The following is a 57671-nucleotide window of genomic DNA, read 5'->3' as shown; positions in this document are numbered from 1 at the left end:
TTTGATAGAGATTCATTAAGATCTTTTATTCTGCAGGGTAAAATGCTTACTTCCCGAATCGATTTCCTGTTTGACAGGATTGGCAATACTGAGCAAGCATTACTAATAGAAAGAGAAGCCAAAACGCGTGAGAGTGCCACATATGCCAAACTGTTTATCGTATGCGGAACCGGTATTTTTATGCTGGTGATCTTCGTGATGTTCTACTTTATAAGACGAACCTATAATGCACAAATACGCTCAGAGCAAAAGACAAACAACTTGAATGCCCAGCTTGAAACCATATCTGTTCAGGATAAAGAAAAGAATTGGATACTGAGTGCTGCTGCCGAGGTAGGAGTGGCCATCAGAGGGCAGCCATCAACGACAGGACTTGCAAACAGCTTAGTGAAAAAAATAGTGGAAATCACTGATGCTCAGGTAGCTGCTATGTACCTGCATTCGTCGCAAGGCAAGTTTTATGAATTGATGGTAGGGCATGGAATACAAAATCAGGAAATATTACCACCTATCATTCACCCAGGTCAGGGAGTTCTTGGCCAGATGGCTGCAGACAATACGGAGTTTAAAGAGCTTAAAGTGATGCCGGAGTACTTAGCAGTAAGCACTGCTACCGGAAGCAGCGAACCCGGCATAGTTATGGTTAAATCGTTGATGTATGAAGGGGGGATAATAGGATTTATAGAACTAGCCTTTTTGCAAAAGCCAACAAATAACGTTGCAGACCTATTGCAGACAATCGGGGAGAGTACTGCCGTTGCTTTGGTAGCCGCAAGAGCCAGGGAAATGATGCAGGAATTGCTTGAAAAGACTCAGAAGCAGGCAGAAGAGCTCGAAACACAACAGGAGGAGCTAAGTACTACCAATGATGAGTTGACACGACAGACCTCTCTACTACAGGTTTCTGAGGAAGAACTCAGAGTTCAGCAGGAGGAATTACGACAACTCAATACTGAGCTTGAGGAGAAAGCGGTTGTGCTGGAAGAACAAAAAAGCACACTGGAAGAAACAGGTAATCAGCTTCAGGCTAAAGCTGATGAGCTTGAAAAAAGTGGCCGATTCAAAAGCGAGTTTTTGGCAAATATGAGTCATGAACTCCGGACACCTCTTAACAGTATATTAATTCTGTCAAGGATATTACAGGAAAACAAGGCAGCGCGACTTAGCGAAGAGGAGCAGCGCTACGCCTCTGTAATTCACAATTCCGGTACCGATCTGCTTACACTGATCAACGATATTCTGGATCTGGCGAAGGTTGAATCCGGGAAGATAGACCTGCATTTTGAAAAAGTGTCAACGGAGCTTATCATGCTGGAAGTAAAAAATACTTTCCAGAAAATTGCCGAAAATAAAGGGCTTTCCCTCATAATTGAAAAAGCTGCAGATGCTCCGTCTGAGATATTCACAGATCAGGTACGTTTGCTGCAAATACTACGAAATCTGCTGTCCAATGCTGTGAAGTTCACGGCTGCTCCCGGTGAGGTCGCATTGCGTATTGCACAGCAATATAACTCCTGGATATTTACTGTGAGTGACACAGGAATCGGCATTCCCTTAGAAAAGCAGCAAACCATTTTTGAAGCCTTTCAGCAGGCCGACGGTTCTACGAGTCGTAAATATGGAGGGACCGGACTAGGATTATCCATCACGCGGGAGCTGACTCATCTTTTTGAAGGTAGCGTATCCTTGGAAAGTCAGCCTAATAAAGGTTCGGTTTTCACATTGACAATTCCGGTGGTAACAGGTAATGAGGAGATGACTAATATGGTAGCTGAGCAACCTATTCATTTTGTCGGTCATCATGAAAATGACCAGACCAATCACCGGTTACTCCTGATAGAGGATGACCCTCTTTTTGCAACCAATATGGCACATAGAGCCAAAAATAGTGGTTTTGAAGTAGCAATAGCCGGGAATGGTGCTTTGGGCCTGGAAATGGTTGCAAGTTTCAAGCCAACAGCTATCATATTGGATATGCATCTCCCGGACATGGACGGACAGGAAATTCTCAGAATACTAAAATCGAATGTTAAAACGAGTTTGATTCCCGTACATACGGTATCATCGGGCGAAGAAAGTGATTTCGATGCGAAAGGAGCCATCGGATTTATTCAGAAGCCTGTCGACAGAAAATCGGCGGAAGGGATATTTTCACTCTTGAAATTGGAAGGGAAAGATCTAAATAAGCAGCGATTATTACTTGTTGAGGATGATGAACTGCAAAGTAAGTATCTCGGAGATTTCCTTACAGACAACAACATTTTCGTTTTATACGCGTATTCCGCTGCGGAGGCAAAAAAAATATTAGCGAATGAGTCTGTAGATGGCATCATTCTGGACATCCGTCTGACTGATGCGAGCGGACTTGACTTTCTGGATGAAATCAAACAACAACCAGATTATCGCAATATCCCGGTGGTGATAAACACCGCAGAAGATCTTTCCCAACCTGATCTCTCGCGCATCATGAAATATGCGCATCCGGTAGTGATGAAAACACGGAAATCCAATGAGAGATTGCTGGATGAGGTGAAACTATTCCTGAAACAGATTAAACCTGAACCATTCGTTACACCTCTGTTTGAAAGAGAAAATACACGAGTTCCATCAGTAACACCAGTACTTTCAATAGGTGAAAAGATATTACTGGCAGACGATGATATGCGTAATATCTTTGCGCTGAGTGTGGTTCTGGAAGAAGCGGGCTTTACGGTAATTATTGCATCTAATGGTCGTGAGGCGATCGAAAAACTGGAAGAGACAAGTGACATTTCGCTGGTTCTTATGGACGTGATGATGCCGGAGATGGATGGGATTGAAGCGACCAGACAGATCAGAAAACAATCTAAATGGGCAGAGCTTCCGATTATAGCTGTTACAGCAAAGGCGATGCGTGGAGACCGGGAAGAGTGCATGGAAGCGGGTGCCAATGATTATATATCAAAGCCGGTAGATATCGACAAGCTGCTTTCACTGATCAAAGTCTGGACACATGCTTCGTAACATATGATGACACTGGATAATACAGTTCTTGAAGATTTGATCGTGCTTATCCGCGAGAATTCAGGTTTTGACTTCACAGGGTATAGCCGTCCGTCGCTGCTAAGACGAACAGAATCTTATTTGAACAAGCATGCGATAAGTTTGGAAGAGCTGTTGAGATATATCGATCAGGGAAGCAACGAAGCATCTGGTTTTGCTCAGGAACTCACAGTGAATTACACGGAAATGTTCCGGGACCCCGATTTTTATAAAACGTTGAAGTCAACAGTTTTCGGATATCTGGAATCTTATGCGGAATTGCGTTTCTGGGTTGCCGGATGTGCTTCAGGAGAGGAGGCATTTTCATTAGCTATTATGTTGAAGGAAAGTAATCTGAAAAATCGTAGCCTTATTTATGGTACGGATATTAATCAAAAAGTACTTGGTGTAGCACGGGATGGAGCGTATTATGTATCTGCCATGCGTAATTTTTCAGAAAACTATTTGCAGGCAGGGGGGAAAACTTCCCTATCGGATTATTATCATGTATCTTATGGGAAGGCTGTGATACATCCTGAAATCAGAAAACAAATTATCTTTTCCAGTCATGACCTGACCGGTGATGGAATTTTCAATGAATTTCAATTTATCAGTTGTCGTAATGTGCTGATTTACTTCACCCTTGAACAGCGTAGGAAAATATTCAAAAAGCTGTATGACAGCCTTGCACCCCTTGGATTTTTGTGTTTGGGAAAAAGAGAGACGTTGCGCGACTCAGGTTTGCAGGATTTTTTAAGGGTGGTGAATGAACCTTTGAATATCTATCAAAGAATAGTATAAAGCCGGTATAGAAATTTATAAATGGGCTTAAAAGGGGTTGTTCGCAATTCCAAATCAAAATTAATGGATAAAACAAAAGTATTACTTCTGGACGACCGGGAAGAAAACCTTCTTTCTTTAAAGGCAATTCTCGACAGAGATGATATTGCTATATATGAAACGACCTCACCTAACGAGGCACTCAGAATCGTATGGGATAATGATATTGCGGTAGCTTTGGTGGATGTTCAAATGCCTGGAATGGATGGTTTTGAATTTGCTGAAACGCTCGCTTCAAATCCAAAAACCAAAGAGATACTTATCATTTTTGTTACCGCAATATCCAAAGAAACTACTTATGCGGTGCGCGGGTTGAAATCCGGTGCAATAGATTACTTGTATAAACCACTTGATCCATACATTACCAACGCGAAGGTAGATGCCCTTATCAGGCTATCCAGAAGCCAGCGTGAAGTGAGGGATAAAAATCGATTACTTGAAAACTACGCTACAGTAGTCATCAATTCTCCGGACATTATTGCTACTGTAGAGCCGGAAACAGGAAAGATTAAATCCATTAATCCTTCGGTACAAACTATTCTGGGGCTTTCACCGGCCGCCCTTATCAACACATCGATGCTGGATCTGCTGGTGGAGCCAAGATCATCCAATTTACAGGAAGTATTGGTCAAGAGGTCGTATACCGAAGGGAACACTATTGTTGTAGAAGATCGATTCATAGGAATGTTAAGGCAACCTGTCTGGCTGGAGTTGCGTCTGATGTATAAAAACAGACTTTTATTTGTCAATCTCCACGATATAGGTAAGCGAAAGGCATACGAAAGGGACCTCGTGGAAGCGCAGCAGGCTGCCGAAAAGGCAAGAAAAACGAAAGAATCGTTTCTTGCTAACATGAGTCATGAGATAAGAACACCTTTAAATGGCATCATTGGTATAGCCAATGTGTTGGAAGCCACTGAACTGGATTATTCTCAACGAAACCTTCTGGAAATGCTGACACAATCCTCAGCTTCCTTGCTGAACATCCTCAATGATATACTAGACATCTCCAAGATTGAAGAAGGTAAATTTTCTATTGTACTGCAATCTGTGGATTTGCGAAATCTCACAAAAGGCATACTTGACCTGCTGAAGTTTAAAGCCGATGAGAAGCAAATTTCATTACGAAGCTATGTAGATCCTAATGTGCCGGAATGTGTAATGGCAGACGGGTTAAGAATTAATCAGATACTAATGAACCTCGCCGGTAATGCTCTGAAATTCACGTCGTCCGGTTCTGTGGAAGTACGTATTGAAAATACAGGCAGTGTGGGTCAGTTTCATCAGATACGGTTTTCTGTCACTGATACCGGGATAGGAATTTCTCAGGATGCGATGGTTAATATATTTTCAGAGTATGGGCAGGCAACCGATAAAACTGCGCACCAATATGGAGGGACGGGACTCGGACTTACTATTTCCAAAAAACTGGTTGGTCTGATGGATGGTGAGCTGAAAGTGTCGAGTAAGGTGAACCAGGGAAGCAAATTTTACTTCACACTGAACTTAATGGAAGAAAAAAGATCTGTCAATACGAAAGAAAGTATCCCTTTCAATGAACTGGCACCATTTACAGGGAAAAAGGTATTGGTTGCAGAAGATAATAAAGTGAATGCATTATTGATCAGAAAGTACCTGACAAGCTGGAAAGTAGATCTGAAAATGGTAGAAAATGGGCAAGAGGCTATTGATGCGCTTAATGATTCCTTATACGACATGCTCATTCTCGATACGCGTATGCCTGTTATGGATGGCTTTGAAGCCGCACGGTTTATCAGGCAAAACATGAAACTGAATATTCCTATTCTGTCGCTTTCAGCAACTGTGTTGGCTGAAGAGGTACAGGAAGCGCTTTCTGCAGGCATGAACGACACACTGGCTAAACCATTCCAGCCGGAAAAACTGCATGAAAAAATGAAAGCATTGATTTGAATAAACAATTGTTTTGTCGGGCTTTTTAACAATGATTTAGTCACTGGATCCGTACTGTAATCTGTATCATTTACGTTAGAATACCAGTTGTAAAATATAAAGATTTACTCTTTCAGATGAAAAATAGAATTAAAGTATTAATACTTGTAATATTTGCTGCCATAAGTGGATGCAGCTCTTCAAAAACAGTACCTTACGAATCGAAATGGAATGCTCCTTTTTCTTATGTTGATGAAATTAAACCAGATCAGCAAGATCAGAAATCCCGGCTTCGGTATGGCATTATCAATGATGATCAGTACGTATACATTACGCTGAAAACCAAGGATCCGGTTACAGTCCAAAAAATAGTTACCAATGGTCTCAAGGTATCTTTCAGTCCTGAAGGGCAGAAAAAAAATGCTTATTATCTGCTATTTCCTGTTGTTTTGAAAGAAGATAGAAAGGCATTAAAACGGATTGATACGGATATGCCTAATAGTTTAGGATTGAATTTATTGTTTGATTCATACAACAAAGAGGCAGTATGGAAGGATAAATCGGGACAACATTCTATTAATCTTGTAATTGGCGATGGCAGTATAAAGTCACATATTTCGATGGATCAAAACGGAGAGCTTACCGAGCAGATTGCCATACCACTTGGTCTGATGGAAGTTACTCCCGGAGAGAAGAATATGTTGGGCGTGAATATTTCCATAGAAGGACAGTCTTCTCAATCCGGTTTTTCTCCGAGAATAGGTATTGGAATGGGTGGTGGAATAGGAATGGGAGGCGGTATGGGGGTCGGCATAGGAACGGGTGGAAATCGCTACGGGAACGACGACAGAGGTGTAGATATACGCCTGGAAGTACGGCTTGCCAGCGCCAAATAAGATCGCGTCATTGTTCAGATGCAGGATGTGCCTGTAGTTTTTGAACTGACAGGTGAGTACACTGAATAAATAGGAAACTGTAAGTCAATTCGCTTGCGTATGCTCACAGTATTTGTTTCCTTGCGAATTGTTCCGATCTCAGGAATAACATTTACAACGATTTTCTGTGTTAGAAAATCGATCAAAATCTCCCTAGTGTGAAGAAAGATACCATTCGTAAGTTTTATAGCTTTCTCCGCTTCAAGCGTAACTTTTCCAAATATAGTCTGGAAAAAGCAAAGAGCTTTGAGATCATTATTTTCTGGCTGAAAAGTGTATTGTCAAGGTCTCAGTTTTTGATTCTTTCAGGTATTTTGGTGGGCTTTACATGTGGATTGGCAGGGGTTGTTCTTAAATCATTGGTACATTATATTCATTACCTGATCACTCATAAGGTGTATTTTGAAGATCAGGTTTTCTTTTATCTGGTCTTTCCTTTTCTGGGAATTGTAATTACGAGTGTGCTGGTAGTGGTGGTTTTTAATGGTCAAGACAAAAAAGGAATACCTGTAATTTTGTACGAAATTGCCAAGAATTCCAGCATTGTTTCTTCGGTAAAAATGTATTCGCAGGTTGTTCAAAGTGCAGTAACCGTTGGATTGGGAGGGTCGGCAGGATTGGAAAGTCCTATTGCAGTAACGGGCGCAGCTATTGGTTCTAATTTTGCCCAGACATATAAACTCAAATATAAGGAGCGTACTTTACTCTTGGCAGCAGGAGCAACCGCCGGAATCGCATCAGCATTTAATGCGCCTATTGCAGGGGTGATGTTTGCTATTGAAATTCTACTTGTGGGTGTTGTGTTTTCAGATTTTATTCCCCTTGTGGTTGCTGCTGTTTGTGGTAGTCTGGTCTCTAAAATATTGCTTCAGGAAACTGTATTGTTTCAGTTTACAAGTCGTTCTGCATTCGATTATCATAACCTCGGGTTCTACTTTTTTCTGGCCATTTTATGTGGACTTTATGCGCGTTATTTTGTACTCATTACAAAATATGTTGAAGAGTTTTTTAAAGAATTAAAATGGCACAGGCTACAAAAAGCTGTTTTGGGTGGAGCCATATTATCTGTATTATGTGTGCTTTATCCTCCCTTATTTGGTGAAGGATATGACACAATTAAGTCACTCACCAATGGGAATGTGAGGGAGATCATGGAAAATAGTTTTTTCCGTTTTATTGGTTACAGGGAATGGGTTGTTCTGGTATTTCTTGCTGTGATTTGTCTGCTCAAAGCATTTGCAAGTTCTATCACAATTTACAGTGGTGGAAATGGTGGAAACTTTGCACCTTCTCTTTTTTCCGGAGGAACATTAGGATTTGTTTTTGCGCTGTTCTGTCAGCAGATAGGTCTGGATCATGTACCCGTTGCAAACTTGGTTTTGGTAGGTATGGCAGGGGTAATGAGTGGTGTTTTGTATGCACCATTAACCGCTATTTTTCTGATAGCTGAATCCAGTTCAGGATATGATCTTTTTATTCCGCTTATGCTCGTTAGCGTCATGTCCTTCTTGATTGCAAAATGGTTTTCCCCCAACTCTCCTGATCTCCAAAAGCTGGCTGATGAAGGTAAAATTTTTACCCGTGAACATGACAGGAATTTACTGTCCATGTTGCACACCCCGGACCTGATAGATCAGGACATACAGGTGCTTTCCATCAATAGCACTTTTCCTGACTTACTGCATTTACTAAGATCGGGAAAACGAAATATCATTGCAGTAACAGACGAGGACGGACGTCTGTCAGGAATTATCACACTCGATGATTTGAGGCCGTACCTTTTCGAAAAAAATGCCTGGGATTCGCTAACTGTATCTGGTCTTGTGAGAGAACCCAAAACGCTTATTTACGAGTTCGACGATGTGGTTTCTGCAATCAGGAAATTTGATGAAGCCGGTGCATGGAATCTTCCCGTCGTAAAAGCCGACGGAACCTATGTGGGTTTCATTTCTAAATCTGGTATCCTTAATCGTTACCGCGAGTTGCTCCGTGCTTATTCGGAATAATACCTACCTGTATACTCCGATTCTATTCTTCAGGCAATCCTTTTTTAACAGGTAGTTTAGTATCAGTGCAATTTTCCTTTGTGTATTCGCAATACGCCTTCATCATTGTACGCTACAGCCAATTCTCGGCGCTATTATCCAATTCGCTATAAATTCCATTTGTAGTAAAGAGTGCTGTAGTGGCTACCTATTTTCAATTCTATAAGTAATTTATAAACAGATACTTGTATAAATAATTTATTTGATATATATTTGACTATTCAATTATATATCAAATATAACTCAAGTAAATATCAACTATATGTCAAGTTTATCTCCTACTTTAAAGTTCTTTTTGAATCTGAATGTATTGCAGTCAGTTTCGTCCAAACGCTTTGATACAAAGCTTCATAGTCATGGAATAAGTCTGAATGATTTCCTGATTCTTTACCACATTGCAAACGAGCCGGACGAAAAATTGCGTCGTACGGATTTGGCGGAGAAAATCGGATTGACTGCATCCGGAATTACTAGAATTTTATCTCCATTGGAAAAGCTCGGCTTGGTTAAGAAAGAAGCGAACGCCCGTGACGCACGAGTAAGCTACGTGAAATTATCTCCCGCCGGTAAGCGTATTCTCAACGATGCAATGGCAACGGCCGAAGCTACAGCAGAACAGCTTTTGCCCGAGTCAAAAGCTAAGAAAATGGAGGAATTTGTGAAATTTTTAAATGAGCTCAGAGGTACTATTCAATGAAGCAGTAAGCAGAGGCTCCACGGGAGTACTTGTTATATGTAGTGATCGGTAAGTGATTTTAATTGTATTTTACGAAGATTTTGTCTGTTAGGGAAGTAAGCCGATGCTGAGAATTTGTTCATCCCTACAGATGCTTTCTGAGGGAGTTATTGCAGGATGCCGGGTCACTATCTGGTACACATAAAAGTGTCGGATAAGCCAATCGCCAGGAGCAATTTTTCCATGATTGCAAGCGTATGTGCCTATGAAACAGGCTGATGTTTTCCTCAGTTTATTTCCCGGTGTTTTGTATGTTTTCGGGTAATGTTTGCTGCCATAGAAATGACTTAAAATTCGCCAAATTAAAGTATCCGCAGGGTGAGCGATATAATCTGACCTAATTGGCTAATTTTGCCTGCGACTTTTAAAAATAAGTGAAAGTACCAGCCCATGTTTTGAAGGCGGCTTTATATTTTCATTAAATCAAAATTTATTAAATCAACACACGTCGATAAGTAGTCAATCAATGCATGCTAATAATTTTCACTTTCTAAGATTTCTTGCTGCTGTTTTTGTAATTTATGGTCACTGCTTTCCATTGTCGGGACGTAGTAACTTTGACGACCTGCAGATACTTACAGGCGGGCTTTTTCCTACGGCTCACATGGGTGTATGTATTTTCTTTTCTGTCAGCGGATATCTTATTGCAAAAAGTCTGGTAAGCAGTACCGGCTACATACGTTTCATCTGGAAACGTTTTATACGCATTATGCCTGGACTGATTGCCGCTACCATCTTTACTATTCTGATTGTAGGTCCGCTTGCAACAGAACTTGGCATAAAGGAATATTTCACCTCCACGGAAACTTATCGTTATCTGAAATGTCTCAAGCTTTTTCCTCCCTATCCCGATGCCCTTCCCGGCACTTTTACAAAACTTCCTGCCAGTGCAACAAACGGATCTTTATGGACACTAGCCTATGAAGTTACCTGCTATGGTTTCTTATTAGTTGGCTACGCAATTTTTGGTAAGAATCTGAAATATGTATCGCTGTTATTATTTGTGTTGCTTTGGAGTTCTTTTTTATATTGGCAATCCATAGTGGATGCAACTACAATAACAATTCGTTTTATTCATCTGGATTTGGGACATCTGCTGAACTTCGGAATGTACTTTCTGTTAGGCAGTGTGATATTTTTCTTTCAGGATTTTATTCCTTACAAGGGTAGTATCGCAATTGTATTATTAGCGTTACTTCTGACTGTTTATTATTGCGCTTCCGTCCTGGGACTTTTCCCGCTTGCAGCCATTGGTATGGTCAGGTATCTTTTGGTACCTTACGTAGTTTTGTATCTCGGATTTAAAAAAGGGCCATTGAACAAATTTGGCAAGATTGGGGATCTTTCTTATGGGCTCTACATCTATGCATTTCCGGTACAGCAACTGATCGTTCAATATTTCTGGCCGCAGGAGATATCAATTACAGAAATGTTCTTGTATTCTTTATTGTTAACTTTACCACTTAGCTGGCTATCATGGAAATTTGTAGAAGAGCCAACTTTAAAGCTTAAAACACTGTAAAATGAAATTGAGAGGAATTGCATTGCCGTTTATTATAATCAGCATTTTTTCGTTCTGGCAATGCAGAAATGAACCTCACCCGGTACAAATGGGGGTGGATACGTGTACCAGCGTGGCGTTGTCAGACCCGGGAATCTTCATCAGTAAAATGCCTCAACCTTCCTTCTCTCTGGTATCCGGAAAAATCCCGTATGGATCGAAGGTGGTGCTACATGCAGATAGTCTTCCGGCTCCCGGAATATATGAGATCAGTGTGGATGAAGGTAAAAACTGGAAACCCGCTGCATGCTTCTCTGTAACTGACACGATGCATGTATGGGGGAGGACCCGCTATAAAAATATTCTATCGCCGGTTTCAAAAGCATCTTACACGATTTTTTACCAGCGCGTGCTCATTGTCGGGAATAGTATAACGTTGCATAGTCCGTTGCCGGAGCGCGGTTGGTTTGGAAATTGGGGGATGGCGGCGAGCGCACCGGATAAAGATTATGTGCATTTGATTTCTGCAAAGCTTAAAGCGCTAAATCCGGCTGTAGATATAAAGCTTTTGATTGCCGTTGATTTTGAACAAAACTACCGCACTTACGATTTCGCTACGGTGAAATCGTTTACCGACTTTGCTCCCGATCTGGTTATCATGCGTATTGCAGAGAACACAAAGATGACAACCCTCAATGATTATGAAAATCGGTACGACCGGCTGATCACGGAATTGAGATCAAAGAATACTTTATCCAAAGTAATTTGTACCACAAGTTTTTGGGCAAACACAGAAGAGGCCAGCTATCGTATCAGAAATGTGGCCCGAAACCGTGGATACGAAATCGCCGATTTTAGTGGTATGTTCCAAGATACTTCCCTTACAGCCATCAATTACTTCAAGGAACAGGACATTGGGATGCATCCATCTGATAAAGGGATGAAAGCCATTGCTGATGGTATAAGCAAGCATTTCTGATAGGTTTCAAAAGACGGTTCCCTCATACCTGAAATTTTAGCGTATCGAGGGGATTTTTGTTCCGTGCAGGAAAGATGATTTTTAATTCAATCTGACCGATGTGAGAAGCGATTCGCGCATTTCATATATGCAATGAAGTGCCAAAACTAATGAAATATAGCCACGATTGACCTGATGAAAGATTTTAGTAATATTGAATACTTGAAATCCGGTAATGCCAGGCAGCGCCAAGCCTATGATGTTCTGTCTGAAAATGCTATTTTGTCATTTCTGAAAGAGTTTGATCCACTTCTTGTTGGAACGATCCCTATTGGAATTGATCTGGAGCAGAGCGATCTGGATATCATATGCTACACCAAGGACATCGGGTACTTTTTTCAAAAGGTCGGTCAGCACTTTTCGCATATCGAAGATTTTGTAATCAGGATTCATCCGGATCGGGAGTCCGTGGTTGCCAACTTTCACATCCATGGCTTTGAGATTGAGCTATTCGGACAACCCGTACCTTCGGCCGAGCAGTACGGCTATCGTCACATGTTGATTGAACACCAATTGTTAGTGGCTTTCGGCGAAAACTTCCGAAAGGAGATCATTCGGCTCAAGTCTTCAGGATGTAAGACAGAACCTGCATTTGCATTAGCTCTTGGATTAAGTGGAAACCCTTACGAAGTGCTGCTTGCTTGCGATCTGGATGAAATGTTGGCAAAAGGATGGCGGCCAGTGGAGGATCATCACCGGGATTTTGGCAGAAAATAATTACTTTGTGACCTGATTATAAACTGTAAGCGAACCAACCTTTTATTCATAAACCAATCCATGGATTACTTTCTGGTTTCCTTTTTTCTGCTTGAACATATCCGTAAGACGCTGCATACCAAGGAAAAAATGCCTTATTGGCACAAACGCATTGATTATGCTAAATACATAAGCTATGCACTTGCCGCCGGTTTTTTTATCAGTGATTCGGCGTCGTGGTTTAGTTGGATAGGAAATGCTTTTTTGGCGTTGCTGGTTTTTACTGCTTATAAAAATGACGATTTCTATGACGTACGGGGCATAGTATTGTCCATCATTCCATTTATCGTAGTATCGTTTGTGCGGGATTTGGCAAGAATTGTCACTCCGTCATTTTACGACGACTATTCCAATTATTTTTCTGCAATCCGTTCATTCGCATTCGTATTGTGTTTTATTATCTGGCTTTTTGCACAGCGACAACTGAAAGAACTTAAGAAGGAACGTGAGGAAAGGCAGCGGGAAGAAAAGGAGATAATGGCGCAGAAGGAATCTTTGGAATACCTCGTTGCCGAGAGAACGCTTGAACTTACACTTCAGAAGGAAGAACTGCAAAAGGCAATTGAAGAGCTAAAGTCTACTCAAAATCAGTTGATTCAAAGCGAAAAAATGGCGTCCCTGGGAGAGCTCACTGCAGGTATTGCGCACGAAATTCAAAATCCACTCAACTTTGTAAACAACTTTTCAGAGGTATCAGTTGAACTATGCCAGGAGCTGGAAGAAGAGATTGAGAAGACAGAAATCAGCAGCGAAGATAAAGAGTATATCAGAGGAATTATCAGTGACCTGAGTCAGAATCAGGAGAAGATTACGCATCACGGTAAACGTGCGGATTCGATTGTGAAAGGTATGTTGCAGCATTCACGTACTTCGTCAGGTAATAAGGAAGAAGTGGATGTGAATGCGCTGGCAGACGAGTACATGCGATTAGCTTATCATGGCTTACGAGCAAAGAATAAAGAATTCAATGCCGCGCTGACCACTGATTTCGATGGAACAATGGGAAAAGTAAGCGTCCTGCCACAGGATCTGGGTCGTGTTTTCCTTAACCTGTTCACGAATGCGTTCTATGCCGTTTCGGAGAAGAAAAAGATGCTTTTAGAAAGTAACCCGGCGACCGACTACAAGCCTGAGGTGAAAATTTCTACCAAAAAATTTGCAGACAAGCTGTATGTCCGCGTAAGTGACAATGGAACAGGTATGCCGGAACATGTTAAAGCAAAAATCTTTCAGCCATTCTTTACTACCAAACCTACCGGCCAAGGAACAGGATTGGGGCTTTCCATGAGCTATGATATCATAACTAATGGTCATGGTGGTACGTTGGAGGTAGATACCGTACCAGGCGAAAAAACGGAATTCCGTATTACTATTCCTGTTTAAAAACTGCATTTGTTCTTACAAGAAGACTTAAAATACCTGACTATGAAAATACTGGTTGTAGATGACGAAATGGACGTGAAATCGCTTTTCGAGCAAAAGTTCAGAAAAGAAATCCGGAGTGGCGTTTTTGAGTTTTCCTTTGCCTTTTCAGGAGAGGAAGCACTCGGTTATCTGGCTGAGCATTCATCTGAAGTGGTTATGATATTGTCTGATATCAATATGCCGGGCATGAGTGGCATTGAGCTTCTCAAATCAATTCGTGCAGATTTTCCCTCTGCTCCGCCACAGGTCATGATGATTACGGCTTATGGCGATAGCCACAACCATGATCAGGCGATGCAACTCGGTGCGGACGATTTCTTGACCAAACCTGTGAATTTCATAGAGTTGAAGGAAAAGCTGTTGCTTGTTAAATGATTTCAAGGAAGACAGATTTGAGGTCTGTGCATCAATAATATACATGTTATGAAGGCTAAAATACTGGTTGTTGACGATGAAGCAGATCTGCAGTTACTGATCAAACAAAAATTCAGACGTCAGATCCGTGAACAGCAATATGAATTCATTTTCGCAGAAAACGGCGTCAAAGCGTTGGGAATGCTGGAAGAGCACGTCGATGTGGACATGGTGCTTACCGACATCAATATGCCTGAAATGGATGGGCTTACTTTACTCGTGCGCTTGGGAGAAACCAGTCCCCTGCTGAAATCTGTGATTGTTTCCGCCTATGGTGATATGGATAATATCCGTACTGCCATGAATAGGGGAGCTTATGATTTTCTCACCAAACCCATAGATTTTAAGGATCTGGAGGTGACCATGGAGAAAACCCTCACATATGTAAGCCAGCTGAAAGAAACCCTTAAAGCGGTGAGAGAAAACGATATTCTGCGCATGTATGTCGACTCCTCGGTATTACAGTTTATGACGCGGGATACATTTGGAAAGTCGCTTATGCTAAGCGAAAATATTGAAGCTACTGTTGTATTTATGGACATGTGTGGTTTCACTTCTATCTCGGAGCGCGAACCTGCTGATACAGTGGTAAGGCTGATTAACAAGTATTTTGATGTGATGGTGAAGGAAATCATCGCACAGGGAGGATTGGTAGACAAATTCATGGGTGATGCAGTAATGGCTGTATTCCGTGGAGATTATCATCTCGACAGGGCCGTAGAATGTAGCCTTGCCGTAAGAAACCAAATCGACGGATTTAAAGAAGAGCTTTCCGATCAATCGGATTATTGCCCGAAAGTGGCTATTGGTATTAACTCAGGTGAGATGGTGTCAGGGAATATCGGTTCAGCAGCACTTAAGAGGCTTGATTACACAGTGATAGGCGACGTTGTGAATGTGGCTCAACGTTTACAGGCAGCCGCACAGCCAGGCCAGGTGATTGTAGCAGAGTCGGGCTACGAAAAAATAAAGGAAGCTTTTAAATGTGCTCTCGTAAGTGAAGTAAAACTGAAAAACAAAGCGAATCCTGTGAGAATTTACGAAGTACTGGAATAGTCTGATGAATACTTATGCAAATTGAAGCCGCCCAAAAATATATCCTGTCAAAATTGGAGCAGGAATTAGCACCGAATCTGTATTATCATGGTATTCATCATACCCTTGACGTGGTGAATGTAGCATTACAGATTGCGGAGCAGGAAAATGTAACAGATTCTGAGTCTTTAGATTTGCTTAAAACTGCTGCCACTTATCATGATTCGGGTTTTCTGGTAACCTATTCGGGGCATGAAGCAGAAGGTTGCCGTATTGCACAGGATGTATTGCCTGGGTTTGGATATACACCAGGACAGATACAGATCATTTGCCGAATGATTATGTCTACCAAAGTACCTCAAAATGCAGCCACGTATCTTGAAAAGATACTGTGCGACGCCGATTTGGACTATCTGGGGCGAGATGATTTCAAAAGTATAGGGGAGACGCTTTATGCTGAACTTTCAGTAAGGAGCCTGATTGGAAACAGGCAGGACTGGAATCAGTTGCAGATACGTTTTCTGGAGAGCCATCAGTATCATACAAAACGATCACGTTTGCTGCGGGAGCCCCAGAAGCAGGCTTACCTGAACGAGCTCAGAGAAACAGTTTAAAGCTTTCTCTGAGCTCTTCGCAGCCATTTTATATAGTTCCGGACAAGAGGCGCATTTTTTCGTTTTGAACCCGTATCCTCTGACAAAGAATTCTCAATACATTTTTCAGAATTTCATCGCGTTCTTCCATCAATTCGAAGAAATCTTCCTGATCTATCCGGAAAAGCAGCACATCTGTTTCTGCCACCGTGGTAGCGGACCTTGGCTCGGTATCCAGCAAAGCAAGTTCTCCGAAAATCTCTCCTTTGTCAAAACGCGCCAGTTGTTTGGTTTCATCGTAAATGCCGATTTCGCCCGCATAGATGACGTACATACTGTCGCCGATATCGCCTTTTGCAAATATCCGCTGGCCTTCCTGATACTCCACTTCCTTCATAATAGGAGCAATAGAGCTAAGTACATTTTCAGGGGTGTGCGAGAAAAGCTGCGTATTTTTCAAAACGATGATACGCTCTATTTCTGAGATTTTAACTGGGTTATGAGATGCTTTCATTGTTATTTGTAATGCTGCTTCGCGTATCAGATTATTGGAATGACCAAGTATTGAATTGTTAAATATAGTTCCGTGAGGTTGTTTACGAATGGCGAGAGCGATAGTCCATGGTGTAAACTGGCGCTCCTGTTGCTGCAGTATGATCTGTTGCAACGGCTGGTGATCCGGCTGGTTACCCAGGTATTGTCTGAGTATTTCTAGTTTATTGGCAGCATCGCTGTCTTCAAAAAGCGCACGTAAAACCGGATAAAGTGACCGAGGTATCAGGTTCTCAATCATTTCGAGGGAATTAGCTCTTTTTTCTTTTGAACTATGACGAATTCCCTTCCAGGCATTCACTACAGAATCTCTTTCGTAGCGCATCATAAAGATGTAAAAAAGGCGTTGCTGACAAAGTGCCAGTTCATATTGCAATGCATCTTGCCAGGTTCGGTCGTCCTCAGCACTATCCGACTCCGTAAATAACTGAAATGCAAACGCTATTTCTTTATGAATGAAACTTTCGGTAACAGCCTGCTGATCAATATTAACTGAGTAATAAGAGAGCGATTTGAGTACAGATAAATGTAAGGAAAGGGTTGTATTTTCTTTAAGTTTATTACTTTCTAAAAGGTATATTCTTTTTAAAAGTTCGAAAAGTATAGATTGTATAAAATCACTTTTATTCTTTTCCGCTGTTTTGACAAGGGCGAATAAATTCCTGTCGGAAGTATCATCGCTAAGCCATTGCGTCAACGCTTCTTCACCGGCAGCACCTGCATTGATTAATGCAGCTATTACCTTCCGGGAAATACTTTTGGGAGCGTTGAAATTCAATGCTGCAATTTGCCCGGAAGTACCGTGCGAAACGACTGTGATCATGGCGGCCTCGTGAACAGCGGGCGTACCGCCGGCAATCAGTTTTCTAAGGTGATCATCGTAAGTCTGCAGTCCTATTACATTCAGACAAGAGATAGCAGTCAGCTGATCATTTTCGTTTTCTGACGCCAGCAAACGACGAAGTGTACCATGAACGAGCGGGAGGGACTTGCCGACTTCCCAGCAGCCGATAATGGCTCCTCTTACAATATCCGCATCGGCATGAGCCAGATACCGGGATAATCTCTCTCCGGAAAGCTTGGGAGATTTACAGGCGATTCGTACTGCGAGTGTCTGGCAGGGTGTGTCAGTTTCTGTTTCAATATAAAGGAAAAAGAACGATGACAGCTCTGGTTCCTCGATAAGGGCCAGCGACTGCAAGGTTTTCAGCCTCACCTGAACCGCAGGATTTTTCAGTAAAAAATCAATATTGTTCTTCAATGCCTCCACATCATTGCGGGCAAGCCATTCTATGGCATTGATGACTTCCTCTTTCCTGCTGCTTTTTATATTTTCCTTGATAATCGGAAGTGCTTCGGCCTGAGAAGGAAGCTCGCCGCTGCGGATAAAACGTTTACTGATCGCATTTTTTAGCTCAACAATATAGGCGCTGTATGCTTTTCGGAAAACGAATAATGCTGCTACCGCAAAGAGCAATGAAAGATCGAAGGTAAGGCTGATATTGGAAATGTGATTCCTGTAAATCAGCCACAGAATAAGACCTGCAATCAGCATGCCGAGCGGTTCATAAAATCCTTTTGCCAGTGTATGCCCTTTCAGCCTGTTTTTAGTGGATAGTGGTTGGAATAAAACCAGGAACACTGAGTCGAAAATCGTTCGCCGTACTATTTCAAAGAGGAGATAAGCGGCACAGTAATAGACAAGCAAAGATGGCTCGTCCTTACGGAAATAAGAGGAGATCAATAAACCGAGAGATACCACAACCGTTGTAAGTGGCAGAAGATACAGGGCATACTTTACGCCGAAACGCTCCACAACTTTGCCGGAAAGAAGCACTTTAACGAGTGTACTGATCAGGTATGTTGCAGTAAGTAATGTCCCGACAAAGACGATGACATCGTGCTGGCTGTGAAATTTATACTTCACATTGACAAAAAAATGATATTCAATCCAAGTTGCTGCCGCAGCTACAGCCACCATGCCAATACATAAAGCTGAGAGCAACTTATTCCCTTCAAAATATTTCTGAATCACCTTGGATCCGTCATGGCTTGTTTTTCTAGGCCGTGCATGATGCGGATTGGGAATATCGGTATGTCTGAAAGTGAGTATCTGCGTATAAAGCGCCAGGGCGAAAAATACAATGGAGATAACAAGCAGGATCATCAGCACAGATGGAGAATGGATCAGTACGGCCAAAACAGCACCCAGCGCCTTTGCAGGCATATCGCCTGAGCCAATCACGCCAAATACTCTTTTACTTTGTCTTACATCAAAAACAAGCGCAGAAAGTCCCCAGAATTCCAGGTTGATTAACAGATAAATAACCCTGTAGCCGACCATAATCGCAATCGCTGTTGCGATGCCGTGGCCCATACCCAACAGGATCATCACTACCGCAACCATGAATAAAGCCGCCGCCATTGTTCCCAGACTCAGTTTTCTTAATGCCAGGTGATGCTCATAATATTCGTATATTTTGCCAGCCAGCATCACAGTGATTGCCGCAGCCATGTAGGCCAGTGGCAGAGAATATTCGGGATGATTTTCCAGCAGCAACACATTTGCCGACACATACACCAGGGTAGTACCGACGTTAATGAAGAAGTTGTGAAGGAAAAAAAGTAAGGTTTGTTTATTGATTTTATCTAAAATGGTCGTTTTTAGGCTGGGTGTCATAAATCAGTAGTCGATGCTGTCTTTTGCGTAAAATAAATACTAATTCTTTCTCTTTAAAAACGTGCTGATGCCCGGTCAAAGAGAAATCGGGACGTTACTTACGAACAACAAGTACAGAAGGTGAAAAAGAGAGCCATAAACTATGCGATTCTACAGCCATTTTCCAGCTGTCATAGCTGATCATCATTAAATCCTGTTGCTGAAGAAACTCCTTTTCCAAAGCATTCTCATAATAGATTTTTACGTTGCCCTTGGTTGAGGATTCCATTGTGTGAAAGAACTTCCGTGCATCCTGATTTACCTCCAATAACCCTGAAGGGTCTATGATTGTGATTTTTACATCAGGATTGGCGTTCATCCGCACTGCGAAACTCAGCAAAAAGATATCTTCTTTGTTGAACAGAGGTATAAAAATCTTGCGTACCGCTGTCAGGTTCTTATCGATCAATAGGGCTACATGCGTTTTAACAGAGCGGATTACATGACTAGTACGTTCGTCAAATATATCGTTATGAAAGAGCTTTTCCTTACCTGTAATGGTGTCGAACAGCCGCACGGGACTGATGATTTTTGTCGTGATTCCCAATACTTTCCCAAGGAGGGTTCCTTCAAAAACACTGTGACCGACGCCCATCAGCAACAGGTCAAAATTACCGTGGTTAGCTGTTTGGATCAAGTCATGTTCAATATCCTGAGACGGCTTGAAAAGAGTAGCAACAGGTAGTTGAAGCGCTCGGGCTTCGTCCAGAACCGGATGGAATGTTTCCTGCTCATACTGTTCTGTATTGGTATGGTTGAGGTAACTGCTTGGCGTAAGATGCAGCGCTGTGACTTTCTGGTTTGGATCTGCAATCAGCAAAGCTTTGGCTACTTTTAACATCTTTCTCGCTCCGAGCGGACTGGCAAATGCCATGGCAATTGAGAATCCGGACTTGGGTACATCCGCATCAGCTGACTCCTGGGCAACGGGCATAAAGCGATCAATCAAGTCAAGCGCGGGGCCTGTCATACATGTGGTTGCCAGCGCCATAATAACCATCATCGCAAATATTTCAGGAGATAATACACCTATATCGTATCCAATGTTAAGCACAACCAGCTCCATTAATCCGCGTGTGTTCATCAAAGATCCGATAATGAGGCTGTCGCGCCAGCTCTGCTTAACAAAGCGCGCTGCTACCGCGCTCCCGATAAATTTACCCACAACAGCCGCCGCTATGATCCAGCCGGTTATCTGCCATAGGTAGGGATCGTTGATCAGACCGATTTGTGTACGAAGGCCAGTAAATACGAAGAATAAGGGAAGGAGCAATACCATCGATACGTCTTCGACCTTTTCTATAAATATATTGCGGAAGTTCAGATTGTCAGGCATGATAACCCCTGCCATAAATGCACCAAACAGAGCATGTATTCCAATTACTTCGGTGCAATAGGCAGAACCGATCAGCATCAGAAAGAAAATGCCTACAACAGGTTTCGTAAGTCCTTCTTTATAACTGTAATGATCACCAATTCTTTTCAAAACAGGCTTTACTGCGTACACCATAATCGCCACATAAGTAGCCGCCAGAATAATTGTATATATGGAGCTCACAAAAGACCCAGCTTTCACGATGGCAATGACTGCTGCCAGAATACACCATGCCGTAATATCGTCGGTAGCTGCGCAGGTGATTACCATCATGCCAAGCCTGGTTTTGGACAATCCTCTCTCCTGTACAATCCGGGCCAGAACCGGAAACGCTGTAATGCTCAACGCGATACCTATGAATAAAGCGAATGATAAGAAGTTAATGTTATCAGGCGCAAAGTCTTTGTAAATAAAGAGTGCAAGACCAACTCCCAGCGAGAACGGAAGCACTATACTGGCATGGCTGATGACTATGGCTTCCTGTGCTTTGGTTTTCAGCACTTTCAGGTCAAGTTCCATCCCAATGATGAACATAAACAGTATAAGTCCGATCTGACTGAGGAATTGTAAATTTCCCAGGGATTTGAGAGGGAAAAGAAAACCGGAAAATTCAGGAAAAAACATCCCGACTACCGACGGACCCAGAAATATACCTGCCGCAATTTCACCAATAACGGATGGTTGACCTATTTTTCTGCAAAACCAGCCAAAAATTCTGGCTGTGATGATGATGGTGATAATCTGTAAAAGCAGTATCGCAAGTGGATTCGTGAGGTCGTGGAATAAGGTATCAGTGAACTGATCAAAAGATGACAGGTTCTGGCTTTTCTGTATTAATGCTAGTTGTGGATTTTCAAGTAACTGCCCCTGGATCATAAACCAGTAAAGTAGTACCGAGAGTGCTCCGATGGTAATTGTGTAGAATAGTACGTTGCGTATGTTCTTCATAAATCAGTGGGGAGTGAAGCTTGCAAAATACTAAAATTATACGACTGCAGCAGTTTTTCGGTGTTTAAGGTTTAATGAACAATTTGTTATAGTGAGTCAAAACAGGGTAGATGATGCCGTTTCATTTCTATGTTTTATGTAATGTTCAACCCTTAACCGGGTTGCTGTTGAGCTGGCATTATCTGCATCCCCCGGGTTTCACCCGGCGTTATTCGTATTCAAGACCTCCGGACTTGTTTTGTTGTATGCATAGAAGTGCGGGAGCAAATAGCACGTATCTGGTGAGGAGAAAGAATCCCAGAGGGATTCAATTTGAATAGGTCCGGGTAAAACCCGGAAAAAATGAAGTAGCTCCGGGTAAAACCTGGGGATAGAAAAGGTGTATCTGCCTGAAAGTCAGCCCTGTAGGGGTTGAACATGAATTAGTCAGTATTCCGTCTTACGAAGCCATCCATCAAAACGAAACCCCGGCTTCCAACCAGAAAACTGATTCGAAACCGGGGTTGATACTATGCAATTACTACTTATTTGGTAACTTTTAATTTTCCTTGCATCAATGTATAATGCCCTGGGAAGGTACAAACGTATTGGTAGGTACCTGTTTGTTTCGGTGCTACAAAGTACAGCGACTCCGATTTTTCCGGTTCTACGATGTTACTGTGGAAGAGAACGTCAGCACTATTAGGCACATAATGCATTTCAGAACCTTTCAGTCCTAGATTGAGTCCTGCTTCACCCACTGCGTTGGCTGTTCCAGGCTTGGTGATTACCAGGTTATGCAGCATATCGTCGTTGTTGTTAAAAACAATTTTCACTTTGCTGCCTGCTTTCACCTGTATTTCAGAGATATCGAATTTCAATCCCGGAACGGTTCCGATGATAATCACCTGGTCAGGCTTAGTCCAGCTTGCGGGCATTTCAGCTGTCCTTTTTGCCGTTACAACTGCCGTATTCGTTTCAGCAGCCGGCACGGTATGCGCGCTGTGGTCAACAGTCGCTTTTACAGTAGTTGTATACTGAGCGCTATTTACCGGAGTACCACCTGCAATTTCATTCAGGGTGTAATAGCCCGTATTGTGCAGCAGCGAGTTACCTTCGGTACCGCGTACACCATCTGCCTTAATTTCATGGACATAACCCTTCCGAAGTACTCCAGGATCCACAACAAGTCTTACTTTAAGACCGTCTTCTGACACAATAATTCCCTTTAACGGTACTTCATTGGTATTTACTATCGGACTACCGTAGGTGTGGTGGTATTTGTAAGTAAAGCTACTTAGTTTGTAGGCATCCTGTGCCGCAGCGGCTGCCTTGTCAACCGGACTTGTGAATGTAATTTCAAAACCGTCTGGCATAGAACGCACATTCTTCATTTCAAACGGCATTTTTCCCGTCCACACAAGTCTCTGGATGCCAAACTCAGATTTCCCTGTAGCTGACCAGCCACGGCTTGTCTGCCCCACAAAAATAGAGCCATCCAATCCCCATTCCAGTCTTAGAATACCTGACATAAAACCTTCGCGGAAAGGAAAAACTGCTCCCTGCCATACGCCATTCACTTTTTCAAGGTCTACGCGTGAGATAATGCTATGACCCTGATCACCCACAAACATTTGCCCTGCAAAAGGACCAAACGCGCCATTGGTTGCATCTTCAACAAAACCAGCAGTAGAAATACCTATGATCGTGTGAGGAAACCAGATTGCAGGTGCTTTAAGACCCGGAGTTCTTTTGGCAACGTCATAAAGCGGCTCGCCAGTATCGGGAATATCCTCTGGTTTCAGTTTCACAGGGGAACCTTCTTCTCCGCTCCATCTCAATCCGGCAGGGTTTCCTGCAAAGTCGCCTTTTTCAAGATGGGTCATACGTCCTGAACCAACCCAGTCTCCCTGGTTTTCAGTGTAGAATATATCTCCTTTGTAAGATCCGAAAGCAGATGGAGAGCGAAGACCAGTTGCATAAGGCGTAAGTTTACCATCTTCCCCCAGTTTAAGCATCCAGCCTCTCCATTTGGACTGACTCGCTCCTTTACCAATCCAGTCAAGGTTCAGGGTAACGATCATTTCTCCGTTTGGTAATTTCACCGGTCCGTATGAATACTGGTGGTAGTTACCGGAAAGAGGCCATTTGGCAAAAGATTCGTAAACGTCAGCTTCGCCATCGTTATTGGTGTCTTCCAGGCGTGTTACCTCTCCACGTTGAGAAATCAGGAAGTCCTTGCCTCTGTACAGGAGTCCGAGAGGTTCATGCAGTCCGGAAGCAAACCGCTTGAAAGAAGGGCGTCCGTCACCTTTCAGATAGGGATTTGAGATCATCCAAACCTCTCCGCGACGGGTAGATGCTGCCAAACGTCCGTCCGGAAGAGCCTGTAAGCCCCCAACTTCCATCTTCACATTTTCGGGAATCGGGATGGTGATGATGCGGTAGTAATCATCCTCTTTTTTCTGGGCTGACTGTGCCTGTGCGCCAACGTAGCCAAAAGTAATGAGGGTAGTTAAAAGTATATTTTTCATTGATTCGGAATCGTAATTGAGTCAAAGTTTAATTTAACGGGACCTACCAGAACATGGTGTAGGCAGTATTCCCTGTAACAGGTAGAATAAGCTCGTTACCTCCGTCAGACGGTCTGATTGTAGCGGATGTCTTTTTGTCTATTTGTATAAAATAGCGATTATCTACCTGATAAAGTCCCTTTTCAATCATCACGATGTTTTTACCGCTGGCAGCCAGGGCATACACAGGTTGTGATGGCTTTCCTTCCAACTGGAAAGTACGGCTCATACCATTACCAGCCGGTGTCAGTTTATCAACTACAACAGCCGAACTGATTGCATACCGAAATGCAGGGTTTCCATTTTCATCCAGCTTATAACCCAAAAAGTTGATATCAGATGAATCCGGCCATGCAGTTGTTTGTTGTGATAGTACAGCTATACTGCTCTTGCCTGAAACCGGAGCTTTAAGTCCAGCCGGGAAAAGCAGTTGCGGCTCGCCACGTTCGTACCACATCTCAGTTACATTGGCAAATTGACCTCTCCATGCATGCAATAATGCACCGCGGTTCAAATCAACTGTATAGTTCCAGCCCTGTGGGGTACCTACAGATATACAATGAGTACGTTTGGCAGCTTCGCCATCCAGTTGGACAAATGATCGTACAGTCTCTGTCTTCTGTTCAGGTTGTACTGCGATGTATGGCTTTGGCTCTGGTTCGGGCAAAGAAGAGAGCGCATGAAGGTCATAAGGTCTTATACCTGCTTTTTCGACGCGCAGACCTAACGCTGGTTGCCGCCACGGGAAGCGGGAATAGTGGATTTTAAACTTATGTTTGCCCTGGGTCAGGTTGACTGATCCGGCGTGACTTTCCTGAGAGGAGCTCTCTGTTTTGTCAATGATCGTTTTTCCGTCTACATCAAGGGAGAACATGTTGCCTTGGTAGATGGTCGTGAAGATGTATTCACCTGCTTCGGTGGCATCTATATCACCTTCATATACCAAATGGAATTCACGCATCCCATTGGTTACTTCCTGGGTTAATTGTACTGAAGATCCTTCGTGGTCCAGTTTGCTGTAAGTTTTGCTATCCCATTTGTCCGAATAAACTTTGTATTTCAGATTTTCCAAAGCCAAAGGTTTACGGCTTGCCAGAAGCTGGTATCCGATATTACGGAATGCGATGGTTCCTTTGGTTACTTCCAGGGCGATAGGCTGCGCTGCAGTAACAGGACTATGAACAGGCAGGTAAACCGTTTCCAGAACAGTTACACCATTCAGTGTGAGCTGATTCAGCCGGGCAGAGCTGGTTTGCAGCGGTACCGAGACATCGTAAGCCAGATCCAGTTGTTGCCACAATCCCGGAGACTTGGCTGCGTTCTGTGTCGGGAACTGGCCCAGGTAGCCTGTTGTCTGTGAATTGGTTTCTGTCTGTTTTGAACTATCACCAATTCTGACTCTCTGGTTGCCAGGAAGGATTAAATATCCCTCTGAACCGGGCGATACCATGAATTCGAGCGACAATCTCAAATCGGAAGCTTTCACTACCGATGTGATAGGTGAGCCGGGGGTTCCGATCAAAATACCATCTCCGGATGTTAGTTTAGGTTTAGAAGCAGATGTCGGGTTGATGACAATACCCGATTGAAGAGACCAGTTGGAAGCCGGCTTCTCAAATCCACTCAGATCTTTAAGGGTTAGCGGGGTGTAGTTACCTTTTCCGTCTTGTGCCATCACAGCCAACGGACAGGCAGCAAGGAGTAAGGAAAACTTCTGAAACAAACTTTGCATTGAGCTTTATTAAGTGTAAGGTTCACAATTAAAGACCGAATATCGTACTTTTTTTACGAATATACCGTGATTTTTTAGGAAGTTTTAGTAGGCTGCTTAAGGAAGCTTATACATATTAATCTGCGTATAGTATTTGTCTATCCTAATAAATGAAAAAGACCGCCCGAAGCGGTCTTTTTCATTTACCTCAGTGTAAATGAGATATATCAGTGCGCTTCCAGCCAGTTGGAACCGATTCCGATGCCGGTTTCCATCTTGACCTGAAGGGGAATGGCATTCTGCATCAACTCATCTACCTTTTCCTTTAAAAAAGTTATTTCGTCACGGTGCACATCGAAAACCAATTCATCATGCACCTGTAGTATCATACGTGATCTCAGCTTTTCTTTTTCAATAAAATCGTGGATGTTAATCATCGCAACTTTGATCATATCGGCTGCCGAGCCCTGAATAGGCGCATTAATGGCATTACGTTCTGCATAGCCACGGTTTGTCTGGTTGCGGGAATTGATGTCCGGTACATATCTTCTGCGGCCCAAAATGGTTTCTACATATTCTTTCTCTCGGGCATCATTAATTACCTGATCCATATATGCTTTCACGGCAGGGAATTCTTCGAAATAAGCTTTGATAATCTCCGCAGCTTCACCTCTTGGAATGGCCAGGCGCTGACTCAGACCAAAAGCTGAAATACCATAGATGATACCAAAATTGACCATTTTGGATTTACGGCGCATGTCAGAAGTTACTTCTGCAAGAGGCACCTTAAAGACTTTACTAGCCGTAGTAGCGTGAATATCCCTTCCCTGGTTGAATGCTTCAATCATACTTTCGTCCTTGCTGAACGCGGCCATGATCCGTAGCTCAATTTGCGAATAATCTGCAGACATGATCTGAAATTCTTCGTTATCCGGTACGAATGCTTTCCGGATTTCCCGTCCGCGCGGAGTGCGAATCGGTATGTTCTGAAGGTTGGGGTTGGTAGAGCTGAGTCTTCCGGTTGCAGCTACAGCCTGGTTGTAAGAGGTGTGTATTCTCCCGGTACGCGCGCTCACCAATGTTGGCAACGCATCTACATACGTAGATTTTAACTTTTGCAATTCCCTGTAATCAAGAATCTTACGTGCAATAGCATGATCATTTTCAAGATCTGAAAGAATCTCTTCGCCTGTTGCATATTGGCCGGTTTTGGTTTTCTTGGGCTTAGTAATCAGCTTCATCTGATCGAAGAGAATTTCACCAAGCTGCTTGGGAGAGCTGATGTTAAATGACTGACCTGCAATTTCAAAAATCTCCGTTTCAGTCTGTCTGATGTCGGTTTCGAGCACGGCGGACATTTCATTCAGGGCAGTAATGTTCAACCTGACTCCGGTATTTTCCATTCCTGCAAGTACTTTCACCAACGGCATCTCCACATTGCGGTAGAGCCTTTCTGCATGAACTTTTGGCAATTGCTTACTAAAAATCTGATGCAGTTGGAGTGTAATATCGGCGTCTTCTCCGGCATACTGCGTGATCTCCGGTATGCCCACATCCCTCATAGTACTTTGTTTGACCCCTTTTTTGCCAATGAGCGAAGTGATTGATACCGGTTCATAGTTCAGATAAGAAGCTGAAAGAATGTCCATCCCATGTCTCTTATCAGGTTGCAACAGATAATGTGCAAGCATGGTATCGCTGAGTTTCCCTTTTACGTCTATACTGTAATTTTTGAGAACCAGGAGATCATACTTAATATTTTGCCCTATTTTCTCAATAGATTCATTTTCAAATACCGGACGGAAACGTTCAACGATCTCCTGAGCTAAAACCTGATCTGCCGGTATGGGAATATAAAATGCCTCACCAGGATTGTAAGCGAATGAAATGCCAACAAGCTCGGCATCTACGGCATCCAACGAGGTAGTCTCGGTATCAAAACAAATTGCATCCTGTAAGCTCAGATAACGAACGAGACTGTCCATCAGCTCTGGTGTATCCACAGTATGGTAACGGTGAAAAGTGTTATCGATGGTCCGTTTGGTAACTGGCAATGCAGTTTCATAATCTCCATCATAGGTTGCCCCGTTCGGATCTGCAATGTTTTCACTTACAATCGCTGGCTGATGGCCAATTTCTTCGGTTGGGTTGCCAAAAAGATCCATTTGCCCTGGTTTAGGTGCAACTTTGGTTTTCACCGGAGTAGAAGTTGTTGTCACTGGTGCAGCCGTTCCTAATACGCGTTGACGAAGTGTTTTGAATTCCAGTTCATCGAACAATGTATTAATCTTCTCGGTATTGGCCGAACACACTCTGAGGTCTTCTGCATCAAATGGCACAGGCACTTTGATATCGATAGTTGCTAACTGTTTGCTGAGGATGGCCTGATGACCAAACTCTCTGACTTTTTCCCCTAACTTCCCTTTGATCTCATTTGCATGTGCAAGCAGGTTTTCTATGGTATCATATTCAGCAATGAGCTTTTGTGCCGTTTTCTCACCAACACCTGGTATACCCGGGATGTTGTCCACCGCATCGCCCATGAGGCCCAGTATGTCAATGACCTGATCAATACGTTGTATTTGCCAGCGATCAAGTATTTGCTGTACGCCGAGTACTTCAGCTCCCTTACCCATAAATGCGGGCTTGTAGATATGCACGTATTGCTCTACCAACTGGCCATAATCTTTATCGGGTGTCATCATGTACACTTCGAATCCTTCATGAGATGCTTCCTTTGCAATGGTTCCAATGATATCGTCTGCTTCAAAGCCATCCAACACCAGAATAGGAATGCACATCGCTTCCAGCAACTTCTTTACCAACGGAATAGCTACTGTAATATCTTCCGGCTGTGCCTCACGCTGCGCTTTATAGGCTTCGTATTGGACATGTCTGAAAGTGGGTGCGGAGGTATCGAATGCTACACCAATATGTGTCGGTTTTTCTTTATGTAATACTTCCAGCAGTGTGTTTGTGAAACCAAAAACGGCGCTGGTGTTTAAGCCTTTCGATGTGATTCTCGGCGCCTTGATAAAAGCAAAATGAGCACGATATATCAACGCCATCGCGTCGAGCAAGAAAAGCTTGTGAACCGGTTTATCCATAAGAACTGTTAATTTCGAAACTCAAATATAATGTATGTATGGCAGGATTAGGGAACAGCACGGAACATTTATCGGGTAACTTTTACTACATTTTGTAAATATTTACACATACAAAAAGTATAATATGTATTAAAATACTAAAACATATTTAAAGATTTATACATTTTAAATTGTACGTACTTATTATTTGTAATATTTGTATCGGTACAATTAAAATGTAGTTAAATATTAGAACTAATGTAATTTATTTAAAGTATAATACATTTAATATTATTAAAAGTATTATACTTTTTTAAAGATATTTATTTTTAATAAGTATAATATGTATTTAATTTTAGGCCTGTAATGACTTTAAATGGCGTTTTTATAAATAATTGAGCGATTAATATTTAATTTATAACCACAGATAACAGTGAAACGAGCATATCAATGGCCGGTATTAACTCCACCGGTAGCGGAAGAAAAGCCATTTGAGACAGGGAGACATGGAGACTTGAGGAACGACGAGTATTACTGGATGGGTGATTTTTTTAGAGAAGGTCCGGACAGTGATCGGGTAGTGGCTTACCTGAATTCCGAAAATGACTATACCAATTCTATGATGACAGGTACTGATCAACTCCAATCCGATCTTTACCAAGAGATGAAATCACGGATCAAAGAGACTGACGAATCGGTTCCGGTATACAGCAATGGTTATTTTTATTACACCAGAAGTGAGGAAGGCGAACAGTATTTTAAGTATTGCAGAAAGAAAGCATCACTGGAAGCAGAAGAGGAAATTCTACTGGATGTAGATCGGATGTCTGAGGGGCATGCCTATTATTCTGTAACAGGATTTAATATCAGTCCGGATAACAGATTATTGGCTTACGGCGTAGATACAGTTTCCCGTCGGCAGTATACGTTATTCATCAAAGATCTGGAAACAGGTGAGCTGCTTTCAGATTCTATTTTTCCAACCAGCGGCGGATCAGAATGGGGCAATGACAATAAAACTTTGTTCTACACAGCCACCAATCCGCAGACGCTGCTCAGTGAGAAAATCAAACGTCATAAACTAGGTTCAAGCGAAGCAGAAGACGTTGTCGTTTACACTGAGACGGATAACAGTAATTACATTGGTGTTGGCAAAACTAAGTCTGAGCAGTTTATTGTCATTGCTTCATCAGCCACCATGTCATCGGAATATCTGATTCTCAATGCGGATTATCCCGAAGGTGAATTTGCTATTTTTCAGCCTCGTATCAAAGATGTGCTTTATGATATAGAACATCATAACGATCGTTTTTTGATTGTTACCAATAAAGATGCACTTAACTTCAGGTTAATGGAGACTCCTCTGGATAAGACGGGTGTAGAGAATTGGAAGGAAGTAATCGGTCATAGGGATGATGTGCTGCTGGAAGGCATTGATGTATTCCGGGATTTTCTGGTGATTACAGAGCGTAAAAACGGACTAATTCAGTTGAGAATAAGAAATGAGAATTCATCACAGGAACATCATGTCGATTTTGGAGAACCGGCCTATGCAGCTTATTCAGGTTCAAATCCGGAATATGACAGCACGTCTTTAAGATACATCTACACATCGCTTACGACACCCAATTCAGTGTATGATTATGATATGGTGAGTCGGGAGAAGGTCCTTAAAAAGCGACAAGAGATAGTAGGGGGCTATGAACCGGACGAATATGTTACAGAAAGGCTTTATGCTGTTTCAATAGATGAAACACGTGTCCCTATCTCGCTGGTATATAAAAAGGGTTTTGAAAGAAACACGCAGTCACCGTTACTGCTATATGCATATGGCTCCTACGGTAACAGTATGGACGCAGGCTTTAGCTCCGGGCGGTTAAGCTTGTTGAACCGTGGATTCGTATTTGCCATTGCACACGTGCGCGGAGGCCAGGAAATGGGAAGACATTGGTATGAAGATGGAAAGCTATTCCGGAAAAAGAATACGTTTGAAGACTTCATCGCCTGTGGAGAGTATCTGATCAGCGAGCGTTTTACAAGCAGCGAGCACCTGTATGCAGAAGGAGGGAGTGCAGGTGGGCTCTTGATGGGGGCGATCGCCAATATGAGACCGGATCTCTGGAATGGCATTATTGCTGATGTGCCTTTTGTGGATGTTGTAACGACTATGCTGGATGAGTCTATCCCATTGACAACCAATGAGTTTGATGAATGGGGTAATCCGGCCGATAGAGAATTTTACGATTATATGAAATCGTATTCTCCATACGACAATGTGGAGAGCAAAGCATATCCGAATATGCTCGTTACGACCGGTTTGCATGATAGTCAGGTGCAATATTTTGAACCTGCAAAATGGGTTGCCAGACTTAGAAAACTAAAAACAGATAAGAACGTGCTACTTTTAAAAACCAACATGGAAGCGGGGCATGGCGGAGCCTCAGGAAGATTTGAGTATTTGAAAGAAGTGGCGCTTCAATATGCCTTTCTGTTTGCACTGGAAGGTATCACCGAGTAGGATAGATGATACAAGTAACGGGATCCAGCAATGTAAGATCCCGTCACTTGTGTCTTTTTACTGATTCAGCGCATTTTCAATATCTGCTATAATATCGTCGATGTGTTCAATACCCACTGATAATCTCAGTTGGGTTGGCAGTACGCCAGCCGCCAGCTGCTCCTGATCAGAGAGTTGCGAGTGCGTTGTGGAAGCCGGGTGAATGATTAGTGTTTTTGCATCACCTACATTGGCCAGGTTGCTGATTAATTCCAGTTTGTCTACAAAATGCTCTGCTGTTTTTTTATCTCCTTTTAATGCGAATGAAAGTACACCACCAAAACCTCGGGTGAGATATTTTTGAGCCAGATGATGGTATTTGTTGCCTTCCAGTCCCAGGTAGTTTACACTTTCAACCTTTGGATGTTGTTCCAGCCATTGCGCCACTTTTAAAGCGTTTTCAGCAATTCTTTCTACACGTAGCGTAAGTGTTTCAACGCCTTGCAGGAAAAGGAATGAGTTAAAAGGTGATAACGACGGCCCCCAGTCACGCAATCCTTCTACGCGCGCCCTGATGATGAACTGGATATTACCAAATGGCCCTCCAATCCCGAAAACGTCATTGAATACCAAACCGTGATAACTTGGAGAAGGCTCTGTGAATTGAGGATATTTTCCATTACCCCAGTTAAAAGTTCCTGCATCTACGATGACACCACCGATGGATGTTCCATGTCCGCCGATCCATTTTGTTGCAGACTGCACCACCACGTGGGCACCGTGTTTGATAGGCTGCGATATCGCTCCTGCCGCGCCAAATGTATTGTCAACGATGATGGGGAGATCATATTTAGCGGCCAAGGCAGCAAAAGCCTCAAAATCAGGAATACTGTAACTCGGGTTTCCGATAGTTTCCAGATAAATCGCCTTGGTCTTATCATCAATCAGCTTTTCGAAGCTGGATACATCGTCACCATCCGCGAACCGCGCTTCAACGCCTATGTTTTTGAAGGAATTTTTAAACTGATTATAAGATCCGCCGTAAAGAAAAGATGTCGTAACAAAGTTGTCGCCAACGGTGGTAATATTATTGATAGCCAAAAACTGCGCAGAATGCCCGGATGCTGTTGCCAAAGCTGCCACACCACCTTCAAGTGCCGCTATTCTTTTTTCAAAAACATCGTTAGTAGGATTCATAATCCTGGTGTAGATGTTTCCGAATTCTTTAAGTGCAAAAAGATTGGCTGCATGTTCAGCATTGTTGAACACATAGGAAGTAGTCTGATAAATAGGTACTGCACGCGAGTTGGTTACAGGGTCGGGCTGCTGTCCCGCATGTAGTTGCAAGGTTTCGAATTTCATTACGCTTCAAAGGTTTAATGGGAAATGATTTCAAAAGTAATATATAGTTCTATAAAGAATATAGAATTTATAGTCTTTTATTTTAAATATAATTTATTAAATTTTATCAATATTAAGAATCATTTCTTTCACAGCCATGGAAGCTGAGAACTTTTAATCATGAAGTTGATCAGTAATACCGGCAATGAGGTCGGCCACGTGTGTTTTCAGGATATCAGGTTGGACGATCCTCGAATTAGGGGCCAACATCAGGTACCAACGTGCAAAACTGTTCATATGGCCTGTCAAAAATGACATTTCACAATAATCGCCCACCACTTTTTCTGAAATGAATCCGTAGTAATATTTTTGATTACCAATATAATTGACGATAGATCTATCTATTTGTAATACAATGAGTTGTAAATTGTGATCGTCGCGAACTTGATTCAGGAACTGATCCAGCGGAGCATGCTGATGCTGAAATGATCGCTCTGAGAGTTCAATATTCATGATTCTGTCCGAGCGAAAGTTCCTGTACGCATTTCTCAGGTGGCAAAAAGCCACTGTATACCAGAAGTTTGACTCGTGATAAATACCTACAGGTTCGATATACCGATCACCCGCCTCAGTCAACCCCATGGCCGTATAGCTTATTCTGGCGATTTTTTTTTCGGTAATACTTTTCAATAAAGCGTCTAGTGTATTATTATTGGAAGGGCTGAACGCGAAATTACTTTTACGGATTTGTATGTGATTTTCGAGGTTCTCGACCATCGTCTTCTCATTACTTCGTAATACCGCTTTCACCTTATACATCGCCGACCGATACAAATCAATTGATGCCTGATCTGTATATTTTTCCATCAATTTCTCTGCTGTGATGAAGGTACGCGCTTCTTCTCTAGTGAACATGATAGGAGGCAGGCGGTAGCCCTCCATTAATGAATAGCCTACACCTGCCTCGCCACTGATGGGTACGCCTGCCTCGGCAAGAGTGTTAATATCTCTGTAAATGGTACGCAGACTGATTTCGAACCGATCCGCCAAATCCTGCGCTCTGACTATTTTCCGTGACTGGAGTTGAATAAGAATAGCGATAATGCGGTCGAAACGATTCGCAGGCATAGTTTTCAGGTTTAGCAGGAAGCCGATGTGCTTCTTAACCGCAAAAATAGAACTAAGCCGCAGATTTTTTCAAGCCAAATTCTTCTGCAATCAATTCAAACGAACGGAAACGGTCTTCAGCAGTTGCGGCCATGGTAGATATGATGATCTCATCTACATCAAACCTGGCCGCCAGATTGGTCAGTTGCTCTTTTACTGATTCCGCTGTACCTGAGATAATTCTGCCACTATTATATCTGATACGCTCCAGTTCGCCGGCATTGAACTGGTATTTTTCAACTGTTTCCATATTCGGGAAGGGACCAAATTTTCCCCTTTCGAATTCCACCAATATATAATCCATCATTTTACGCATGGCAGCAGCTTTTTCTTCAGTTTCGCCACATAAAACAAATACGGAAAGAATAGCGTGAGGATTTGCATATTGATCGGAGGGACGGAAATTACACCTGTAGGTTTCAACTACCTCCGGCGTTACGAATCCGTTAATAAACTTCGCGACAGCTAGTCCCATACCGAATCGTGCTGCGATGTTACTGCTTCCGCCACTGGAGCTCAGAATCCATTGCATAGGTATAGTCGGAGATTGAGGAGTGGCATAAATAAATCCCCGTTCTGTTCCGGCTGTATCGCGGAAAAAGTGTTGAAGATGTTCCAGTTGTCTGAGGTAACTGCTCTCACTAAAATCGTTGGAGGGATTTAGAATGGATGAGGTAACTCTGTCAGTACCTGGCGCTCTGCCCATTCCAAGGTCGATGCGCCCCGGGAACAAAGTTTCCAGCATCCGGAAATTCTCCGCTACTTTGAGAGCACTGTGATTAGGAAGCATAATGCCACCGGATCCGATTCGAATATGAGAAGTTGCGTCTCCGAGTTTCACCATCAGAACTTCAGGAGTTGAGCCTGCAATAAATGCTGAATTATGATGTTCGGATACCCACAGGCGGCTGTATCCCAGCTTCTCAGCAAGTACAGCAGTTTGTATGGTTTCCCGGATCGCTTCTGTTACCGTAGATCCTTGTCTGACAACGGATTGATCGAGAATTCCTAATTTGATATCTGTCATTAGCTATAATGTCTTTTGGAAAACAACACAGCGAGACAGCTTTGTATTACGGAAAGAGTTAAAAACTGTACTATCGTTTAGTATAGTAATTCTGAATATGGTAAGATTTGTTACTCTAGTCGTTCCCAGTAAGTGCTTTTACCAAATAAGGAAACGCCCACATAGCTACGGATTTCAAGCTTGTTATTTTTCATTTTGATAGTACAACTGTAGGTTTTACCACTCTTGAAATCATAAAAGGTGCCGTTATCCCAGATTCCACCAACAAATACAAAATCATTAAGCAAAGGAGAATCAATCAGGTTGCGACTTCGAAGTTTCTCGTCGGGGTTCTTGGTATCTTTTCGGGATGTCTCCCGGTCGGATTCCAAAAAATCGGTTCCCCATATTACCTTCCCGAAATATGCAGATCCATTCTTATAGATTTCAATTTTGGCATCCTTATCCTCGTTGAGCCATTCACCGATAATTTCATCTCCCTGGTTATTTTGCGATATAGCTGAGAATGAAAAAAGGATAAAAATAATAAGGGGAATAAACTTTTGCATGACGGATTGTAAGTGAGTCAGGTATTTTGCGTGGCTTAAATATTTGAAAATTTATGTTTTTGCAAATCTCAATAATTGCATTGATTGACTTTAAATTATTCCTACTATATAACTTGTGATCTTTCAGAAGCCATTTCTAACGATGATAGAAAAAATTATTGGTGATAGAAATATAATTTTTTAAAGCTTCATGTTGTATTTTGTATTGCTTGCACTTAATTTTATTCAAAATCATGCTATTATATAATGTGCAATATACAACAGATGTTCTGATTATACTAAAACTGAATTATTTCAAGATAAGTTGAATAGCGCATCTTATCAGATTCTAATATCGCGACGATGAACTTGATACATAACCAGGACTGCCCGAGATCTATTAGCTGGTATTCTGCCTAAGGACTGCACTATGATTTTAGCGATGATAAGATAAGAATAAGCCGTGAGCATTATGGACCTGTAAAATAGGTGGCCTGATACGATTTTGATTCATTTTCAAATCTTAGGATATTTTTTGGCGACCTTTGTCCCTCATACGATTTTAAATGTTTTAGAATACTGATAATCATCAATCAATTGAAAATACACAGAGGACTGTCAGAAGCGGTAGTAAACAGCCTGAGAGATATATTTGTAAAGGAAAAACAAGCCGATCGGGTCGTAGAGCAGGTTTTAAAATCCAATAAAAGGTGGGGTGCAAGAGACCGGGCTTTTATTGCCGAAAACGTCTATGAGATAGTCCGTTGGTGGAGATTGGTGAAGTATGTTGCGGGCATTCCTCGTGCTACTGAAACAGAAGAATTCTGGATTCTTTTCGGCTGCTGGCAGATTATCAAGCCATACAGACTTCAGCTATCTTCCAATATTGACTTACCGGAATGGGAGGAGTTCTCCTCTATCAGCAAAGACGATGTTCTAAGTCTATACCACCAGGGAATGGCTGTAAGGAAAATAGCAGAGTCGATTCCGGACTGGCTGGATGAGATAGGTGAGAAAGAACTTGGTAAGGAATGGGAAAAAGAGCTGCATGCTTTGAATAACCAGGCACCTTTGGTTTTGCGTGTAAATACTTTAAAAAGCGACAAAGCGCAATTATGTGATATTCTGGGAGAGGAAAATGTAGAGATACTTCCCGGCGTTGAAGATGCTATCGTCTTGAAAAAAAGGCAAAACATCGGCAGTATGGAGGTATTTAAGAATGGTTTGTTGGAGGTACAGGATGCAGGTTCTCAGCTCATCGCACCCTATCTGGACGTGAAACCGGAAATGAGTGTGATCGATGCATGCGCCGGGGCAGGCGGTAAAACGCTCCATCTGGCGGCACTGATGAAAAATACCGGATCCATTCTTTCTATGGACATCGAATCCCATAAGTTGACAGAACTGAAAAGAAGGGCTTTCCGAAATGGCATTACGAATCTTGATACTATGATTATAGAGTCAGATGAGGTAATAAATAAACTGAGAGAAACAGCTGACAGACTCCTGCTGGACGTACCATGCTCGGGCCTTGGGGTGCTGAGAAGAAATCCTGATAGCAAATGGAAATTAAAGCCCACTTTTTTGGAATCGATCCGTCAGGTACAATGGCATATTCTCAGTACCTATTCTGGAATGGTGAAGCCGGGAGGGAAAATGGTATATGCGACATGTAGTATATTGCCATCGGAGTCGGAAGATCAGGTGAAATGCTTCATGAAAAAGTATGGATCTCATTGGAAGTTTGTTTCTGAGCACAGGACGAGTGTAGCCAAGGATGGATTCGACGGATTTTACATGGCACTTTTACAAAAGAAGTGAAACGGCAGAAACTGACCGTAAAATTAATCTTAACAGATAGTTTCAGCATGAATTTTAATCTTATAGCAAAACAGGCGTCGGTTTCGGAAAAGCAGGCGCGTAATACGATACAACTTTTTGAAGAGGGTGCTACGTTACCTTTTATTGCCAGATATAGAAAGGAAGCGACAGGTGGTCTGGATGAAGTGTTGATAGGTGCTGTTAAGGAGGCGTGGCAGCGGCAGCAAGAGGTAGAGAAGCGTAGAGAAGCCATTTTGAAGGCTATTGGTGAACAGGGTAAGTTGACTCCAGAGCTTAAAAGCAAGATTGAATCTCTGTTTTCGATGGTGGAATTGGAAGATATTTATTTGCCATACAAACAGAAAAGAAAGACTCGGGCATCCATCGCGATTGAGAAAGGTTTGGAACCGCTAGCAAGAGTCATTTTTACAGGAAAAGAAGCTGATCCGGAAAAGGGTGCGAAGGATTTTGTGAAGGGAGAAGTCGATTCCGTCGATGCCGCTCTGCAGGGAGCCAGAGATATTATTGCCGAATGGATTAACGAAAACCAGGATGCGCGTGTAAGAATGCGTAGCATGTTTCAAAAAAATGCAATTGTCACTTCTAAGGTTAAGAAAAAAAAGCAGGAAGAAGGTGTTAAATATCGTGATTACTTTGACTTCTCTGAGGCACTTGCGAAAATACCGTCACATAGATTGCTTGCGCTTCGAAGGGGTGAAGAAGAGGGAATTTTGAGCATTGATATTTCTCCCGATGAAGATCAGGCTTTGGAAAGTCTGGACAGGTTGTTTGTCCGTGGAACGGACCCCTGCAAAGATCAATTAGAACTGGCCATTGAAGATGCTTATAAAAGACTGCTTAAGCCTTCCATTGAAAACGAGTTTGCGAACATTTCGAAGGAAAAAGCCGATGTAGCTGCCATTATGATCTTCAGTGAGAATCTGAGACAACTATTGTTAGCTTCGCCATTGGGGCAGAAAAATGTCATTGCGATTGACCCGGGTTATCGTACGGGCTGTAAAGTAGTCGTACTGGATAACCAGGGAAATTTGCTGACAGACAAGGTAATCTATCCTTTTGATCGCGCTCAGGATGCTGCAGATCATATTGCTTCCATGATTGAAAGATATAAGATAGAAGCAATTGCCGTTGGTAACGGAACAGCAGGGCGTGAGACCGAAGAATTTATAAAAAAATTACTAAACACATTAAAACTGACTGATCAGATAGGATTATTTATGGTCAGTGAACAAGGTGCATCTATATACTCTGCTTCAGAAGTGGCGCGGGAAGAGTTTCCCGATAAGGATGTGACCGTCCGCGGATCAGTTTCTATTGGCAGAAGGCTGATGGATCCATTGGCTGAGTTGGTGAAAATTGACCCCAAATCAATAGGAGTGGGACAGTATCAACATGATGTGGATCCGAATTTACTGCGGAATGCTTTGGATACAGTCGTAGAAAGTTGCGTAAATTCTGTAGGAGTAAATCTTAATACTGCCAGTAAGCATTTACTGCGGTATGTTTCCGGGCTGGGACCGGCTTTGGCGCAAAATATTGTTGATTTCAGATCGAAAAACGGAAATTTCAAATCAAGACAACAATTATTAAAAGTGCCGCGCCTGGGAGCAAAAGCATTTGAGCAGGCTGCTGGATTTTTACGAATTGAAAATGGGACTAATCCATTGGATAACAGCGCTGTTCATCCTGAAAGTTATGCATTAGTTGAGCAAATGGCTAAGGATGTAAATGCCGGTGTAAAGGATTTATTACAAAAGGCTGAATTAAGAAAGCAATTAGCGCCTTCGAAGTATGTGACAGAATCAGTTGGCCTGCCTACATTGCAGGACATTTTGAAGGAACTGGAAAAGCCTTCTCGAGATCCCAGAGCGGAATTTAAGAAATTTGAATTCGATAGTGCGGTTCGCAAACCGGAGGATTTGAAGGTTGGTATGATTTTGCAGGGTATTGTCACAAACATCACTGCTTTCGGTGCTTTTGTGGACATCGGTGTGAAGCAGGACGGACTGGTGCATCTTTCGCAATTGGCTGATAAGTATGTAAAAGATCCTAATGAAGTGGTACGCTTACAACAGGTGGTTCAGGTGAAAGTAACTGAGGTGGATCTGAGCAGGAAACGGATCGGATTAAGTATGAAGGGAGGGGCATAAACTACCGTAACATTTTAGATTCAAAATACTGTGGAAGAACTATATTTCAAGCAGGAATTGTCCGTATCTCTTGAAGATGCCTGGGCCTTTTTCTCTAATCCTGCTAATCTGAAGGAGATTACGCCGGCTCATATGGATTTTAGGGTAACTTCCAGCTATCATGGAAATCATATTTATGCCGGTCAGATTATAAGATATACAGTAAAACCAATTCTGGGAATACCTCTTAGCTGGTGTACGGAGATAACACACGTTGAACCGCTCAAATACTTCATTGATGAACAACGATTCGGGCCTTACGCTTTCTGGCATCATCAACACCATTTTAAAGAAACCGATGCTGGCGTTTTAATGGAAGACATTCTTACCTACAAGGTTCCATTAGGGCCAATTGGTGATATAATGAATGCCTTGATGGTCAGACGCGAGGTAAATGAAATTTTTTCATATCGAAAACGTATTCTTTCCGAAAGATTCGGGTGAGAAATATAGAATAAAAGGTCTGGTAGGTAATTTTCGCTTACCAGACCTTTTGCTTTAACGGGTTGCATGACCTGTTTTTTCAGTCATGGATTTAATCTTTTTAGCAACTGCCATCCAGTTCTCCTCAGCCCTGACCACTTCCTCGTCAGTTTCAAGATTATCCTGTGTGATAGTAAGTGTGGATTCGTCTTCGTAGTGTGATATATGATAAGTCACATGCGAATAGTTATCTTCGTAATCATCAGTACCCGACATCGAGCTCCAGTAACTGTAACTAAGTACACGTTCTGGCTTGACTTCAAGCACCGTTCCCTTATCTATATAAGACTTTCCCTGCCATTCACCGGTAAAGGTGATAGGGCTTCCAACATGCCAGTCTGACTCTGCTTTGGTACCATGCAAGTACTGACTAATTAGTGATGGTTCTACGAGTGTTTCCCAAATTTCTGACGGGGTTGCATGAATGGCTGTGGACGTGGTCGCAACAAGTTTTCTGTTCATATTCATTCCGATGATGGTGACGTAGTAAATCTAGAAAAATCGTGCCATAGCGGCCTGCATACAGTGACAACAATATGTAAGTATATCGCCATTCTTAGATGTACTGAATATACCCCTGTATCGGTACCGTGCTCAATCTTATTGTCAGCTGTATTTATTAGATTAATTCAATTATTACGATTGGTAAAATCTCTTATGCATAGTGGTGAAAAATGCATTCTTATCGAATACTACTTTGTTTGACTGCGATATAGTGTGGAATTTAATACGGTATGGAAATAGCTGAATTCAAAAATGCGGATGAATAATAGCGGAAGACAAAAGTTTAGCAAATTACTGGAATTTTGATTGTAGCGATAAGTAAGTCACTCGGAAGGAATGTGTATTGGCTATAGGATATTCGGTATGAGTAAATTAAGCAAGGACCTTATAGTCAATTAAAGAATATAACAATGAAAAAGGCAAAATAGGTGTTGCTCATATTTTTAATTGATTGATATTCAGTATAAACATATAAGAATTTACTATACTTTTTAGAATATTAAAAGTATAGTAAATTCTAGTCATATAAAAAGTTTAATACTTTTTATATGAATTATTGGTTTGATAAGGTTTTATACTTTTAGTTTTTATTGACAATACTTCTTATATCAAAATGTATTGTTAGTATGATACAGTAAACCTTTTTCTGATAAACTGCGGTTTCTCGACTTCATCTGCTATAGCTACGGCGAGGTCTTCCACGGAGATGATACTTTTCCCTTTTTCATCCACTACAGGATTATCCAGTCCGGTTCGATACTCACCCTTCCTCACACCTGATGTTCCAGGATGCATTTCAATTGCCGGACTTAAAAAAGTCCAATCCAGTTCTTTTTCCTCCTTCAATATATTCAGATAGTCTCTGGCCGAAGTAGCTCCCGCTTTATAAGCCTCGGGAAAGTGAGGTGTATCTACAAGTTGCACGCCCGGAGCCACTTCCAGGCTGCCTGCTCCTCCTACTACCAAAAGCCGCTTCACACCCGATGATTTGACTGCTGCCTGAATTGTTTGAGAGCCTTTCAGGAATGCGTTGTAAAGATCCGGATTGGTCCATCCTGCATTGTATGTGCTCACTACTGCATCGTGACCTTTCAGAAGTTCACCTAAGGCATTCTCATCAGCCACATCTGCTTCAACAGCAGTAACAAGGCTTGTTGTATTGATTTTAGAAACATTTCTGGCTATGGCTGTTACCAGATGTCCGCGACTGGTTAATTCAGATAATACATGAGCTCCGACAAATCCGGTTGCTCCGATAATGGCAATTTTCATTTTATTGTAGTTTATATGACTTGAACGATTAATTGAATTTTTCACAGAACTCGGAGAGTGTCATTTGCGCCAAACTGTGGGTCAGCGCTTTTTCAGCGTCTTCATATAGGGAATCAAGATGTTGATCGATCTGTCTGCCTACGGGACATTCGGGGTTGGGCTTGTTGGAAGCCTTACCAAGAAAACCAGCTTCTCTCACAGATGCGTACACATCTGCCATCCGAATGGTAGATGCATCCAGCGCCAGCTGCGAACCACCAGCCTTACCTTCCTTACTTATTACAAACCCTTTTTCACGAAGATTGACAAGCTCTTTTCGAACGAGAACAGGATTAATATTAATGCTGCCAGCCAAAAAATCAGACGATATCCACTCGCCTTCGAACTTAGCCAGGAGAGTCAGGATATGCACTGAGATCGCAAACTTTCCAGTATTCATACTGTAATTATTTTTGTTACAGTATGAATACAATTTAGATAAAAATTAAGTTCTCATATAAGTACCTTTTTTGTGGAAAATGATTCTGAAAGGCTCCTGGTTCATAACTGAAATATGTGTTGCTTCAATTGCATAAGAGACGGAATGTTGCAAAACAATGGATGTAGGAAGAATCGGCTTTCTCCGGCAGTTGACCAGATAATGTCATTAATTCATCCTAAAGGCTAAGGTTAGCCAAAAATTTCTCCTGAAATCAGGGAAGTAATATTTGGCAATTCGGCTATATCTGAAGGGAGACAGTAGTGAAATGGTGAGCAACTATATCAATGGTTTTCCAATAAAGATGTCACTACCAGGTTTTGCTATACTGTATATAATTGATAAACAACTTTATATCTATATATATAATATTGAGCTAATTATACATTATATACTTTTAATATTTATAATACTTTCTATTATTATAGATTTGATTAAATGTATAAATAAATTTACTAATAATACTTTTAATACATAAAAAAAATATTAAAAGTATGTAGTTTTCTGTATTTTTAAACCTATCATATAGTATTGAAAGTCTAATACTATATAATAGGTTTAAATTTTTGGTTAGCCTATTCTTACTTTAATTTCAACATATGATCCACGGATATGAAGTTGTGCGAATCAGTAAAGCAGAGCAGCGTGGAGAAGAACGCAGCATGAATAAGTTGACTTGGGATGGCTCCCCAATCTTCTTGCATGGAAGTACCGAAGATTAGCAATATCATGACTATACTGCCGGTGATTAGAGCTTGTTTTGTAAATAGGCCGATCAGCAGCAATACACCTATCAAAAATTCAGCAATTGGAAGGGCATAACTGAAAGGAGTTACCAACGCGGAGGGTAGAAGCGTGTTCTCAAATTTGGTCAGCATCCAAGTGCTGAATCCTTCCAGTTTAGGTAGTCTGACAAGGCCATGTCCGAACATACTCATAGCTATTGCGCTACGGGCCATGAAAAATCCCCAATGGGTCGATGAGTTTGACATAACACAGGTTTTTTGGATTTGTTTATCACTATTTAATGATGGTAACTCCACCTTTGAATGTTTTGGCAGTATATTCGATTAGATAATAATAGTGTCCTGCACTCAAGTCTGTAGGGCACCAGTTATTACCTAACTGATTTGTGAAATAAACTTGTTTTCCCCAACGGTTGAATACAATGATCTGCTTAAACTGATTTTCACAATTCCCCGCCGGTAGGTTATTAAGAACAAGGCAATCGTTCTTACCATCATTATTTGGCGTAATCACATTAGGAATTTCCGGCATGTCAAAGCTGTCATCTGTGTTAATAGTGAGTTCCACCGTAGTGGTGTCCGATGCAGATGCGCAGTTTTTATCCTGTGTTATAAAATCGATTATAAACACTCTGCTATTTTCTCCCTGCATCACTTCGCAACCAGGCGACCAGCTGTATGGGCTTATCAGTGATCCTGTGCCCGACATGTGGTCGAAAGTCATGCCCATTTTATTCATATCGAACCCCCTTCCTGTTGCGGTTAGTGTGATTGTATTGGTGTCAGGATCCATCGCTGTCACATTAAATTGAATTAAAGCGGATTTTCCAACATAGTGAGACATGATCTGTGCCGGAAGGTCTGTCGAAACTGCTGGAGGGTTATTGGGAGACTCCTGCACTACGAAATAAATGGGTTTGGATACTGTAAATGGATTGCCTTCACAGCGCATGTCTTCGAGCATAAAGTGAACGGTAAGTGTGTCACCTTCCCGCGCATGGCAGGGTGGAGCCCACGAAAAATTCTGCTGCACTGCTTCTTTTCCCGATATTATTGGAAAGCTCATACCCATATTGGTAAGATTAAAATCCTGACCACGTGCATGTAGCTTCAGATCATCTTTGTCCGTGTCCTTGCCGAACACAGTAAAATGGACGGGTTGCCCAACGATGACATTCACATAATCCGCGGGCAGTGAAGTCGTAATGGCAGGCGGATTGTTAATGCTGTTTTCCCGGCGGATGTAAATCGTCAATGTATCCATAAGAGGGGTAGGACAGCTTGCATCTTCAGCGACAAGTTCCAGGCGTATCGGGCGGTTGTCATAGGTTACAAAGCAATCGTCCAGACAAACCTCAAAACGCATGGTATCTTTGGATGTCGTGGTTGTAAACTCAGCAGGAAGTAGGCTGAAATAATCTTTGTTATTATTTAATGCTCGTCCCCGTACTCTGATTTTATCATGAATGGAAGGATCAACAACCATTACTTCCAGGCAATTCGGATCATTTTTCTTCAAAGTGATCACTTCGTTTCCCAAGTAAAACTGGCTTTTCCCGGCTGGTCGGTAGAGGAGGGAAGGAGCTTCCATTTTGGGGCAGTCTACTACTTTGAGTTGGAAATCTCTGGTGAGCGAACCAATTTTCACCTTATTTCTGTACTCATCCACCTGAACGGCAAATACATATAGCCCGGTTGCGCCGGGAGTCACGGACAACATTCCGGTTTGACTGTTCACGGAGAGCGGCTGTGGACCGGGAATTACGTTGGATATGGAGATACCATCTACAAATGTGAGTCTGGGAAAGTTGGATGATCCGCGACCCGGAGCGCTGGGCTGGTCTTTGGTTGAAAATCCCTGCATAGGAGTAATGAGCGTATATACCAGGCTGTCTCCATCGGCATCTGTACCACCAAAATCGAATTTAAACGGAGTATTTACGCAGGCATAGTCCTCTTGAACAATGGGAAATACCGGAGAAGAATTAGAAAATAAAGAATTATTCTGTGAAAGGGGCGGGAACTCCAGGTAAAACAAACTACCGGCATCCCCGGGATCTCTGATATTGGTAATCGTTCCGTTTCGACAGCATCTGTCCCATGTCATGTAATAACCCTGAGGGTCCGAAAAGCTTTCAGGATTAATCATTACGTCGGAGGCATAGGTGATCATGAAAGTTTGCAAATCCGATATTACACAGGAAGGATTGGTGTAACTGACCAATTTTCGTTCTATTTTTGGAGTTTGAAGATAGGCAACGGCTGCATTGTCACGTTTACGGAAGATGTAAATGACTGCGGTCGGATCTTCAGCATCCGGATTTCCGTTTTTGGCATCAAAGTACATCGTAAGTCCTATGCGATAATTGTACACCGAATTTTTGTTTTCGGTAATAAACAATTGACCGCCAACAATATGAGTTGCCAGGATGTTTGAAGAGGGTAGGAGGATCAGAAATAATAGAATCAACTGATTTTTCATGGCCAGTAAGAAGGAGTAAAGATTTTCCGGATAGCTTTCGGGTTAGGTTATATTAATAAAAAGAATGTCGAAGAATAATAAGTATCAGCACGTTGAAATTACTGATTTCGCAGCAGAAGGCAAATGTATATTTAAATCAGAAGACGGAGTCATATTTGTTGAAGGTAATGTAGCTCCCGGAGATATCGTGGATCTCGAAGTGGTAAGGACTAAAAAAAAGCTGAAAGAAGCGATTGTTACAAAAATCCACTCCAAGTCCTCTCTTCGTACGGATCCATATTGCCTGCATCATCTTGTATGTGGGGGGTGTAAGTGGCAACATATTGCATATGAACATCAGCTTCGTTTCAAGCGTCAGCAGGTGGTAGATCATTTCGAGAGAATCGGCCATATCAAAAATGTGACAATTAATGAGATCAAGGCGGCACCATCTACAGAGTATTATCGTAATAAATTAGAATTTACTTTTTCCAACTGGCGCTGGCTGACGAAGGATGAAATGAATTCAGGTGAACAGTTCACCAAAAATGCGTTGGGTTTTCACGTTCCTAAAAGGTTCGATAAAATATTTACAGTAAACCATTGCCATCTGCAACCTGACCCTTCCAATACCATAAGAAACTCCCTGCACCATTTTGGAGAGCTTCATGGCATCTCTTATTATGACGTACGTTTCAATGTAGGCACGCTTCGCAATGTGATTATCCGTACAGCCAATTCTGGCGACATCATGGTGATCGTTCAATTTGGTGCTCAGGATGACGAAGCGATAGCGAAAGTAATGGAATACATGCATAAAACGCATCCTGAAATCACCTCGCTCAACTATATTGTAAACCTGAAAGGGAACGATTCCTACCAGGATCAGGAAGTAATTCATTATGCCGGAGACAAGACAATCCGTGAAACAATGGAAGATCTGACTTTTTTAGTAGGGCCGAAGTCTTTTTATCAAACGAACTCCGCACAGGCTTATACCCTGTTTGATATTACAAGAGAGTATGCAGGGCTTACTGGTAATGAGTCGGTGTATGACTTATATACAGGTACAGGAACGATTGCGAATTTTGTAGCAAGAAGGGCTAAAAAAGTGGTAGGCGTAGAATACGTAGAAGCTGCTGTTGCGGATGCGCGTATCAACTCACAGATCAATGGTATCACTAACACCTCTTTTTATGCAGGTGATATGCGGCACATCATGAATGATGACTTTCTGAAAAAACATGGCAGACCTGATGTAATCATCACAGATCCTCCGCGGGCAGGTATGGATCAGCCAGTCGTAGAAACTATACTTAAAGCAGCTCCGGATCGAATTGTATATGTAAGCTGTAATACTGCAACCCAAGCGCGTGACCTGGCTTTAATGTCCAATGATTATGCAGTGGTGAAGGTGCAACCGGTGGATATGTTTCCAAACACGCATCACGTAGAGAATATAGCGCTTCTGGAGAAGAGGACTAATTGATAGCATAGGAAGAAGGGCAGGGGATTGCGTTATCGTTACCCATGCCCTTACCCCTCTGCCCCATCCCCATCACCATCAGAACGGTGGCTCATCATTAGGCCCTTTATAGTCGAAATTACTAAGGTCGTTGGCGCGGCTACGCAACGTCCCGCTTGCTGCAGGGGAAGATGCACTTTCAAAAGAAGCTATAGGATTACTTGTCACGATCGGGCGATCCACGGCATAGGGTGCTGGTGCAAACTGCGCATCCAGATCTGCAAATTTGGTGTATTTTCCTATGAATCTTAACTGAATAGTATCAAGGGAACCAGCCCTGTTTTTTGCAAGAATGACTTCACCTACACCCGCCACTGAATTTCCGGCCTCATCTTCGGTAATACCATAATATTCTGGTCTGTATAGAAATATAACCATATCAGCATCCTGCTCAATAGATCCCGATTCCCTTAAATCTGATAGTTGGGGTCGTTTTTCTCCGCCACGTGTTTCCACTGCACGGCTCAGCTGAGAAAGAGCAATAACAGGTACGTCCAATTCTTTGGCCAAATTTTTCAATGAGCGTGAAATCATCGCAATTTCCTGCTCACGGTTGCCCGCGCTTTTTCCACCTGTATCTCCGGTCATCAGCTGCAGGTAGTCGATCACGATCATTTGTATGTCGTGCTGTGCTTTTAATCTTCTGCATTTGGCACGCAACTCCAAAATACTCAGAGCAGGGGTATCGTCGATATAAATCGGTGCATTGGTTAGCTTATGAATACGATGATGCAGTTGCTCCCATTCGTGAGGTGCAAGGCTCCCTTTTCTAATTTTTTCACTATCAATTTCGGCTTCAGCAGATATAAGTCTGTTTACCAGCTGAACGGATGACATTTCCAGAGAGAAAATGGCCACCGGAATATTAAAGTCAACCGCTGCGTTACGTAAAGATGAAACAACAAATGCCGTTTTCCCCATACCCGGGCGAGCTGCCAGAATCATTAATTCTGTTTTTTGCCAGCCGGATGTGAGTCGGTCCAGTGCGCTGAAACCAGAAGGAACTCCGGTAAGGCCGTCTGTATTATTTTTCTTCTGATCCAATTCTTCCAAAGCCTGACGCATCAGTGCACCCATATCGGAATAGTTCTTTTTGATATTGGACTCAGATATCTGAAAGAGAGATTGTTCAGTCTTGTCAAGTAGGCGAAAAACGTCAGTGGTATCTTCAAAAGCATCTCTTAATATCTCAGAAGATATTTTAATGAGCTCTCTTTTGATGGCAGCCTGAGAAATAATCCGCGCATGAAATTCTATGTTGGCAGCAGAATTGACTTTTGACGTCAATTCCATAATATACGCTGCGCCTCCTATCATTTCCAGCTCTCCGGTACTACGAAGCTTACTGGTTACAGTAAGCATATCGATAGGTTCAGAATCAGCAAAAAGTGTAATAATAGCACTGTAGATCCGCTGATGTGATTCTTTATAGAAACTGTCGGGTTTGAGAATGTCGGCTACATCTGTAAGTGCATCTTTTTCTATCATCAATGCTCCCAGAATAGCCTCTTCCACATCTATAGCCTGGGGAGGGAGTTTTCCGAAATTCTGGTCATTACTACCCAATCTGGCAGGACCAGGTTTGCGTGATGAACCAGCTTGGCGGGAAGCGTTTTTAGAATAGTTGTTTGCTGAATTATTGTTTTCCATGTTATCACAAAATTACGCATAACGATGCACCGAGAAAAGGAGAACCCGACAAGTATTTTTTTGAGTCAGATATATAAAATGGAAGGTCTGATAATGAATCAGTTGTCAATATAATTTCTCAATGCCCATATTTGCTTCTCGTTCGTGAGTCCATGTGAAGAACTCAATTGTGGCAAATCTTGGTTATTATTACTAAATTTTAGACATTTAATAAATCACTAAACCAAATACTCATTTGCTGGAAAAAATCATCACTCTCGAGGACATTTCAATGGTCGATTTTCTTGGAATACATAATTCTAATATCAAGGAAGTTGCAACCGCTTTTCCGGGAAGTAAAATAATTTCAAGAGGTAACGAAATCAGGATACAGGGTACCGCTCCGGAGATCATGCGTATCACCGATGTTATGGACTCGTTGATCGCACATTACCAGAAATATGGAAAGATAACTACTGAAAATGTCAAGATTTATCTGAACGGAGTTACGCTTCCTACGAATGCTAAAAATGCTGAGGATGAAGATGACGTTATCATCTATGGTAACAAAGGGCTTGTCATCAAAGCAAAGACGGCTAATCAAAGACTATTAGTGGAACGTGCTTCCAAATTTGATCTGGTTTTTGCAGTGGGTCCTGCCGGAACCGGGAAGACTTACACGGCAGTGGCGATTGCGGTGAAGGCTTTGAAAAACAAGGAAGTAAGGAAAATTATCATTACACGGCCAGCTGTTGAAGCAGGAGAAAATCTTGGTTTTTTGCCTGGAGATCTGAAGGAGAAAATTGATCCATATCTGCGGCCGATCTATGATGCGCTGGATGATATGATCGCTCCTGAAAAACTGAAATTGTATCTGGAATCACGTGTGATAGAGATTGCACCTCTGGCCTATATGCGGGGAAGGACATTGAATAACGCATTTATTTTGCTGGATGAGGCACAAAACACGACGCCAATGCAAATGAAAATGTTCCTGACCAGAATGGGGCCAAGTTCGAAGGCAATCATTACAGGTGACAAATCTCAGATAGATTTGCCTAAAAATTTAAAATCAGGGTTGATCGATTCTATTCAGATTTTGAAAGGAATTAAAGGAATCAGTTTTGTTGAGCTGGATGGTTCCGATGTGGTTCGTCACCGCCTTGTTCGCGATATATTGGCAGCCTATGAAAAATCGGAGTCGTAGTAGATTACTGACAATTCTGTTGTCAGCGCTCTGTGCCGCTCCTTTGGTAGCGCAGCAATCAGAACCATTTCTGAAACGCTGCGCTATTGATTATATTGATTCAGTCCGTATTCGTAACAATCCGTCTCTGCTTCATGTCAGAGAAAAAACGGAAGAAGCAATTCAGAATCATTTATACCAAAAAACTACTAATTTTCGGGTTGCGGCTGATGTACTCGTGACAATACCCGTGGTGGTACACATCGTACATAACCGTCGTGATGGTCAGATTGGCGGTGTCAATAACAGTAACATTTCAGACGAACAGATTGAAAGTCAGATTGAAACGCTGAATGAAGACTACAGCAATTCTTCTGGTTATCAGGGATTTTATACAGGAACACATGCTGTGGACACAGGAATACGGTTCAGGCTTGCAGGTGTCGTCAGAACGTATGATGCGAGACAGTCCTTCAATGTTCTGACGTCAGATAAAGAGCTTGCCAAAGCCTCGCCACCCTGGGCTACCAACAAATACCTGAATATCTGGGTATGTGAGCTTTCCACGGAATATTTGGGCATTGCGCAAAGTCCTACGGTTACTGAAATCAATCCGCAAACGAATGGACTTACCACAAGTGAAGATGAGGCGTTTGATCCTTTAACGGATGGTGTCATTATTGGCTGGCGTTACTTTGGACGAAACCAGCCAGCCAACACCAGTAGCTTTTATCATCTGGGCAGGACTACCACACACGAGATAGGACACTGGCTGGGATTGCTGCATATCTGGGGACGATCCATATGTGGTACTGACTTTTGCGAAGATACACCGAGAGCGGAAACTTCATATTTACCTGCAACTCCTGTTTGTGGTGAGGTATATTCCAATTGTGAAGGCAGCCCTTCACGCAACATGATTGAGAATTATATGGATTATTCTCCTGATCGTTGTATGAGTATTTTTACAAATGATCAGAAAAAGAGAATGCATGCCGTATTGGCTGTGAGCCCGAGACGAGCCCAGTTGGTTGCTTATGCCACCAGTACGGAAAATCAACTCTCGGTTGAGGTGTATCCCAATCCTGTAGGAGACTATCTTCATGCAAATGTTTATACGCCCGACTATGCTGATTTTCACCTCAGTATATTCAACGACAAGGGAATCCAAATAATAGGTGAAACATACAATCAGACTTATATCAACATGAAAAACTTACCCACCGGTGTTTACATCCTTCGTGTAACCAGTGGTAATCAAACTGTAAGTAAACGTTTATTAGTCAGATGAAAACATGCTTTCACGTATACCTTTTGTCAGTATTGTCCTGAGTTTCATGACAGGTATTCTTGGTGGAGAATACTTACTTCCCGGATCGTTAGCGCCGCTGATCATATTGACATTAGCGACAATTGTTTTACTGCTTGTGCTCACTATCAACGTAGCCTGGAAGAAGCAACCGAGCGGAATCTCCCATGTTATTTTTTTCATGATTTCAGGCGCACTTGCTGTTTGTTTTCAAAACAATGGTTTACATCAGAATGAGCAAATTTTCGTAAATCAAAAATGTGAAGCATATACAGCCATCATCGGTTCATTACCTGAGAAACGTACAAAGAATCTGCGTTATGAGGTACGCATTGATCGGTTTAAATCAGCCGGTCGCTGGCAAAATTGTGATATCAGAGCGCTGGTAAGTATACCACTGGATGCAGATCTGGTTCCGCAGCCCGGCAACCGTATTTTGATCGCCGGGTCGCCTGATCATCCTTCTCCGCCACTCAATCCCGATGAATTTGACTATCCCCGCTATTTAAGGAATAAAGGAATATTATGGGTGGACTATTTAAGGGCTGACACATACCAGATTACAGAGACCAATAATGCGCTGTCAAAATTGAGCAGCTGGAGCTTTTCCATGTCCGGCTGGGCTGATCAGGTTTTCAGAAGGCAAATTAAAGATGATGATTCTTATGGTTTGGTAAAAGCTATGCTGCTGGGAAGAAGAGATGATCTGCGGTCGGAGCAAGTCGACAACTATACTATTTCCGGTACGGTACATATTTTATCGGTGTCGGGCATGCATGTCGCCATTATTTTCCTGGTTCTGAGCAAGTTGTTTGGCTGGGTTAAAAAGTTACGCGGGGGGCGTGTGGTTTATTTGATGTTCATCGTATCTAGCATTGGCTTCTATGCCCTTGTTACAGGTTTACCTCCGTCCGTTCAGCGTGCTACGTTGATGTGTATTATTTTTGTCGTAGCCGAAACATTCAGTCGAAAGCAGCAGTCCGTCAATACATTGTCAATTTCCGCTCTGTTCATTCTGGCTGTGGATCCGCATGCCATATTCGATATCGGTTTTCAGCTATCATTTCTGGCTATGACGGGCATTTTTCTTTTCTATAAACCCATGGCTGACATCTGGCAACCATCGAATCGTATAAGTGGTTTTATTTGGGAAATTACAATACTATCATTTGCTGCACAATTAGCCACTTTTCCCTTGAGTCTTTATTATTTTCATCAGTTCCCGACTTACTTCTGGCTGGTTAATCCTTTTGTCATCTTCTTTACCAATATCCTTTTGCCTGCATCCATGGTGTTATTGCTGGTAAGTATGTTTGCTATTCCCTGGCTGCAATATTTACCTGATCAGATCGTCCATTTTTCAGCTTATCTGACCAACATCTCAGTAGCTGTACCTAAGCAACTTCCCGGCTACGTACTTAAAAGTCTGTATCTGGATCAAATTGAGGTTGTGATGCTGTATGTGATCCTGTTTGTAATCTGGTACTCATGGGAAACAAGACGGTTGAAGATATTCAAATATAGCCTCGCTCTTACAGCCATTTTTGTGTCTTATTCTGTTTCAAAAAGTATTCAGCATTTTTATTCTCCGGCTGCAGTTATTCATTCGGTTCCGAAATACAGCGTATTAAGTTTCAGAAACGGAGATCAACTTTATATTTTAAGCGACAGCACCTTTGCAGACGACCAGGATGCATACAATTTTCGAATAGCCAATTACGCCATAAATCACGGTGTATTGAACAACGTATATCTTTCCCGGTCAGCAAATCACCCAAGTTACCGGATGTATAGCCATGGTGAGATTGTGATGTGGAAAGGTAAGTCTTTTTTAAGGGGTACATTTACGTCTAATCCCAATATCGATTACCAGGTCGTAACAAACGCTATACCTCGCGGGGATGTGTCTTCTGAGTCCCTCGTTATGCTGGGAGGAGAAATCCGTAACAGGAATGCAGACCGCTGGAGAAACTATCTATCAAACAACCATATTTCTTTTCACGATCTTTCAAAAGGAGCCTATTGTGTACCAGAATAAATACCGGTTATTTCATCTGTTATCTTTTTGTCCCAGGCTGCCTGTGCAGATGCATTTAAGCCATGACCGGTCTCCCCATCATATGCTTCCTGCTCACGATTCATTTCTCTGTAGGTTTCAAGAAATTGATATTGAATTTCGCTGTCGAAATCGTCTATTGTAAGTTCTGCTTTGATGAGATTTTTCTTAAATCTTTCAACCACAATGCGGGTTACGTCAAAATGTAACTGTTCGTGTCGGAGTGTACCGGCATTCCGGGAATCGGGACGGCCCCACGACATGCTTTTGACCATGAAAATTTTAAGACCTATCTCCACAACGAGATCATCACCTTTGGGATAAGACTTACCTTCGTATGCAAAACTGGTAAAAACAGCCGCCGCATATCTGCTTCCCGGCTTGCTGCTCTGCCCACGGAAATCCGCCCAGATAAGCGGTCGCGCTGGATCGTAGAATACAGTATCTCTGTCATTTTTGTTTCTGATTTCTTTGAAAACCAATACCAGATTTCTCGCAAGTGAAGGCGTTTTGCCTACATTGGTATTCATCCAGTTATTAAAATGAACAAGTGTCTGATTGAGAATCTGTTCCGCTATTTTTTCATAGTAAGGATCGTTTTCCGGACGTGTGTAATTCGCAGATGTCTGAAAACTGGTAAGCTCAACAGGCTGCATATTCCTATACCATCGGAAAGATACATTTAACGTGATTTCTCCTGTTACTTTATTGGGGCCAGCCTTTTTTTCAGTTAATCTGAAATCCTTAATCGTAATGTAGAGTGGCAGATAAGTCTCCTTGTTTTGAGGAGCAGTGAATGACCAGTGTGCAGCCAGTTCTTTGTCTGCAGCCGATGCAAAGGTCAGGGGCGATTCCTGACCTCCGCTTATCACTCTACCTATTCCTGATCCGGGTGATTTGCGTTTGTCTTCCACTTCCTGTACAAAAAATTTGTAGGATTTGAGCAGGGCAGGGGATTGTCGTGGTATTTTTAGTGTAACCCTGTTTGTCTGAGAAAAAACGAATCCATGAAACAGCACCAGCAGTACTGGTATGAGCAGCATTTTAATTCGTAATAGTAATGTATATTGAATCCAAATCATCCTTTTTCTAAGTTTGCAATCCAATTCAAGTTCATAACCGCAATGACATTACCTACAACGAATTTAAAGCCGGAATTTGATGATATTTTCATGGAGTTGGCAAAAAATCTTGCGCAACGTTCTCACTGTATCAAGGCACAGGTTGGAGCGGTACTTACAAAAGATACAAGAATAATATCGATAGGTTACAATGGCCCCCCTGCAGGCACACATAATTGCGACGAGGAATTTCCGGAAACAGGTTGCCCTCGTGATGCAAAAGGAAGCTGTTCACTTGCCTTACATGCTGAACAGAATGCTATTTTGTTCGCGGTAAAAAATGGTTCCAATATAGAAGGTTCCACACTGTTTGTCACCTTGGCACCTTGTATTGCTTGCGCCAGAGTAATTTATACAATGAAGATTAAGAAAGTAATTTTTCTGAATTCCTATGCGGCATACAAGGGTATAGCAGTAGAGGAAGGGGTAGAGTTTCTTAAACGCTTCGGGGTAGAAGTAGAGCAGTATAAGCCTTTATGAATTAAGAGTTAAGAATGAAGAATTGACGACTACAGTTAATTCTTCATTCTTAATTTATAACCCTTAGTTTTCTCAGTGATGCACACCGCCTTCTCCATGTACGTGGCCATGGCTGATTTCTTCTGCTGTGGCAGGGCGGATAGATAAAATCTGTCCTTCAAAGTGCATTTCCTTTCCCGCCAGTGGGTGATTGAAGTTCATAACTACCACATCTTCCTTCACTTCCACTACCTGACCATGCATACGCTCACCATCTTCATTGGTCATTGGAATCAGATTACCTACTTGTAGAAGTTCATCCTGGTTGACGTCTTCCATCTCAAATACTTGTTTTGGCAGCTCCACGACAGCTTCCTCATCATATTCGCCGTAACCCTCTTCTGGCTCAACCGTGAAATCGAATGTATCGCCGGCAACAAGTCCGTCAATCTGGTTTTCGAATCCTTCGGGAAGGCCGCTGATACCTTGTATAAAATACATTGGATCCTCCTCCGTTACTACTTCTACTACATCCATTTCTCCATCTGTATCCGGAATACGTAGGCTATATGTTATGGCTATGACGTTATTTTTTTCGACTTTCATTTGCTTGTATGATTAAAATATCGATAGTTGTAAAATAATTGTTCCCGGTGGCTGGCAGTAGCCAGTGTAGCAGCAAACGTACAGCTATTTTATTAAAATTTTAGTTAAATGAACTTTTTAGCACACTTATTATTGTCGGGAAGCAGGGAAGGAATTGTCATGGGAAATTTTGTCGGAGACTTTGTAAAAGGACTTCTCACGCAAGAAAAAACCACTAATTGGAATCCGGAATATGTAACAGGACTACGGCTACATCGCTATATAGATTCCTTTACTGACACGCATCCGGTAGTTCGTGAAGCGCGAAAAAAAATAGCTGAAAAGCACGGCCGCCTATCCGGAATTATCGTTGATATGTACTTTGATTATTTTTTAGCCAAGTTTTTTACGGACTTTTGTAATGAAACACTATGGGAATATGCGCATCGGATGTATGGTTTGATTGAAGAAAATGAATATCTCATTCCGGAACAAATGATTCCTATGGCCAAGGCAATGATTCGTCAGGATTGGCTGAATAGCTACGCATCACTGGAAGGTATAGATTTGACATTCAGTCGTATGTCGAGGCGTGCAGGTTTTATGATCCCAATCCGGAATGCGGTGGATGAACTAAGGTTGAACGAATTATTTTACCAGGAAAAATTCGAACACTTTTTTCCTGAATTGAAACACGCATCCGAAAGTTTCATTGCTGAACAGAATCAATTTAATAACAAGAATAATTAGGATCCATGGCTCAAGCGCCTGATGTTGCTTTAAAAGAAATAAAAAGTAAGAAGTATAAGCCGCTCTATTTCCTTTATGGAGATGAGCCATTTTTTATTGATAGCATTGCCGAGGAACTGGAGAAGCGTATTGTAGCAGAATCAGAGAAGGGTTTCAATCAGTTTGTGTTATATGGAAAAGATACTGATGTAGCAGGTGTATTGAGTTACGCCAGAAGATTTCCATTTATGGCCGAACGACAGTTGGTTTTGGTAAAAGATGCAAATAAGCTGGGCGGAATTGAGCAGAAGGAACAGCAAGCCAGGCTGGAGGAGTATGCGTCGAACCCATTGACCAGCACAGTACTCGTGTTGTGTTTTCATAGTAATGCGGATGAGCGGAAATCGTATATCAAAGCATTCAACACGCATGGTTTGGTGGTTCAGTCTAAGAAGATGTATGATAATAAACTGCCCGAATGGGTGGCTTCGTTTTGTCAATCGGAAGGCGTGAAGATCAGTCCGAAGGCAATCCAGATGATTGTAGACAATATTGGTAATGATCTGAAACGATTGACAAACGAGATCAGGAAAATCATGGTCAACCTACAACCCGAACAGGGTATAGATGCAGAGGCTGTGGAGCGGTTTATTGGGATTAGTAAGGAGTATAACGTATTCGAATTTCAGAAGGCACTGGCCAATAGGGATGCATTAAAGGCAAACCGCATTGCGACTTATTTCTCAGCAAACTCCAGGGACAATCCGTTGGCTCCGATTCTAATCATCTTGTATAATTTTTATGCTAAAGTGCTGTTAACGCATGCAAGTAAAGACAAATCAGAAAAGGGTCTTGCAGCAGAGTTGGGGGTAAATCCCTTTTTTGTCAAAGATTATAACCATGCTGCACGAAATTATCCTATTGCCAAGGCTGCGAATGTAATTAAATATCTGCGTGAGGCGGACGCCAGGATGAAAGGTTTGGACGGAGTAGCAATTCCGGAATCAGAATTATTAAAAGAGCTTGTTTTTAAAATTATACATTAGCAGTAAATGTCCTATCCGTGGGAGTTGGCTCCCATACGGATAGGACATTGTATATTATACACCCACTGCTTCAATTTTGCGTTCACCGATCTGCTGGCGCCACATCGCGTAGTACAAGCCTTTTTCACCAAGTAGGAATGAATGGCTGCCAGTTTCAACAATTCGTCCTTTTTCAAGCACATATATACGATCTGCGTGCATAATCGTTGAAAGTCTGTGCGCGATCATCACAGTAATATGCTGGCGCTGATCGGTGATAGTACGTATCGTATTGGATATCTCTTCCTCTGTGAGTGAATCCAGTGCAGAAGTAGCTTCA

General features: G+C 42.2%; 42 protein-coding genes (2 of these 42 cut by a window edge). 24 read left to right on the top strand and 18 right to left on the bottom strand.

Annotated elements, in window-relative coordinates; translation table 11 throughout:
• The 13 genes from AC1XUE_RS03005 to AC1XUE_RS02945 form a co-directional block, all read left to right on the top strand.
• Positions 1-3003 carry the 3' portion of a response regulator gene (locus AC1XUE_RS03005; RefSeq protein ID WP_483354447.1) on the top strand. It extends 399 nt beyond the left edge of the window, so the window shows 3003 of its 3402 coding nt (coding positions 400-3402); its start codon lies beyond the left edge, outside the window; its stop codon occupies positions 3001-3003.
• Positions 3004-3006: 3 nt separating this feature from the next.
• Positions 3007-3822, top strand: coding sequence for a CheR family methyltransferase (locus tag AC1XUE_RS03000; RefSeq protein ID WP_483354446.1), 816 nt, complete (start codon positions 3007-3009; stop codon positions 3820-3822).
• Between the two features lie 63 nt (positions 3823-3885).
• Positions 3886-5793 (top strand): hybrid sensor histidine kinase/response regulator, encoded by a 1908-nt coding sequence (locus tag AC1XUE_RS02995; protein WP_483354445.1) that lies wholly within the window; start codon positions 3886-3888, stop codon positions 5791-5793.
• 116 nt (positions 5794-5909) lie between these two features.
• Positions 5910-6668 (top strand): hypothetical protein, encoded by a 759-nt coding sequence (locus AC1XUE_RS02990; protein WP_483354444.1) that lies wholly within the window; start codon positions 5910-5912, stop codon positions 6666-6668.
• A gap of 197 nt (positions 6669-6865) precedes the next feature.
• Positions 6866-8713 (top strand): chloride channel protein, encoded by a 1848-nt coding sequence (locus tag AC1XUE_RS02985; RefSeq protein ID WP_483354443.1) that lies wholly within the window; start codon positions 6866-6868, stop codon positions 8711-8713.
• A 301-nt stretch (positions 8714-9014) separates the two neighbouring features.
• Positions 9015-9449, top strand: a complete 435-nt coding sequence (locus AC1XUE_RS02980) for a MarR family winged helix-turn-helix transcriptional regulator (protein WP_483354442.1) — start codon at positions 9015-9017, stop codon at positions 9447-9449.
• Positions 9450-9954: 505 nt separating this feature from the next.
• Complete coding sequence (locus tag AC1XUE_RS02975; RefSeq protein ID WP_483354441.1) at positions 9955-11010, top strand: acyltransferase family protein; 1056 nt, start codon at positions 9955-9957, stop codon at positions 11008-11010.
• A 1-nt stretch (position 11011) separates the two neighbouring features.
• Positions 11012-11968 carry an SGNH/GDSL hydrolase family protein gene (locus AC1XUE_RS02970; RefSeq protein ID WP_483354440.1) on the top strand — a complete coding sequence of 319 codons (957 nt, stop codon included), beginning with the start codon at positions 11012-11014 and terminating at the stop codon, positions 11966-11968.
• Between the two features lie 174 nt (positions 11969-12142).
• Positions 12143-12724: a DUF4269 domain-containing protein gene (locus AC1XUE_RS02965; RefSeq protein ID WP_483354439.1), complete on the top strand. Its 582-nt coding sequence runs from the start codon at positions 12143-12145 to the stop codon at positions 12722-12724.
• A 60-nt stretch (positions 12725-12784) separates the two neighbouring features.
• Positions 12785-14146 carry a sensor histidine kinase gene (locus tag AC1XUE_RS02960; RefSeq protein ID WP_483354438.1) on the top strand — a complete coding sequence of 454 codons (1362 nt, stop codon included), beginning with the start codon at positions 12785-12787 and terminating at the stop codon, positions 14144-14146.
• Between the two features lie 42 nt (positions 14147-14188).
• A complete protein-coding gene (locus AC1XUE_RS02955) occupies positions 14189-14563 on the top strand; it encodes a response regulator (protein WP_483354437.1) in 375 nt (124 codons plus the stop codon).
• 48 nt (positions 14564-14611) lie between these two features.
• The gene (locus AC1XUE_RS02950; protein WP_483354436.1) at positions 14612-15658 is read left to right on the top strand and encodes an adenylate/guanylate cyclase domain-containing protein; all 1047 of its coding nucleotides are present in this window, start codon (positions 14612-14614) and stop codon (positions 15656-15658) included.
• A gap of 14 nt (positions 15659-15672) precedes the next feature.
• On the top strand, positions 15673-16251 hold the full coding sequence (locus tag AC1XUE_RS02945) for an HD domain-containing protein (RefSeq protein WP_483354435.1): 579 nt from the start codon (positions 15673-15675) through the stop codon (positions 16249-16251).
• A gap of 28 nt (positions 16252-16279) precedes the next feature.
• Here the strand turns inward: AC1XUE_RS02945 and AC1XUE_RS02940 are convergent, their stop codons facing one another.
• The 5 genes from AC1XUE_RS02940 to polA all read right to left on the bottom strand — a co-directional run bounded on the left by AC1XUE_RS02940 (position 16280) and on the right by polA (position 29194).
• Positions 16280-19462, bottom strand: a complete 3183-nt coding sequence (locus AC1XUE_RS02940) for a cyclic nucleotide-binding domain-containing protein (RefSeq protein ID WP_483354434.1) — start codon at positions 19460-19462, stop codon at positions 16280-16282.
• Between the two features lie 94 nt (positions 19463-19556).
• On the bottom strand, positions 19557-21824 hold the full coding sequence (locus AC1XUE_RS02935; protein WP_483354433.1) for a cation:proton antiporter: 2268 nt from the start codon (positions 21822-21824) through the stop codon (positions 19557-19559).
• Positions 21825-22348: 524 nt separating this feature from the next.
• Positions 22349-24337 (bottom strand): plastocyanin/azurin family copper-binding protein, encoded by a 1989-nt coding sequence (locus tag AC1XUE_RS02930; RefSeq protein WP_483354432.1) that lies wholly within the window; start codon positions 24335-24337, stop codon positions 22349-22351.
• Between the two features lie 43 nt (positions 24338-24380).
• On the bottom strand, positions 24381-26108 hold the full coding sequence (locus AC1XUE_RS02925; protein WP_483354431.1) for a 3-keto-alpha-glucoside-1,2-lyase-like domain-containing protein: 1728 nt from the start codon (positions 26106-26108) through the stop codon (positions 24381-24383).
• Between the two features lie 206 nt (positions 26109-26314).
• The gene (gene polA, locus AC1XUE_RS02920) at positions 26315-29194 is read right to left on the bottom strand and encodes a DNA polymerase I (RefSeq protein ID WP_483354430.1); all 2880 of its coding nucleotides are present in this window, start codon (positions 29192-29194) and stop codon (positions 26315-26317) included.
• 412 nt (positions 29195-29606) lie between these two features.
• Here polA and AC1XUE_RS02915 point away from each other — a divergent pair, with 412 nt between their 5' ends.
• Entirely contained in the window at positions 29607-31691 is a 2085-nt protein-coding gene (locus AC1XUE_RS02915) for a S9 family peptidase (protein WP_483354429.1), read from the top strand.
• A gap of 57 nt (positions 31692-31748) precedes the next feature.
• Here the strand turns inward: AC1XUE_RS02915 and AC1XUE_RS02910 are convergent, their stop codons facing one another.
• The 4 genes from AC1XUE_RS02910 to AC1XUE_RS02895 form a co-directional block, all read right to left on the bottom strand.
• Entirely contained in the window at positions 31749-33032 is a 1284-nt protein-coding gene (locus AC1XUE_RS02910) for an O-acetylhomoserine aminocarboxypropyltransferase/cysteine synthase family protein (protein ID WP_483354428.1), read from the bottom strand.
• A gap of 153 nt (positions 33033-33185) precedes the next feature.
• On the bottom strand, positions 33186-34139 hold the full coding sequence (locus AC1XUE_RS02905) for a helix-turn-helix transcriptional regulator (protein WP_483354427.1): 954 nt from the start codon (positions 34137-34139) through the stop codon (positions 33186-33188).
• A gap of 52 nt (positions 34140-34191) precedes the next feature.
• Positions 34192-35205 carry an LLM class flavin-dependent oxidoreductase gene (locus AC1XUE_RS02900; protein WP_483354426.1) on the bottom strand — a complete coding sequence of 338 codons (1014 nt, stop codon included), beginning with the start codon at positions 35203-35205 and terminating at the stop codon, positions 34192-34194.
• A gap of 110 nt (positions 35206-35315) precedes the next feature.
• On the bottom strand, positions 35316-35753 hold the full coding sequence (locus AC1XUE_RS02895; protein ID WP_483354425.1) for a DUF2147 domain-containing protein: 438 nt from the start codon (positions 35751-35753) through the stop codon (positions 35316-35318).
• A 576-nt stretch (positions 35754-36329) separates the two neighbouring features.
• Here AC1XUE_RS02895 and AC1XUE_RS02890 point away from each other — a divergent pair.
• From AC1XUE_RS02890 to AC1XUE_RS02880, 3 genes are read left to right on the top strand one after another with little or no spacing between them, the layout of a single operon-like run.
• Complete coding sequence (locus AC1XUE_RS02890; RefSeq protein WP_483354424.1) at positions 36330-37553, top strand: RsmB/NOP family class I SAM-dependent RNA methyltransferase; 1224 nt, start codon at positions 36330-36332, stop codon at positions 37551-37553.
• A 47-nt stretch (positions 37554-37600) separates the two neighbouring features.
• Entirely contained in the window at positions 37601-39724 is a 2124-nt protein-coding gene (locus AC1XUE_RS02885) for a Tex family protein (RefSeq protein ID WP_483354423.1), read from the top strand.
• A 30-nt stretch (positions 39725-39754) separates the two neighbouring features.
• Positions 39755-40207, top strand: a complete 453-nt coding sequence (locus tag AC1XUE_RS02880; RefSeq protein WP_483354422.1) for an SRPBCC family protein — start codon at positions 39755-39757, stop codon at positions 40205-40207.
• 54 nt (positions 40208-40261) lie between these two features.
• Here AC1XUE_RS02880 and AC1XUE_RS02875 read toward each other — a convergent pair whose 3' ends face one another.
• The 5 genes from AC1XUE_RS02875 to AC1XUE_RS02855 all read right to left on the bottom strand — a co-directional run bounded on the left by AC1XUE_RS02875 (position 40262) and on the right by AC1XUE_RS02855 (position 45728).
• Positions 40262-40708 carry an SRPBCC domain-containing protein gene (locus AC1XUE_RS02875; protein ID WP_483354421.1) on the bottom strand — a complete coding sequence of 149 codons (447 nt, stop codon included), beginning with the start codon at positions 40706-40708 and terminating at the stop codon, positions 40262-40264.
• A gap of 663 nt (positions 40709-41371) precedes the next feature.
• Complete coding sequence (locus tag AC1XUE_RS02870; RefSeq protein WP_483354420.1) at positions 41372-42022, bottom strand: NAD(P)-dependent oxidoreductase; 651 nt, start codon at positions 42020-42022, stop codon at positions 41372-41374.
• A 28-nt stretch (positions 42023-42050) separates the two neighbouring features.
• Positions 42051-42461, bottom strand: coding sequence for an Rrf2 family transcriptional regulator (locus AC1XUE_RS02865; protein WP_483354419.1), 411 nt, complete (start codon positions 42459-42461; stop codon positions 42051-42053).
• Positions 42462-43081: 620 nt separating this feature from the next.
• Positions 43082-43492, bottom strand: coding sequence for a DoxX family membrane protein (locus AC1XUE_RS02860; RefSeq protein ID WP_483354418.1), 411 nt, complete (start codon positions 43490-43492; stop codon positions 43082-43084).
• Positions 43493-43520: 28 nt separating this feature from the next.
• Complete coding sequence (locus AC1XUE_RS02855) at positions 43521-45728, bottom strand: T9SS type B sorting domain-containing protein (protein ID WP_483354417.1); 2208 nt, start codon at positions 45726-45728, stop codon at positions 43521-43523.
• A gap of 64 nt (positions 45729-45792) precedes the next feature.
• Between AC1XUE_RS02855 and rlmD the strand changes: the two genes are divergently transcribed.
• The gene (gene rlmD, locus AC1XUE_RS02850) at positions 45793-47196 is read left to right on the top strand and encodes a 23S rRNA (uracil(1939)-C(5))-methyltransferase RlmD (protein ID WP_483354416.1); all 1404 of its coding nucleotides are present in this window, start codon (positions 45793-45795) and stop codon (positions 47194-47196) included.
• 75 nt (positions 47197-47271) lie between these two features.
• Here rlmD and dnaB read toward each other — a convergent pair whose 3' ends face one another.
• Positions 47272-48882 carry a replicative DNA helicase gene (gene dnaB, locus AC1XUE_RS02845; RefSeq protein ID WP_483354415.1) on the bottom strand — a complete coding sequence of 537 codons (1611 nt, stop codon included), beginning with the start codon at positions 48880-48882 and terminating at the stop codon, positions 47272-47274.
• Positions 48883-49117: 235 nt separating this feature from the next.
• Between dnaB and AC1XUE_RS02840 the strand changes: the two genes are divergently transcribed.
• The 3 genes from AC1XUE_RS02840 to AC1XUE_RS02830 are packed head-to-tail and all read left to right on the top strand — an operon-like array spanning position 49118 to position 53394.
• Positions 49118-50068 carry a PhoH family protein gene (locus tag AC1XUE_RS02840; protein WP_483354414.1) on the top strand — a complete coding sequence of 317 codons (951 nt, stop codon included), beginning with the start codon at positions 49118-49120 and terminating at the stop codon, positions 50066-50068.
• Positions 50049-51338, top strand: coding sequence for a M43 family zinc metalloprotease (locus AC1XUE_RS02835; RefSeq protein WP_483354413.1), 1290 nt, complete (start codon positions 50049-50051; stop codon positions 51336-51338). Before AC1XUE_RS02840 ends, AC1XUE_RS02835 begins: the two co-directional genes overlap by 20 nt.
• A gap of 4 nt (positions 51339-51342) precedes the next feature.
• Positions 51343-53394 (top strand): ComEC/Rec2 family competence protein, encoded by a 2052-nt coding sequence (locus AC1XUE_RS02830; RefSeq protein WP_483354412.1) that lies wholly within the window; start codon positions 51343-51345, stop codon positions 53392-53394.
• Here the strand turns inward: AC1XUE_RS02830 and AC1XUE_RS02825 are convergent.
• Entirely contained in the window at positions 53376-54494 is a 1119-nt protein-coding gene (locus AC1XUE_RS02825) for a DUF922 domain-containing protein (RefSeq protein WP_483354411.1), read from the bottom strand. The genes AC1XUE_RS02830 and AC1XUE_RS02825 overlap by 19 nt on opposite strands.
• Before the next feature lie 42 nt (positions 54495-54536).
• On the opposite strand from AC1XUE_RS02825, the gene AC1XUE_RS02820 reads away from it, so the two are divergent.
• Positions 54537-55013, top strand: a complete 477-nt coding sequence (locus tag AC1XUE_RS02820; RefSeq protein WP_483354410.1) for a deoxycytidylate deaminase — start codon at positions 54537-54539, stop codon at positions 55011-55013.
• 72 nt (positions 55014-55085) lie between these two features.
• Here the strand turns inward: AC1XUE_RS02820 and AC1XUE_RS02815 are convergent, their stop codons facing one another.
• Entirely contained in the window at positions 55086-55598 is a 513-nt protein-coding gene (locus AC1XUE_RS02815) for an FKBP-type peptidyl-prolyl cis-trans isomerase (protein ID WP_483354409.1), read from the bottom strand.
• 108 nt (positions 55599-55706) lie between these two features.
• On the opposite strand from AC1XUE_RS02815, the gene AC1XUE_RS02810 reads away from it, so the two are divergent.
• Together AC1XUE_RS02810 and holA are read left to right on the top strand one after the other, a co-directional pair.
• Positions 55707-56327, top strand: a complete 621-nt coding sequence (locus AC1XUE_RS02810) for an acyl carrier protein phosphodiesterase (protein WP_483354408.1) — start codon at positions 55707-55709, stop codon at positions 56325-56327.
• A 5-nt stretch (positions 56328-56332) separates the two neighbouring features.
• Positions 56333-57352: a DNA polymerase III subunit delta gene (holA, locus tag AC1XUE_RS02805; protein WP_483354407.1), complete on the top strand. Its 1020-nt coding sequence runs from the start codon at positions 56333-56335 to the stop codon at positions 57350-57352.
• 54 nt (positions 57353-57406) lie between these two features.
• On the opposite strand, the gene AC1XUE_RS02800 is transcribed toward holA, so the two are convergent.
• A protein-coding gene (locus AC1XUE_RS02800) for an ABC transporter ATP-binding protein (protein ID WP_483354406.1) crosses the window boundary here: on the bottom strand, positions 57407-57671 show its 3' portion. It continues 1511 nt past the right edge of the window; the window shows 265 of its 1776 coding nt (coding positions 1512-1776); the start codon falls outside the window, past its right edge; the stop codon is at positions 57407-57409.

The organism is Dyadobacter sp. HNCC25DJ187, assembly GCF_056895255.1.
The sequence above is the reverse complement of the archived record's forward strand: the minus strand, read 5'-3'. Positions and strand labels throughout refer to the sequence as shown.

Bases quoted from the DNA above. Each gene is read 5' to 3' on its own strand.
- AC1XUE_RS03000 (WP_483354446.1), top strand. From the start codon at position 3,007: ATGATGACACTGGATAATACAGTTCTTGAAGATTTGATCGTGCTTATC.
- AC1XUE_RS02995 (WP_483354445.1), top strand. From the start codon at position 3,886: ATGGATAAAACAAAAGTATTACTTCTGGACGACCGGGAAGAAAACCTT.
- AC1XUE_RS02990 (WP_483354444.1), top strand. From the start codon at position 5,910: ATGAAAAATAGAATTAAAGTATTAATACTTGTAATATTTGCTGCCATA.
- AC1XUE_RS02980 (WP_483354442.1), top strand. From the start codon at position 9,015: ATGTCAAGTTTATCTCCTACTTTAAAGTTCTTTTTGAATCTGAATGTA.
- AC1XUE_RS02975 (WP_483354441.1), top strand. From the start codon at position 9,955: ATGCATGCTAATAATTTTCACTTTCTAAGATTTCTTGCTGCTGTTTTT.
- AC1XUE_RS02970 (WP_483354440.1), top strand. From the start codon at position 11,012: ATGAAATTGAGAGGAATTGCATTGCCGTTTATTATAATCAGCATTTTT.
- AC1XUE_RS02965 (WP_483354439.1), top strand. From the start codon at position 12,143: ATGAAAGATTTTAGTAATATTGAATACTTGAAATCCGGTAATGCCAGG.
- AC1XUE_RS02960 (WP_483354438.1), top strand. From the start codon at position 12,785: ATGGATTACTTTCTGGTTTCCTTTTTTCTGCTTGAACATATCCGTAAG.
- AC1XUE_RS02955 (WP_483354437.1), top strand. From the start codon at position 14,189: ATGAAAATACTGGTTGTAGATGACGAAATGGACGTGAAATCGCTTTTC.
- AC1XUE_RS02950 (WP_483354436.1), top strand. From the start codon at position 14,612: ATGAAGGCTAAAATACTGGTTGTTGACGATGAAGCAGATCTGCAGTTA.
- AC1XUE_RS02945 (WP_483354435.1), top strand. From the start codon at position 15,673: ATGCAAATTGAAGCCGCCCAAAAATATATCCTGTCAAAATTGGAGCAG.
- AC1XUE_RS02940 (WP_483354434.1), bottom strand. From the start codon at position 19,462: ATGACACCCAGCCTAAAAACGACCATTTTAGATAAAATCAATAAACAA.
- AC1XUE_RS02935 (WP_483354433.1), bottom strand. From the start codon at position 21,824: ATGAAGAACATACGCAACGTACTATTCTACACAATTACCATCGGAGCA.
- AC1XUE_RS02930 (WP_483354432.1), bottom strand. From the start codon at position 24,337: ATGAAAAATATACTTTTAACTACCCTCATTACTTTTGGCTACGTTGGC.
- AC1XUE_RS02925 (WP_483354431.1), bottom strand. From the start codon at position 26,108: ATGCAAAGTTTGTTTCAGAAGTTTTCCTTACTCCTTGCTGCCTGTCCG.
- polA (WP_483354430.1), bottom strand. From the start codon at position 29,194: ATGGATAAACCGGTTCACAAGCTTTTCTTGCTCGACGCGATGGCGTTG.
- AC1XUE_RS02910 (WP_483354428.1), bottom strand. From the start codon at position 33,032: ATGAAATTCGAAACCTTGCAACTACATGCGGGACAGCAGCCCGACCCT.
- AC1XUE_RS02905 (WP_483354427.1), bottom strand. From the start codon at position 34,139: ATGCCTGCGAATCGTTTCGACCGCATTATCGCTATTCTTATTCAACTC.
- AC1XUE_RS02900 (WP_483354426.1), bottom strand. From the start codon at position 35,205: ATGACAGATATCAAATTAGGAATTCTCGATCAATCCGTTGTCAGACAA.
- AC1XUE_RS02895 (WP_483354425.1), bottom strand. From the start codon at position 35,753: ATGCAAAAGTTTATTCCCCTTATTATTTTTATCCTTTTTTCATTCTCA.
- AC1XUE_RS02885 (WP_483354423.1), top strand. From the start codon at position 37,601: ATGAATTTTAATCTTATAGCAAAACAGGCGTCGGTTTCGGAAAAGCAG.
- AC1XUE_RS02875 (WP_483354421.1), bottom strand. From the start codon at position 40,708: ATGAACAGAAAACTTGTTGCGACCACGTCCACAGCCATTCATGCAACC.
- AC1XUE_RS02870 (WP_483354420.1), bottom strand. From the start codon at position 42,022: ATGAAAATTGCCATTATCGGAGCAACCGGATTTGTCGGAGCTCATGTA.
- AC1XUE_RS02865 (WP_483354419.1), bottom strand. From the start codon at position 42,461: ATGAATACTGGAAAGTTTGCGATCTCAGTGCATATCCTGACTCTCCTG.
- AC1XUE_RS02860 (WP_483354418.1), bottom strand. From the start codon at position 43,492: ATGTCAAACTCATCGACCCATTGGGGATTTTTCATGGCCCGTAGCGCA.
- AC1XUE_RS02855 (WP_483354417.1), bottom strand. From the start codon at position 45,728: ATGAAAAATCAGTTGATTCTATTATTTCTGATCCTCCTACCCTCTTCA.
- rlmD (WP_483354416.1), top strand. From the start codon at position 45,793: ATGTCGAAGAATAATAAGTATCAGCACGTTGAAATTACTGATTTCGCA.
- dnaB (WP_483354415.1), bottom strand. From the start codon at position 48,882: ATGGAAAACAATAATTCAGCAAACAACTATTCTAAAAACGCTTCCCGC.
- AC1XUE_RS02835 (WP_483354413.1), top strand. From the start codon at position 50,049: ATGAAAAATCGGAGTCGTAGTAGATTACTGACAATTCTGTTGTCAGCG.
- AC1XUE_RS02830 (WP_483354412.1), top strand. From the start codon at position 51,343: ATGCTTTCACGTATACCTTTTGTCAGTATTGTCCTGAGTTTCATGACA.
- AC1XUE_RS02825 (WP_483354411.1), bottom strand. From the start codon at position 54,494: ATGATTTGGATTCAATATACATTACTATTACGAATTAAAATGCTGCTC.
- AC1XUE_RS02820 (WP_483354410.1), top strand. From the start codon at position 54,537: ATGACATTACCTACAACGAATTTAAAGCCGGAATTTGATGATATTTTC.
- AC1XUE_RS02815 (WP_483354409.1), bottom strand. From the start codon at position 55,598: ATGAAAGTCGAAAAAAATAACGTCATAGCCATAACATATAGCCTACGT.
- AC1XUE_RS02810 (WP_483354408.1), top strand. From the start codon at position 55,707: ATGAACTTTTTAGCACACTTATTATTGTCGGGAAGCAGGGAAGGAATT.
- holA (WP_483354407.1), top strand. From the start codon at position 56,333: ATGGCTCAAGCGCCTGATGTTGCTTTAAAAGAAATAAAAAGTAAGAAG.